At 70.3% G+C, this 54450-nt stretch carries 61 protein-coding genes (2 of these 61 cut by a window edge); 33 read left to right on the top strand and 28 right to left on the bottom strand.

The window, feature by feature from the left end:
* Positions 1–811 carry the 5' portion of an alkaline phosphatase D family protein gene (locus tag ACQEU1_RS10485; protein WP_433198793.1) on the bottom strand. The gene continues 704 nt to the left of window position 1, outside the view, so only the first 811 of its 1515 coding nucleotides appear in the window; it begins with the start codon at positions 809–811; its stop codon lies off the left edge, out of view.
* An 11-nt stretch (positions 812–822) separates the two neighbouring features.
* Positions 823–1353: an FAD-dependent oxidoreductase gene (locus ACQEU1_RS10480; RefSeq protein ID WP_433198791.1), complete on the bottom strand. Its 531-nt coding sequence runs from the start codon at positions 1351–1353 to the stop codon at positions 823–825.
* Between the two features lie 65 nt (positions 1354–1418).
* Here ACQEU1_RS10480 and ACQEU1_RS10475 point away from each other — a divergent pair, with 65 nt between their 5' ends.
* A complete protein-coding gene (locus ACQEU1_RS10475) occupies positions 1419–1904 on the top strand; it encodes a GbsR/MarR family transcriptional regulator (protein ID WP_433198789.1) in 486 nt (161 codons plus the stop codon).
* On the opposite strand, the gene ACQEU1_RS10470 is transcribed toward ACQEU1_RS10475, so the two are convergent.
* Positions 1825–2397: a TetR/AcrR family transcriptional regulator gene (locus tag ACQEU1_RS10470; protein ID WP_433198787.1), complete on the bottom strand. Its 573-nt coding sequence runs from the start codon at positions 2395–2397 to the stop codon at positions 1825–1827. The two genes, ACQEU1_RS10475 and ACQEU1_RS10470, sit on opposite strands and share 80 nt — an antisense overlap.
* 108 nt (positions 2398–2505) lie before the next feature.
* Here ACQEU1_RS10470 and ACQEU1_RS10465 point away from each other — a divergent pair, with 108 nt between their 5' ends.
* The 3 genes from ACQEU1_RS10465 to ACQEU1_RS10455 all read left to right on the top strand — a co-directional run bounded on the left by ACQEU1_RS10465 (position 2506) and on the right by ACQEU1_RS10455 (position 6061).
* On the top strand, positions 2506–3450 hold the full coding sequence (locus ACQEU1_RS10465; RefSeq protein ID WP_433198785.1) for an SDR family NAD(P)-dependent oxidoreductase: 945 nt from the start codon (positions 2506–2508) through the stop codon (positions 3448–3450).
* Positions 3447–4391 (top strand): SDR family NAD(P)-dependent oxidoreductase, encoded by a 945-nt coding sequence (locus tag ACQEU1_RS10460; RefSeq protein WP_433198783.1) that lies wholly within the window; start codon positions 3447–3449, stop codon positions 4389–4391. The genes ACQEU1_RS10465 and ACQEU1_RS10460 overlap by 4 nt, the downstream gene beginning before the upstream one ends.
* 653 nt (positions 4392–5044) lie before the next feature.
* Entirely contained in the window at positions 5045–6061 is a 1017-nt protein-coding gene (locus ACQEU1_RS10455) for a chitinase (RefSeq protein WP_433198781.1), read from the top strand.
* Here ACQEU1_RS10455 and ACQEU1_RS10450 read toward each other — a convergent pair.
* The 6 genes from ACQEU1_RS10450 to adh all read right to left on the bottom strand — a co-directional run bounded on the left by ACQEU1_RS10450 (position 6058) and on the right by adh (position 11457).
* Positions 6058–6444, bottom strand: a complete 387-nt coding sequence (locus ACQEU1_RS10450) for an SgcJ/EcaC family oxidoreductase (RefSeq protein WP_433198779.1) — start codon at positions 6442–6444, stop codon at positions 6058–6060. The two genes, ACQEU1_RS10455 and ACQEU1_RS10450, sit on opposite strands and share 4 nt — an antisense overlap.
* Before the next feature lie 94 nt (positions 6445–6538).
* Positions 6539–7810, bottom strand: coding sequence for a hypothetical protein (locus ACQEU1_RS10445; RefSeq protein WP_433198777.1), 1272 nt, complete (start codon positions 7808–7810; stop codon positions 6539–6541).
* A 70-nt stretch (positions 7811–7880) separates the two neighbouring features.
* Entirely contained in the window at positions 7881–8723 is an 843-nt protein-coding gene (locus ACQEU1_RS10440) for a hypothetical protein (RefSeq protein ID WP_433198775.1), read from the bottom strand.
* Positions 8720–9574: a hypothetical protein gene (locus tag ACQEU1_RS10435; protein ID WP_433198773.1), complete on the bottom strand. Its 855-nt coding sequence runs from the start codon at positions 9572–9574 to the stop codon at positions 8720–8722. The genes ACQEU1_RS10440 and ACQEU1_RS10435 overlap by 4 nt, the downstream gene beginning before the upstream one ends.
* A gap of 9 nt (positions 9575–9583) precedes the next feature.
* Positions 9584–9934: a DUF779 domain-containing protein gene (locus ACQEU1_RS10430; protein ID WP_433198771.1), complete on the bottom strand. Its 351-nt coding sequence runs from the start codon at positions 9932–9934 to the stop codon at positions 9584–9586.
* Positions 9934–11457, bottom strand: coding sequence for an aldehyde dehydrogenase (adh, locus tag ACQEU1_RS10425; RefSeq protein WP_433198769.1), 1524 nt, complete (start codon positions 11455–11457; stop codon positions 9934–9936). Before adh ends, ACQEU1_RS10430 begins: the two co-directional genes overlap by 1 nt.
* 128 nt (positions 11458–11585) lie before the next feature.
* Here adh and ACQEU1_RS10420 point away from each other — a divergent pair, with 128 nt between their 5' ends.
* The 4 genes from ACQEU1_RS10420 to ACQEU1_RS10405 all read left to right on the top strand — a co-directional run bounded on the left by ACQEU1_RS10420 (position 11586) and on the right by ACQEU1_RS10405 (position 14861).
* A complete protein-coding gene (locus ACQEU1_RS10420; protein ID WP_433198767.1) occupies positions 11586–12710 on the top strand; it encodes a GAF domain-containing protein in 1125 nt (374 codons plus the stop codon).
* Positions 12711–12733: 23 nt separating this feature from the next.
* A complete protein-coding gene (locus ACQEU1_RS10415) occupies positions 12734–13486 on the top strand; it encodes a hypothetical protein (protein WP_433198765.1) in 753 nt (250 codons plus the stop codon).
* Between the two features lie 111 nt (positions 13487–13597).
* Positions 13598–14335, top strand: coding sequence for a DUF4397 domain-containing protein (locus ACQEU1_RS10410; protein ID WP_433198763.1), 738 nt, complete (start codon positions 13598–13600; stop codon positions 14333–14335).
* Position 14336: 1 nt separating this feature from the next.
* The gene (locus ACQEU1_RS10405; protein ID WP_433198761.1) at positions 14337–14861 is read left to right on the top strand and encodes a class F sortase; all 525 of its coding nucleotides are present in this window, start codon (positions 14337–14339) and stop codon (positions 14859–14861) included.
* Here ACQEU1_RS10405 and ACQEU1_RS10400 read toward each other — a convergent pair.
* The 5 genes from ACQEU1_RS10400 to ACQEU1_RS10380 are packed head-to-tail and all read right to left on the bottom strand — an operon-like array spanning position 14833 to position 19827.
* Positions 14833–15465 (bottom strand): ABC transporter ATP-binding protein, encoded by a 633-nt coding sequence (locus ACQEU1_RS10400; RefSeq protein WP_433198759.1) that lies wholly within the window; start codon positions 15463–15465, stop codon positions 14833–14835. The genes ACQEU1_RS10405 and ACQEU1_RS10400 overlap by 29 nt on opposite strands.
* Before the next feature lie 22 nt (positions 15466–15487).
* Complete coding sequence (locus tag ACQEU1_RS10395; protein WP_433198757.1) at positions 15488–16390, bottom strand: ABC transporter ATP-binding protein; 903 nt, start codon at positions 16388–16390, stop codon at positions 15488–15490.
* Positions 16384–17268, bottom strand: coding sequence for an ABC transporter permease (locus tag ACQEU1_RS10390; protein ID WP_433198755.1), 885 nt, complete (start codon positions 17266–17268; stop codon positions 16384–16386). Before ACQEU1_RS10390 ends, ACQEU1_RS10395 begins: the two co-directional genes overlap by 7 nt.
* A complete protein-coding gene (locus ACQEU1_RS10385; protein WP_433198753.1) occupies positions 17261–18265 on the bottom strand; it encodes an ABC transporter permease in 1005 nt (334 codons plus the stop codon). Before ACQEU1_RS10385 ends, ACQEU1_RS10390 begins: the two co-directional genes overlap by 8 nt.
* Positions 18262–19827 (bottom strand): ABC transporter substrate-binding protein, encoded by a 1566-nt coding sequence (locus tag ACQEU1_RS10380; RefSeq protein ID WP_433198751.1) that lies wholly within the window; start codon positions 19825–19827, stop codon positions 18262–18264. Before ACQEU1_RS10380 ends, ACQEU1_RS10385 begins: the two co-directional genes overlap by 4 nt.
* A 113-nt stretch (positions 19828–19940) precedes the next feature.
* On the opposite strand from ACQEU1_RS10380, the gene ACQEU1_RS10375 reads away from it, so the two are divergent.
* Positions 19941–20123, top strand: coding sequence for a zinc transporter Slc39a7 (locus ACQEU1_RS10375; RefSeq protein ID WP_433198749.1), 183 nt, complete (start codon positions 19941–19943; stop codon positions 20121–20123).
* Here ACQEU1_RS10375 and ACQEU1_RS10370 read toward each other — a convergent pair.
* Together ACQEU1_RS10370 and ACQEU1_RS10365 are read right to left on the bottom strand one after the other, a co-directional pair.
* Positions 20120–21823, bottom strand: a complete 1704-nt coding sequence (locus tag ACQEU1_RS10370; protein WP_433198747.1) for an IlvD/Edd family dehydratase — start codon at positions 21821–21823, stop codon at positions 20120–20122. The two genes, ACQEU1_RS10375 and ACQEU1_RS10370, sit on opposite strands and share 4 nt — an antisense overlap.
* A gap of 33 nt (positions 21824–21856) precedes the next feature.
* Complete coding sequence (locus ACQEU1_RS10365; protein WP_433198745.1) at positions 21857–22252, bottom strand: MerR family transcriptional regulator; 396 nt, start codon at positions 22250–22252, stop codon at positions 21857–21859.
* A 108-nt stretch (positions 22253–22360) separates the two neighbouring features.
* Between ACQEU1_RS10365 and ACQEU1_RS10360 the strand changes: the two genes are divergently transcribed.
* From ACQEU1_RS10360 to ACQEU1_RS10340, 5 genes are all read left to right on the top strand, one after another.
* On the top strand, positions 22361–23602 hold the full coding sequence (locus ACQEU1_RS10360) for a hemolysin family protein (protein ID WP_433198743.1): 1242 nt from the start codon (positions 22361–22363) through the stop codon (positions 23600–23602).
* Positions 23599–24630, top strand: coding sequence for a hemolysin family protein (locus tag ACQEU1_RS10355; RefSeq protein WP_433198741.1), 1032 nt, complete (start codon positions 23599–23601; stop codon positions 24628–24630). The genes ACQEU1_RS10360 and ACQEU1_RS10355 overlap by 4 nt, the downstream gene beginning before the upstream one ends.
* 28 nt (positions 24631–24658) lie before the next feature.
* Complete coding sequence (locus ACQEU1_RS10350; RefSeq protein ID WP_433198739.1) at positions 24659–25684, top strand: sporulation protein; 1026 nt, start codon at positions 24659–24661, stop codon at positions 25682–25684.
* A 35-nt stretch (positions 25685–25719) separates the two neighbouring features.
* The gene (locus tag ACQEU1_RS10345; protein WP_433198737.1) at positions 25720–26481 is read left to right on the top strand and encodes a TerC family protein; all 762 of its coding nucleotides are present in this window, start codon (positions 25720–25722) and stop codon (positions 26479–26481) included.
* Positions 26482–26564: 83 nt separating this feature from the next.
* The gene (locus tag ACQEU1_RS10340) at positions 26565–26888 is read left to right on the top strand and encodes a DUF6292 family protein (RefSeq protein WP_433198735.1); all 324 of its coding nucleotides are present in this window, start codon (positions 26565–26567) and stop codon (positions 26886–26888) included.
* Here ACQEU1_RS10340 and ACQEU1_RS10335 read toward each other — a convergent pair.
* Positions 26885–29050, bottom strand: a complete 2166-nt coding sequence (locus ACQEU1_RS10335) for an MMPL family transporter (protein WP_433198733.1) — start codon at positions 29048–29050, stop codon at positions 26885–26887. The two genes, ACQEU1_RS10340 and ACQEU1_RS10335, sit on opposite strands and share 4 nt — an antisense overlap.
* A gap of 5 nt (positions 29051–29055) precedes the next feature.
* Complete coding sequence (locus ACQEU1_RS10330; protein WP_433198731.1) at positions 29056–29607, bottom strand: TetR/AcrR family transcriptional regulator; 552 nt, start codon at positions 29605–29607, stop codon at positions 29056–29058.
* An 85-nt stretch (positions 29608–29692) separates the two neighbouring features.
* Here ACQEU1_RS10330 and ACQEU1_RS10325 point away from each other — a divergent pair, with 85 nt between their 5' ends.
* Positions 29693–30214, top strand: coding sequence for a hypothetical protein (locus ACQEU1_RS10325; RefSeq protein ID WP_433198729.1), 522 nt, complete (start codon positions 29693–29695; stop codon positions 30212–30214).
* A gap of 11 nt (positions 30215–30225) precedes the next feature.
* Positions 30226–30516: a DUF1905 domain-containing protein gene (locus ACQEU1_RS10320; protein WP_433198727.1), complete on the top strand. Its 291-nt coding sequence runs from the start codon at positions 30226–30228 to the stop codon at positions 30514–30516.
* Here the strand turns inward: ACQEU1_RS10320 and ACQEU1_RS10315 are convergent.
* Together ACQEU1_RS10315 and ACQEU1_RS10310 are read right to left on the bottom strand one after the other, a co-directional pair.
* Complete coding sequence (locus ACQEU1_RS10315) at positions 30513–31646, bottom strand: endonuclease/exonuclease/phosphatase family protein (RefSeq protein WP_433198725.1); 1134 nt, start codon at positions 31644–31646, stop codon at positions 30513–30515. The two genes, ACQEU1_RS10320 and ACQEU1_RS10315, sit on opposite strands and share 4 nt — an antisense overlap.
* An 89-nt stretch (positions 31647–31735) precedes the next feature.
* The gene (locus tag ACQEU1_RS10310; protein WP_433211419.1) at positions 31736–33700 is read right to left on the bottom strand and encodes a DHA2 family efflux MFS transporter permease subunit; all 1965 of its coding nucleotides are present in this window, start codon (positions 33698–33700) and stop codon (positions 31736–31738) included.
* Between the two features lie 189 nt (positions 33701–33889).
* On the opposite strand from ACQEU1_RS10310, the gene ACQEU1_RS10305 reads away from it, so the two are divergent.
* The 5 genes from ACQEU1_RS10305 (at position 33890) to ACQEU1_RS10285 (ending at position 37330) form a co-directional block, all read left to right on the top strand.
* On the top strand, positions 33890–34222 hold the full coding sequence (locus ACQEU1_RS10305; RefSeq protein WP_433198723.1) for a putative quinol monooxygenase: 333 nt from the start codon (positions 33890–33892) through the stop codon (positions 34220–34222).
* Positions 34223–34274: 52 nt separating this feature from the next.
* Positions 34275–34553, top strand: a complete 279-nt coding sequence (locus ACQEU1_RS10300) for a hypothetical protein (RefSeq protein WP_433198721.1) — start codon at positions 34275–34277, stop codon at positions 34551–34553.
* Positions 34554–34558: 5 nt separating this feature from the next.
* Complete coding sequence (locus tag ACQEU1_RS10295; protein ID WP_433198719.1) at positions 34559–36202, top strand: GMC oxidoreductase; 1644 nt, start codon at positions 34559–34561, stop codon at positions 36200–36202.
* A 113-nt stretch (positions 36203–36315) separates the two neighbouring features.
* Complete coding sequence (locus ACQEU1_RS10290; protein WP_433198717.1) at positions 36316–36441, top strand: hypothetical protein; 126 nt, start codon at positions 36316–36318, stop codon at positions 36439–36441.
* A 514-nt stretch (positions 36442–36955) separates the two neighbouring features.
* Positions 36956–37330 (top strand): YciI family protein, encoded by a 375-nt coding sequence (locus ACQEU1_RS10285; protein ID WP_433198715.1) that lies wholly within the window; start codon positions 36956–36958, stop codon positions 37328–37330.
* Positions 37331–37737: 407 nt separating this feature from the next.
* Here the strand turns inward: ACQEU1_RS10285 and ACQEU1_RS10280 are convergent, their stop codons facing one another.
* Genes ACQEU1_RS10280 through ACQEU1_RS10270 form a run of 3 tightly spaced genes read right to left on the bottom strand, consistent with a single transcriptional unit; the run spans position 37738 to position 39982 of the window.
* Entirely contained in the window at positions 37738–38406 is a 669-nt protein-coding gene (locus ACQEU1_RS10280; RefSeq protein ID WP_433198713.1) for a CE1759 family FMN reductase, read from the bottom strand.
* Positions 38406–38828, bottom strand: coding sequence for a MarR family winged helix-turn-helix transcriptional regulator (locus ACQEU1_RS10275; RefSeq protein ID WP_433198711.1), 423 nt, complete (start codon positions 38826–38828; stop codon positions 38406–38408). Before ACQEU1_RS10275 ends, ACQEU1_RS10280 begins: the two co-directional genes overlap by 1 nt.
* Positions 38825–39982, bottom strand: coding sequence for an LLM class flavin-dependent oxidoreductase (locus ACQEU1_RS10270; RefSeq protein WP_433198709.1), 1158 nt, complete (start codon positions 39980–39982; stop codon positions 38825–38827). Before ACQEU1_RS10270 ends, ACQEU1_RS10275 begins: the two co-directional genes overlap by 4 nt.
* 101 nt (positions 39983–40083) lie before the next feature.
* On the opposite strand from ACQEU1_RS10270, the gene ACQEU1_RS10265 reads away from it, so the two are divergent.
* Genes ACQEU1_RS10265 through ACQEU1_RS10255 form a run of 3 tightly spaced genes read left to right on the top strand, consistent with a single transcriptional unit; the run spans position 40084 to position 43559 of the window.
* Complete coding sequence (locus ACQEU1_RS10265) at positions 40084–40689, top strand: ABC transporter ATP-binding protein (RefSeq protein WP_433198707.1); 606 nt, start codon at positions 40084–40086, stop codon at positions 40687–40689.
* Complete coding sequence (locus ACQEU1_RS10260) at positions 40686–42062, top strand: DUF6297 family protein (protein WP_433198705.1); 1377 nt, start codon at positions 40686–40688, stop codon at positions 42060–42062. Before ACQEU1_RS10265 ends, ACQEU1_RS10260 begins: the two co-directional genes overlap by 4 nt.
* A gap of 12 nt (positions 42063–42074) precedes the next feature.
* On the top strand, positions 42075–43559 hold the full coding sequence (locus ACQEU1_RS10255) for a nucleotidyl transferase AbiEii/AbiGii toxin family protein (RefSeq protein WP_433198703.1): 1485 nt from the start codon (positions 42075–42077) through the stop codon (positions 43557–43559).
* Here the strand turns inward: ACQEU1_RS10255 and ACQEU1_RS10250 are convergent.
* Positions 43556–44212 carry a type 1 glutamine amidotransferase domain-containing protein gene (locus tag ACQEU1_RS10250; RefSeq protein WP_433198701.1) on the bottom strand — a complete coding sequence of 219 codons (657 nt, stop codon included), beginning with the start codon at positions 44210–44212 and terminating at the stop codon, positions 43556–43558. The genes ACQEU1_RS10255 and ACQEU1_RS10250 overlap by 4 nt on opposite strands.
* Positions 44213–44280: 68 nt before the next feature.
* On the opposite strand from ACQEU1_RS10250, the gene ACQEU1_RS10245 reads away from it, so the two are divergent.
* The gene (locus ACQEU1_RS10245) at positions 44281–45162 is read left to right on the top strand and encodes a LysR family transcriptional regulator (RefSeq protein WP_433198699.1); all 882 of its coding nucleotides are present in this window, start codon (positions 44281–44283) and stop codon (positions 45160–45162) included.
* Here ACQEU1_RS10245 and ACQEU1_RS10240 read toward each other — a convergent pair.
* Together ACQEU1_RS10240 and ACQEU1_RS10235 are read right to left on the bottom strand one after the other, a co-directional pair.
* A complete protein-coding gene (locus tag ACQEU1_RS10240; RefSeq protein ID WP_433198697.1) occupies positions 45139–46665 on the bottom strand; it encodes a sensor histidine kinase in 1527 nt (508 codons plus the stop codon). The genes ACQEU1_RS10245 and ACQEU1_RS10240 overlap by 24 nt on opposite strands.
* Entirely contained in the window at positions 46662–47339 is a 678-nt protein-coding gene (locus ACQEU1_RS10235; protein ID WP_433198695.1) for a response regulator transcription factor, read from the bottom strand. Before ACQEU1_RS10235 ends, ACQEU1_RS10240 begins: the two co-directional genes overlap by 4 nt.
* Before the next feature lie 134 nt (positions 47340–47473).
* Here ACQEU1_RS10235 and ACQEU1_RS10230 point away from each other — a divergent pair, with 134 nt between their 5' ends.
* On the top strand, positions 47474–48277 hold the full coding sequence (locus ACQEU1_RS10230; protein WP_433198693.1) for a serine hydrolase: 804 nt from the start codon (positions 47474–47476) through the stop codon (positions 48275–48277).
* On the opposite strand, the gene lexA is transcribed toward ACQEU1_RS10230, so the two are convergent.
* Positions 48257–48916: a transcriptional repressor LexA gene (lexA, locus tag ACQEU1_RS10225; RefSeq protein ID WP_433198691.1), complete on the bottom strand. Its 660-nt coding sequence runs from the start codon at positions 48914–48916 to the stop codon at positions 48257–48259. The two genes, ACQEU1_RS10230 and lexA, sit on opposite strands and share 21 nt — an antisense overlap.
* A 58-nt stretch (positions 48917–48974) precedes the next feature.
* Between lexA and ACQEU1_RS10220 the strand changes: the two genes are divergently transcribed.
* The 5 genes from ACQEU1_RS10220 to ACQEU1_RS10200 all read left to right on the top strand — a co-directional run bounded on the left by ACQEU1_RS10220 (position 48975) and on the right by ACQEU1_RS10200 (position 52342).
* On the top strand, positions 48975–49541 hold the full coding sequence (locus ACQEU1_RS10220) for a GNAT family N-acetyltransferase (protein WP_433198689.1): 567 nt from the start codon (positions 48975–48977) through the stop codon (positions 49539–49541).
* A 91-nt stretch (positions 49542–49632) separates the two neighbouring features.
* Positions 49633–50202 carry an RNA polymerase sigma factor gene (locus tag ACQEU1_RS10215; protein ID WP_433198687.1) on the top strand — a complete coding sequence of 190 codons (570 nt, stop codon included), beginning with the start codon at positions 49633–49635 and terminating at the stop codon, positions 50200–50202.
* Positions 50195–51235 carry a CU044_5270 family protein gene (locus ACQEU1_RS10210; protein ID WP_433198685.1) on the top strand — a complete coding sequence of 347 codons (1041 nt, stop codon included), beginning with the start codon at positions 50195–50197 and terminating at the stop codon, positions 51233–51235. Before ACQEU1_RS10215 ends, ACQEU1_RS10210 begins: the two co-directional genes overlap by 8 nt.
* 111 nt (positions 51236–51346) lie before the next feature.
* Complete coding sequence (locus ACQEU1_RS10205) at positions 51347–51775, top strand: SRPBCC domain-containing protein (RefSeq protein WP_433198683.1); 429 nt, start codon at positions 51347–51349, stop codon at positions 51773–51775.
* A 9-nt stretch (positions 51776–51784) separates the two neighbouring features.
* Positions 51785–52342 (top strand): TetR/AcrR family transcriptional regulator, encoded by a 558-nt coding sequence (locus ACQEU1_RS10200; protein ID WP_433198681.1) that lies wholly within the window; start codon positions 51785–51787, stop codon positions 52340–52342.
* On the opposite strand, the gene ACQEU1_RS10195 is transcribed toward ACQEU1_RS10200, so the two are convergent.
* Positions 52289–52777: a MarR family winged helix-turn-helix transcriptional regulator gene (locus ACQEU1_RS10195; protein ID WP_433198679.1), complete on the bottom strand. Its 489-nt coding sequence runs from the start codon at positions 52775–52777 to the stop codon at positions 52289–52291. The genes ACQEU1_RS10200 and ACQEU1_RS10195 overlap by 54 nt on opposite strands.
* 95 nt (positions 52778–52872) lie before the next feature.
* On the opposite strand from ACQEU1_RS10195, the gene ACQEU1_RS10190 reads away from it, so the two are divergent.
* Together ACQEU1_RS10190 and ACQEU1_RS10185 are read left to right on the top strand one after the other, a co-directional pair.
* Positions 52873–53631 (top strand): DUF4142 domain-containing protein, encoded by a 759-nt coding sequence (locus tag ACQEU1_RS10190; protein WP_433198677.1) that lies wholly within the window; start codon positions 52873–52875, stop codon positions 53629–53631.
* Between the two features lie 15 nt (positions 53632–53646).
* Positions 53647–54450, top strand: partial view of an FAD-dependent oxidoreductase gene (locus ACQEU1_RS10185; protein ID WP_433198675.1) — the 5' portion only. The gene runs 375 nt beyond the window's last position; 804 of the gene's 1179 nt are visible here — the first part of the coding sequence; the start codon lies at positions 53647–53649; its stop codon lies off the right edge, out of view.

Raw genomic sequence — 54450 nt, 5'->3', positions numbered from 1 at the left:
GCGGCATGTGCTCGTAGTAGGCCTTGTAGGCGGCGGCGCGGCGGGCCTTGAAGTCACCCGCGGGCGTGCTGTCGTTGCGCACGAGGTTGGCGTAGTTGTTCTCCACCTCGTGGTCGTCCCAGACGACCAGCCACGGCGCGGTGGCGTGCGCGGCCTGCAGGTCCGGGTCGGTCTTGTACTGGGCGTGCCGGACGCGGTAGTTCGCGAGCGTGCTGATCTCGGTGGCGGGCACGAACCTGCGGACCCTCGTGGTGCTGGCGGCGCCCTCGTAGATGTAGTCGCCGAGGTGCAGGATCAGGTCGGGTTGTTCCTCGGCCATCCGGCGGTAGGCCGTGAAGTAGCCCTCCTCGTAGTGCGAGCACGAGGCGAAGAGCATGGTCAGGTCGGGCTGGGTGCCGACGGCGGGTGCGGTGAGGGCGCGGCCGGCGGGGGAGATGTGGCCGCCGGTGCGGAACCGGTACCAGTACTCACGTCCCGGTTCGAGGCCGGTGAGGGTGACGTGCACGGAGTGGGCGCTCGCCTGGGCGGTGGTGAACGTGCCGGAGCGGGCGATCGCGGTGAAGCGCTCGTCGGTGGCGACCTGCCACTCGACGGCCGTGCCGGTGTTCGGCATGCCGCCGAGGCCGTCGGCGTTGAGGGGGTTGGGGGCGAGGCGGGTCCAGATCACGAACCCGTCCGCGGCCGGTTCGCCGGACGCGACACCCAGGGTGAACGGGTAGCCGATCGCGTTGGCGAGACTGGGAACGAGGACACCGGCGCCCGCTCCCGCGAGGCCGCCCACGATGAACGTGCGTCTCCGTAACGTGGTCATGACAAGCAGGCTTACCGGGCGTGGGTAAAGGCCCGCCTAATCGCGTGTGGCTTCAGAGTGGTTTCCCACCAAGCAAAAGCCGTGCGGTCGTCGGTGTGGATGTCGAACGCGTCGGCGAGCAGTTCGGCGGCGCTGAGCGGCAGGCCGGTGTCGCGGACGGCGCGGTAGAGCAGGGCGACGTGGTCGCGGGACCAGGATTCCAGGCAGAGGCCGGGTAATCGTTCCGCCTCGCAGCAGGGGTGGGCGCACACGACGACGTCGAACCACTCGTCCTCGTGGTCGTGGAAGGTGACCGTGACGCCGAACCGGTCCGGGTGCAGGCCGGTGACCCTGCTGGTGCGGGTCTCGTAGCGCAGGCCGTGGGGGAGCGCGGCGAGCCGGCGCGCGGCGTGCCGGTCGGGGCCGGTGAGCGGGACCGGCTGGTGGGTGCCGTGGTCGAGCACGGTGACGTCCCACTTGCTGCGCGCGAACCTGAGCGCGGTGGCGAGGCCGGCGATCCCGGCTCCGACGACGAGTGCGCTGCCGCTGAGTCCTGTGGCCATGACCAGCCCCTTCCCCTAGGATCGAGGCTAGCGAACGTTCAGAAATTTCTGAAGACAGGGTGGCTGTGACGGGCGAGACAGAGCGCAGGGAGGCCGCCGAGCGCCTGGCGCTCACGCTGGTCGGCGTCGGGATGCAGCGGATGGGGGCGCGCGCGTTGGCGGCGTTCCTGTTCTCCGAGCAGGAGACGCTGACGGCGGCCGATCTCGCCGCCGAGCTCGGGGTGAGCGCGGGGTCGGTGTCCGGCGCGGTGCGGATGGTCGCGCAGATGGGGCTGATCGAGCGGGTGCACGTCGCGGGGAGCAGGCGGGAGCACTTCCGCATGCGCGACAACGCCTGGACGACGTTGTACACGCGTCAGCACTCGGTGGTGGACGAGGTGCTCCGGGCCGTGGACGAGGGGGTCGACGCGGTGGGGGCCGGTCGCGCGCGCGACCGGCTCGCGTACATGCGGGACTTCTACGAGTTCCTGCTCAACGAGGCGCCGGTGCTGGTGGAGCGCTTCGAAGCTCAGCGGGCCGAGTCTCAGCGCCGTGGAGTATCCCGGCCATGATCAGGTCGAGGAGCCTGCCGGCCTGATCCTCGTCGTCGTTCTGGGAGACGGCGACCACCAGCGTCATCACGTCGAGCGGGGCCGCGGTGGCGCGCAGCGGCGTCAGCAGCAGGGTGATGGCCTCGATCAGCTTGGCGCGGCTGTGCTCGAACGGGTTGACGCCCAGTGCGAACACCGCCTGCAGCGCGTCCTTCAGGTCGTGCTTCGCGTTGATGTAGCCGATGAAGTGGTTCATCCACTCCCGCAGGGCGACCTCGGGGGCGTGGGCCTCCAGGAGCTCGGGCGCGGCGTCGCAGAGCTTCTCCAGCTCGGCGCGGTAGACGGCCTCGATCAGCGCTTCGCGGGTGGGGAAGTGCCGGTAGAGCGTGCCGATCCCGACACCCGCCTGCTTGGCGATGGCGCCGAGCGTCGCGTCTTTCTGATGGGTGAACGCGTCGCGCGCCACCTCGATCAGCAGTCCCCGGTTCCGGACCGCGTCGGCACGCACGTTCATCACTCCTATGGGGTACGTCACTTGCGAAACGGAGGTTCCTCCGTTTACGGTGGAACTCGAACCGGAGGAACCTCCGTTTCAGTGTACGACACAGGTTGGGGAAATCAGATGAGTGAGCGCATCACCACCCCGTTCGGGTTCGGGAGCACGGCTCTCGAGGTCGTCGAGGGCGTCGACCTGTCCGGCCGTCGCGCCGTGGTCACCGGTGGGGCGTCGGGCATCGGCGTGGAGACCGTGCGGGCCCTCGCCGCCGCCGGGGCCGAGGTCACCATCGCGGCCCGTGACGTCGAGGCCGGTCAGCGCGTCGCCGCGGCCGTCTCGGCGTCCACGGGCAACAAAGCCGTTCTCGTCGCTCCGCTGGAGCTGACGTCGCAGGAGTCGGTGAAGGCCTTCGCGTCCGCGTGGGACGGCCCGCTGCACCTGCTGATCAACAACGCGGGCGTCATGGCCACCCCGCTGACCCACACGCCGGAGGGCTGGGAGCTCCAGTTCGCGACGAACCACTTCGGCCACTTCACGCTGACGCTGGGCCTCTTCGAGGCCTTGCGCGCGGAGGGGGCACGCGTGGTGAACGTGAGCTCGTCGGGCCACCTCTCGAGCCCGGTCGTCTTCGACGACGTCCACTACGCGCACCGCGAGTACGACCGCTGGCAGGCGTACGGCCAGTCGAAGACCGCGAACATCCTCTTCGGCGTCGAGGCCGGCAGGCGCTGGTCGTCCGACGGCATCACGATGAACGCCCTGATGCCCGGCGGCATCCTCACCGCCCTGCAGCGCCACATCTCGCAGGAGGAGCTGCAGGCGCGCATCCGCCTGCGCGGCGGTGACAACCCGCTGCAGCTCAAGACCCCGGAGCAGGGCGCCGCGACCACCCTGGTCCTGGCCGTCTCGCCGCTGGTCGAGGGCCGTTCCGGCCTCTACTTCGAGGACTGCAACGAGGCCGTTCCGAACGAGCCCGGCATGACCAACGGCCTCGCCGCCTACGCCACCGACCCGGAGTCCGCCTCCCACCTGTGGAAGCTCTCCGAGGAGACCCTGAAGGTGCAAGCATGATCACCACCGAGTACGGCTTCGACACCACCGCGTTGGAAGTGGTGGCCGACGTAGACCTGACAGGCCGCCGAGCCGTAGTCACCGGCGGCGCCTCCGGCATCGGCGTGGAGACCGTCCGCGCCCTGGCCACCGCAGGCGCCGAGGTCACGATCGCCGCGCGAGACCAGGACGCGGCCCAGCGCGTGGCCACCGCCCTGACCAGGGCCACCGGCAACAAGGCCATCTCCACGGCCCACCTGGACCTGGCCTCACCAGCCTCGGTCAAGGCCTTCGCCCGCAACTGGGACGGCCCGCTGCACCTGCTCGTCAACAACGCGGGCGTCATGGCCACCCCGCTGACCAGAACCCCGGAGGGCTGGGAACTCCAGTTCGCCACCAACCACTACGGCCACTTCGCCCTCACCACAGGCCTCTTCAACTCCCTGCGAGCCGAAGGCGCCCGAGTGGTCAACGTCAGCTCCTCGGCCCATCTGATGAGCGACATCGACTTCGAGGACACCCACTACACCCGCCGCGAGTACGACCGCTGGCAGGCGTACGGCCAAAGCAAAACGGCGAACATCCTCTTCGGCGTAGAAGCAGCCACCCGCTGGCTCCCAGAAGGCATCACCATGAACGCCCTGATGCCGGGCAGCATCGCCACCAACCTCCAACGCCACCTGACGGCAGAACAACTCCAAGCCAAGATCCGCGAAACGGGCGCAGCCACCACCCGCCGCACCAAAACGCCAGAACAGGGCGCAGCCACCACCCTGGTAGTGGCCACCACCCCACACCTCGCGAACGTCTCCGGCAAGTACTTCGAAGACTGCAACGAGGCCCTCCCCACCACCCCGGACAACCAAACCCGAGGCCAGGCCCCGTACACCCAGGACCAGGAGTCAGCGGCCCGCCTCTGGAAACAAACAGAAGAAACCCTCTGGACCCCGCTCCACCCCTAACCACAAGCCCCGCGACGCGCCAGCCGCACACCCCAAGCGCCGAAGCCACCGGCACGCCTCTGGCCACAGCGCCAACCCAAGCGCGAAGCAGCCATCGCGGATCCGGCCATGGTGCCAACCCAAGCGCGAAGCCACCGCCGAACACTCGGCCACAGCGCTAAACCAGGCGCGGAGTTGTTGCCCAGGCAACGCCTCCGCGCCTGCGCGCACCCGGCCCATGCCTTCTCGCCGCACGAAGCCGCCCGTCTCCCTTCCTGTCCTCCGCTCCCGCCCAGATGGGGCCTCCGCCGAGGTCGCTGCCAACTCGCGCCCGCCCGCCTCGGCACCCACCCACCCCGCGTTCGCCCCTCCCGCAGGGTGCGCGCTCTGCCCGGCCCGCACGCCCGCAGACCTGCCGACCCGCCCGTCCTGCCAGCAGCTCGCTCGACCTCGCCCTGATCTCGACCCCCGCCCGCCGCTCGACCTCGCCCCAATCCCCGCTTCATCCCGCCTGCCCGCCGTTCCACCCCGCCTGACCCAGCCCCATCCCTTCCAGTCCCGGCAGCCTTCCCCGCACCCGCTAGAGGTCTGGACCATTTCGTGCTTCAATGACAGCGGGTCGCCGCCTGTAAGCGAAAGGTGAGCGAATGTCTGCCCGCATGTTGCTGAGGGCAATGACCGCCCTGCTTCTGCTCATGAGCACCCTGCTCGTCCCGGCCACCGCCCAGGCGGCCGACACCTGCGCCCTCAAGCCCCGCCCGGCCGGCAAGGTCCTGCACGGCTACTGGGAGAACTGGGACGGCGCGTCCAACGGCGTGCACCCGCCGTTCGGCTGGACGCCTATCACGGACAGTCGTATCAAGCAGCACGGCTACAACGTCATCAACGCGGCGTTCCCGGTGATCCGGTCCGACGGCACCGTGCTGTGGGAGGACGGCATGGACGCGGGCGTGAAGGTGGCGACGCCTGCCGAGATGTGTGCGGCCAAGGCGAACGGTGCCACCATCCTGCTGTCGATCGGGGGTGCGGCGGCGGGGATCGACCTGAGCTCCACCGCCGTCGCGAACCGGTTCGTCGCCACGGTGGTGCCGATCCTCAAGAAGTACAACTTCGACGGCATCGACATCGACATCGAGACCGGGCTGGTGGGCAGCGGCAACATCAGCCAGTTGTCGGCGTCGCAGGCCAACCTGATTCGCATCATCGACGGCGTGCTGGCGGCCATGCCGGCGGGGTTCGGGCTCACCATGGCGCCCGAGACCGCGTACGTGACGGGTGGCAGCGTTGTGTACGGGTCGATCTGGGGTGCGTACCTGCCGATCATCAAGAAGTACGCGGACAACGGCCGGCTGTGGTGGCTGAACATGCAGTACTACAACGGGTCGATGTACGGGTGCAGTGGTGACAGCTACTCGGCCGGCACCGTGCAGGGGTTCGTGGCGCAGACCCAGTGCCTGAACAAGGGGCTGGTCGTGCAGGGGACCACGATCAAGGTGCCGTACGACAAGCAGGTTCCCGGGTTGCCTGCGCAACCCGGGGCCGGCGGCGGGTACATGAACCCGACGCTCGTCGGGCAGGCCTGGAACAGCTTCGGCGGTCAGCTCAAGGGACTCATGACCTGGTCGATCAACTGGGACGGCTCCAAGAACTGGACCTTCGGCGACAAGGTGAAGTCGTTGCAGGGACGCTAGAGGACGATGGTGTTCTGGCCGGCGGCGATGCGCCAGGCACCGTCCTCTTTGGACAGGACGTAGAGCGGTGAGCCCTCGTTCTGGTCGGTGATCACCGTGCCGTCGGGGCGGACCGGGCGCTGGCGGATCTTGACGGCCGCCACGTCGGGCCGGATGAACAGGACGTGGGCCACCTCGTAGGTGGCGGTCGCCTCCTTCGTCGCGCCGGGCAGGACCTGGCGGGTGAAGGAGGCGATCTCGTCCTTGCCGGTGAGGCGCTTGCCGTGGGCGGTCGTCCAGATGGCGTCGGAGCGGAAGAGGTCGATGAACTCCTCCGCGAGCTCGTTCTGCTGCGAGTGCTGGACGGTGGCGACGAGGTTCTCGATGTCGGAAAGATCGCTCATGGCGAAGAGCGTTGTACCTCCAGCTTGGTGGAGGTCAAGGCCCGGCTCGCGCACCGCCAGGAGGAGGCGGTGCGCGAGCCGGTCTCAGGAAGGGTCACTTGCGGGGTGCGACCCTGGACTCGTAGGACGCGGGCTTGTACCAGGGGTTGTAGAAGCAGCCGGTGCCGTACTTGCGGTCGTGGCTGGGGCAGGCCGCCGAGATCAGGAACGGGTTGGAGCGCAGGCCGAACTTCTCCCAGGCCGCCAGTGACTGCATCGCCGCGGCGTACTCGGAGTCGCTGAACGCGCTGTGCGTGGCCTCGGTCGTGAAGGTCTGCACCAGGTTGTACCAGCGGCCCGCCTTCAAAACGGTGTCGCGGTAGGCCGACTCGTGCTCGACGAACGCCGTCGGGTCGCCGATCGCGTGCACCGAGAGCACGGGAATGTCGATCTTGCCGGTCAGGTCGCTGTCGTACGCGAGTTCGGCGCGCGCGGCGGGGTCGGCGGCGAAGCGTTCGACGCCCTTGTTCAAAGCGGCATCGTCGTGCGAACCCTTGTAGACGACACCCGCGTTGCTCCACGGGTTCCGGTCGCCCAGTCGGTTGTGGACGATGTCGCGGAACGTGAACGTCGCGAAGTTCAGGTGCGAGTTCAGGGTCTCCTCGGGGATCTTGGTGACCGCGAGGATGTCGTTCAGCTTCTGCTGCTGCTCGGCCGTGCGACTTCCCGCCACGCCAAGGCATTCCTCGATGCGGCTGCGCAGGCCGGCCGTCGTCATCGTGGAACCGGGACGCAGGCCCTGCCACAGCGGGTACTGCGCCTCGGACGGCCGCGGGTGGTTGCCGCAGTAGTACTGGTAGACCACGCGCAGGTCGACGCGGTAGTCGTAGCCGCGCGAACCGCCCGCCATCACACCGCTCGTCAGCAGAGCCGCGTCATAGCCCTTGTACAGCTCGATGGTCTTGGCCGCGACGTTGCCGCCCCACGACTGGCCGTGGAGGTAGACCTTCGAGGGCTTGAGCATGCCGACGACCATCTTGCGCAGGTTGTCGGTGTCCTCGGCCGCCATCCGCGTGCCGTAGCCGCCACGCCGGTACGAGGTGCCCGCCCACGCGTAGCCCTCCTTCACCATGACGGCCCAGCGGTTCAGGTCGTCACGCGTGCGCTCGGGCGTGGGGTCGCCGAGGTCGGGGCCGCCGTGCGAGTGCACGACGAGCGTCTTGTTCCACTTCTTCGGCACGGCGATCGTGTAGTACGCGCCGTTGGGGTCCCGGCCCTCGTAGCAGGTGGTGCCGGCGGGGACGTTCTCCGGGCACGGTGCGGTCGGGGGGAGCGGCACCGGCGACGAGAGACTCGCGGTGAGTGCGAATGCCAGCAGGACGTTCATGGGTGGGAATAGTCATTCCGCCCGGATAAGTGGTCCAGTTCACTCGCACAAACTTGGGATTTCCCTGACGTTACGAGCGAGTCACGCGCTGGAAGCGGACGCTGTTCAGCACGTGCCGGGCCCACGCGTGGTCGGCGGGATCGTCGTGCACGCACGTCACGACGAGCATCTCGCCGAACCGCGCCACGTGACCGTGGAACTCGTGCTGGCCGGAAGCGGACTCCAGCCACAGGGCGTGCCTCAGCTCCACGCCGTCCTGCACCGAGAACCGTTGTGCCGGAGGCACGGAGGGCGCGCCGTCGAGGGCCATCTCCAGGAACTGGGCCGCGGGCGTGCCCTGGGCGCGGCGGACGTCCACGAAGACCGCGCGGCCCGGACCGGCGAAGCGCAGGCCCTCCTCCAGGACGTGCGGGGTGAGGCCCGCGGTGCGTTCGATGCTCCACGTGCCGGGCAGCTTCTGGCGGATCGAGATCGGCAGGGCCACCAGGTAGCCGCTGAGCACCTCGTCGCGGTCCGCGGCGGTGCCGAGCAGCGGGTGCGAGACGTATTCGGGCAGGTCCTCCGGCTCGCGGACCTCGGCGGTCACGGGAACGCCGCGCAGGCCCTCCCACGGCTTGAGGTCGTGGGCGAACGTGCCGGTGAACTTCAGCGACGCGTAGCCGGGGCCGTCCCACACGGCCGCCGCGTGCTCGGCCGCGGCCGGCGACACCTGCATCCAGGCGCCGAACCACAGTTCGAGGTCGCCGGTGAGCTCCACGGGCAGCACGCAGCGGACGTAGGCGTCGGGACCGGCGAACAGGACGTTGCCCCGGGCCGCGAGCGACGGCGAGACGACGCCGGGCGGCAGGCCCAGGTCGAGGTCGAGCGCGCCGGACTCGTCCACGAGCGCGCCGCAGCAGGCGCAGGCCGTCACCCGACGTACCGGACGCTGTTGAGCACGTGCTGCGCCCAGGCGCGGTCGACGGGGTAGCGGTGGACGCAGCGCACGGAGATCATCGTGCCGGGGCGGACCACGTGCGCGTGGAAGACCTGTTCCTCGTGGCCGTCGATCACCTCGCTCAGCCAGAACGCGTGGCGCAGCTCAGGGCCGTCGTGCGTGACCGAGTGTTCGGCGCTCGCCGGGTAGCCGTCGAGGACCGCGCCCAGGAAGTCGCTCACGCTGCCGCCGGTGAGGTCGGCGTAGACGTCGAGGGAGACGCGGCGGTCCGGGCTCGTGAACCTGACCGTGCGGCCGTCCACGACGCAGCGCATGCCTTCGGTGCGTTCGATGGACCAGACCTCGCCGAGCGTCTCGCGGACGGGCACGGGCAACGGGTGCCGGATGCGGCACAGCACCTCGTCGCGGTCCCATTCCCGTTCCAGCAACGGGTGCGAGGTGAAGTAGGGCAGCTCGTCGGTGTTGAGCACGGCGGCCTCGACAGAGGCCCCGAAGACGTCCCACGGCTTGATGACGTTCGCGAACGTGCCGGCCACGCGGAGGTTCGCGTACTGGTCGTCGTTGTCCCACACGGCGTGCGCGTACATGGCGTCGACCTTGCTGATCCGCGTCCACGCGCCGAACACGATCTCGGTTCCGCCGGTCAGCCGAACCGGGAGCAGGCATCGGAGGTAGGAGGCGCCGTCCGGGCCGACGAGCAGGCCGCCGGTGGGCGCGCCGAGCCGGTCGGCCGGCACGCCGAGCAGTTGCTCCGGACGGTTCAACCTGTAGTCGATGCGGTCCGTAGAGGTGATCTCGGCTCCGCAGCATCCGCATTGGACGGTCATGCGCAGATGCTAGAGCTCCTCGTCGGTCAGCAGTCGAGAGCGCACCAGAAAACGTATTCCAAGCGGTGCTTCCAGCGAGAAACCGCTCCCACGGCCCGGTACCACGTCGATCGTGAGGTGCGTGTGGCTCCAGTACTCGAACTGCGCCGCGGACATCCACACAGGAACGACGAACTCGTCCACGGCGAGATCACCGAGGTGCACGTCGGAGCCGCCGGTGCGGAACTCCCCGAGCGGGTAGCACATCGGGGCGGAGCCGTCGCAGCAGCCGCCGGACTGGTGGAACATCAGGTCGCCGTGGTCGGCCCTGAGGCCGCGGAGCACGTCCGCGGCCTCAGGGGTCAGGTCGACGCGGGGCATCAGAAGAAGCCCAGGGCGTTCGGGGAGTAGCTGACGAGCAGGTTCTTGGTCTGCTGGTAGTGGTCGAGCATCATCTTGTGGTTCTCGCGGCCGATGCCGGACTGCTTGTAGCCGCCGAACGCCGCGTGCGCCGGGTAGGCGTGGTAGTTGTTCACCCACACGCGGCCCGCCTGGATGTCGCGGCCGGCGCGGTAGGCCACGGAACCGTCGCGCGACCAGACGCCCGCGCCCAGGCCGTACAACGTGTCGTTGGCGGTCTTCATGGCGTCGTCGTAGTCGGAGAACCGCGCCACGGAGACGACCGGGCCGAAGATCTCCTCCTGGAAGATCCGCATCTTGTTGTCGCCCTCGAAGATCGTGGGCGTCACGTAGTAGCCGCCGGACAGCTCGCCGCCGAGGTCCGCGCGCTCGCCGCCGGTCAGGACGCGGGCGCCTTCCTGCTTGCCGATGTCGATGTAGGACAGGATCTTCTCGAGCTGGTCGTTGGACGCCTGCGCGCCCATCATCGTCTCGGTGTCGAGCGGGTGGCCCGTCTTGATCGCCTTCGTGCGCTCGACCGCGTCGGCCATGAACGAGTCGTAGATGTCGCTCTGCACCAACGCCCGCGACGGGCACGTGCAGACCTCGCCCTGGTTCAGCGCGAACATCGTGAAGCCTTCGAGCGCCTTGTCGTAGAAGGCGTCCTTCTGCGCGGCGACGTCGGCGAAGAACACGTTGGGGGACTTGCCGCCGAGCTCCAGCGTCACCGGGATGATGTTCTCGCTGGCGTACTGCATGATCAACCGGCCGGTGGTCGTCTCACCGGTGAACGCCACCTTCGCGACGCGGCGCGACGACGCGAGCGGCTTGCCCGCCTCGACGCCGAACCCGTTGACGATGTTCAGCACGCCCGGCGGGATCAAGTCGGCGATCAGTTCCATGAGGACGTGGATCGACGCCGGCGTCTGCTCGGCCGGCTTGAGCACCACGGCGTTGCCCGCCGCCAGCGCGGGCGCGAGCTTCCAGACCGCCATCAGGATCGGGAAGTTCCACGGGATGATCTGCCCGACGACGCCGAGCGGCTCGTGCAGGTGGTAGGCGACCGTGTCCTCGTCGATCTGCGAGATGCCGCCCTCCTGGGCGCGCAGCGCGCCCGCGAAGTAGCGGAAGTGGTCGACCGCGAGCGGCAGGTCGGCCGCCAGCGTCTCGCGCACCGCCTTGCCGTTCTCCCACGTCTCGGCGACCGCGAGCATCTCGAGGTTGGCCTCGATCCGGTCGGCGATCTTGTTCAGCACGTTGGCGCGCTCCGCGACCGACGTCTTGCCCCACGCGCGGGCGGCGCCGTGGGCCGCGTCCAGCGCGCGTTCGACGTCGTCGGCCGTGCCGCGGGCGATCTCGGTGAAGTCCTCACCGGTCACCGGGGTGGGGTTCGCGAAGTACTGGCCCTTGGCGGGCGGCACGTACTCGCCTCCGATGAAGTGGTCGTACCGGTCGCGATACGTGACCACGCTGTCCGGTTGTCCTGGAGCCGCGTACTTCGCCATGCGCCCTGCCTCCCGCGTCGTTGCGAACAGGCGGCGAACGTAGAACCGGCAACGTTTCACCCACGTTGCATCCGAAAGGACTAACGGCAGGCTTGCCGCCCACGTGGTACGGCCTGCATCCTGGACCGATGGACCCAGTGGAGCTGGGTGCCGCACGTCCGGTGATCTTCGAGTCGTGGCGGCGCTCCCTCGCCGCGCACGTCGACCCGGACCGCCACGAGGCCCCGGTGGTCTACGCGCCCGACGAGATCGCGGACCTGCGCGGCGCGCACCCGCTCGCCCACACCGTGCCGCTGCTCAGGAACACGCTGTCGATGGACGACACGATCATGATCGTCACCGACACCCGCGGCACCATCCTCTGGTGCGAGGGCGACAACGGAGTGCGGCACACCGCCGAACGCGTCCACCTCACCGAGGGCTCGCGCTGGAGCGAGGACGTCATCGGCACGAACGCGATGGGCACCGCGCTCGCGACCGGCCGCCCCGTCACCGTGCACTCGCGGGAACACCTCGTGCGCACCTACCACGGCTGGACGTGCGCGGCGAGCCCGATCCTCGACCCCCACACGGGGTTGCTGCTGGGGGTGGTGGACGTCAGCGGGCCGCTCAAGACCATGCACCCGGCCGTCGCGCACCTCGTGTCCGCCGCCGCCCAGCTCGCCACGCACCACCTGCGGCAGTTCGCACCCCGGCAGCACGTGCTGACGCTGAACTTCCTCAACGGCCTGCACGCCGACCTCGACGGGCGGCCGCTCGCGCTGACCCTGCGCAACGCCGAGGTGCTGACGGCGCTCGCGTTGCACCCCAAGGGACTGACGGCGGAACAACTCGCGTTGTTGCTCTATGGTGAACGTGGGAACCCGACCACGGTCCGCGCGGAGCTGCACAGGCTGCGTGCGCAGCTCGGTGGTGTCCTGTTGACGAGGCCGTACCGGCTCGACGCGGTGGTGCGCGGCGACTTCCTGGACGTGCGCAGCGCGCTCAGGTCGGGCAACGCCGGTGAGGCCACCCGGCACTACAGCGGTGATCTGCTGCCCCGTTCGGACGCGCCCGTGGTCCGAGAGGAACGGGTGGACCTCGCCGCCGCGGTGCGCAGGGGAGTGCTGGAGCGGGGAGATCTCGACGCGCTGCTGTCGTTCGCGGACAGCGGGGACGACGTCGAGGTGCTCGAACGCCTGCACCTGCTGCTCCCGGTGACCGACCCTCGTCACGCGCTCGTCTCCTCGCGCCTGCGAAGGGCGCTGGAATAGGCTTTCCCACAAGGGGAGGCAAAGTGAAGCAGTGCATCAACTGCATGACCCGGTTGCCGCGCAAAGAGGTCACCGAGGTCGCGTGGTGTGCTTTGTGCGGGCCGTGCCTGCGGGTGGTGGCGGACCAGATGAAACTCCTCCACGACCGGCCGGGCGGCGCCGAGGTGCAGATCCAGCAGTGCGGCTGGTGCGGTGTCGCGCGCTCGTGCGGCGCCGGCTGGCGCACGAGGTGCCTGGTGTGCCTGGACGACAGGTCGGTGCCGGACCCGGCCGTGCAGAAGATCGCGCACCGGCTGGAGCTCGACGGCACCTGGCGGGAGAACTCGGAGTTCCTCGCCGCGACGACGGTGAAGATCCGCCTGGCCAAGTACTTCCGGCCGGGCTGGACGGTGCTCGCGACGGACGTGCACGGCCTGCCCTGGACCGGGTACCGGTGGCTGACGAAGTCGCACGGCACGTGGGGCCGCGACGACGAGACAGGCGAGGTGAGCCGCCTCAAGCGCCTGCGCGGCGACACGTCCCTGCTCTACCTCGTCCGGTACGGCAGGGTGCTCAAGTTCGGGCGCGGGCACGCCGACCGGGTGGGCGCGCACGTCGCCCAGGGCGCGGTGCCCGTGCTGGTGCTGTCGGCGCCGAGCGAGCAGGTCGTGGTCGCGAGGGACAAGCTCAAGCGGCAGAAGCGCAGCGAGCTGGTGTCGCAGCGGACGCCGGTGGACCTGTTCGCGGTGCTGCCGGACGGCGAGGACGTCACGGACCGCTTCCTGCGCGCGGGGTGACGGTGAACCGGGACTTCACCTGAACATCACCCCAGGTCGGGGGACCGAACCTCACTGGACGCTGATCAGGCGCGTTATCGTTAGAGGGCGTCCGGTGAGGGGAGGGTCCAGGTGCGAGTGCTGGCCGTTGTGCTGTTGCTGCTGCTCTCCGCCACGCCCGCGCACGCCGCGACGGGCACGTACCTGCGGCTCGGGCACTTCTCGATGGACCAGGCGCGGGTCGACGCCGTCCTCGACGGCGACAAGCTCGGCACCCTCGACTTCGCCCAGCTCTGGGACTACCGCCGGGTCGAGCCGGGGGAGCACGTCGTCGAGTTCCGCATGTCGGAACCGGGGAGCCCGCTGCTGCGGTCCGTGACGGTGCGGGCGACCGCGGGCCAGGCGTACACGGTCATCGACATGGCGTCCACGATGAGGACGCTGGAGGACGACGTCAGCCAGCCGCCGAACGGCCAGGCGCGGATCCGGGTGATCAACGCGGGCGACGCGGAGACGGACCTGCAGCGCGGCACCACGATGGTGCACCGCGGCGTGCAGCCGACCTCGTCGACCGGCTACGTCCTCGTGGCTCCCGGCACGGACGCGCTGGAGGTGCTCCAGCGCGGCAAGGACTCCACGAAGCTCGACACCCCGCTCGAGGCAGGTGGCGTCTACTCCCTGCTGGTCAACGCGCGGCGGATCGAGCTGCGGACCGACGCCAAGGGCGCGGTGGTGGTGCCGAGCGGCGGGCAGGAGACCGGGTTCGGCGGCATGGCGGGCGGCTGGGACTGGCTCACCGCGCTGGTGATCGCGCTGATCGTCGGCGTCGCGATGTTCGCGGTGCGCGGCCGGTTGTTCCGGTTCGGCTGACATGGCCAAGGGCAAGCTGCTGATGGGCGTGGCGGTGCTGGTCACGCTGATCTACGTGGTCAAGGGGCCCGGCGGCGACGAGGTGCCGGAACCGGTGACGGTGCTGATCCCGTCGATCGGGGTCGACACGACGCTGGAGGCGTTGAAGGTCGACTCGGCAGGGGTGCTGGAGCCGCCGACGCGCGCGGACAAGGCCGGGTGGTACGCCAAGGGCGTCGCGCCGGGAGACGCCGGTCCGGCGGTGATCGCCGGGCACGTCGACTCGAAGACCGGGCCCGGGGTGTTCTTCCGGCTGCCAGAGCTGCAGCCCGGCGCCGAGGTGCTCGTGGAGCGCGAGGACGGCAGCAAGCTCACGTTCGTCGTCAGCGGCACGCACACCACGGACAAGACCGCGTTCCCGACCGAGGCCGTGTACGGGCCGACGTCGTTGTCCGAGCTGCGGCTCGTGACGTGCGGCGGCGACTTCGACCGGGTCGCGGGCAGCTACCGGAACAACGTCATCGTGGACGCGGTGCTGAAAGTCTGACAGTTTCGTCCGCCCACCGGCCGAGCAGCGTGGCGTCGTGCGAGATCGCGAGAACTCCGGCGCCGGACTCACGTTGGTACGCGCGGATCACGCCGACCAGCGCGGCCGTCGTGGACGCGTCCAGCATCGTCGTCATCTCGTCGCAGATCAGGTAGCGCGGCTTCAACGCCAACGCCCGCGCGAGACACGCGCGTTGCAGCTGGCCGTCGCTGACCTCGTGCGGACGGCGGCCCAGCAGGTCGTCGGTGAGCATCACCAGGTCGGCGAGCTCGTCCACGCGGTCGCCACCCGGTTCCGCGATGGCCTGGCGCAACGTGAACCGGGGGTCGACCGACAACCGGGGCTGCTGGAACAGCACGCCGATCTTCGTGCGCTGCCGGGCCTGGAACCGGAACCCGGTGACCGTCTCGCCGTCGATCTCCACGGTCCCCGCGAACGGCTTGTGCAGCAACGCGAGCACACGGGCCAAAGTGGACTTCCCGGACCCGCTCGGCCCGGCCAGCCCGACGGTCTGTCCGGGGTGGACGGTGAGGTCGACGCCGGTGATCACCGGCGTGCGGTAACCGGCGGTGATACCGGTCCCGGTCAGCACGGCAGGTGGCACGCGACGGCGTGCGGGTCGTCGGTCAGCACGGCAGGTGGCACGCGACGGCGTGCGGGTCGTCGGTCAGCACGGGTCGTTCCTCGCAGACGGCGGTGGCCTGGTCGCAGCGCGGGGCGAACGCGCACCCCGCCGGCAGGTCGGTGAGCAGGGGAGGCTGACCGGGGATCGGCAGGAAGTCCCGCTCCGGCAACGCGTTCGCGAGCCCTCGGGCGTACGGGTGCCGTGCGTTGTCCAGCACCTCGTGCGCCGGGCCGACCTCCACGATCCGGCCCGCGTACATCACCGCGATCCGGTCGGCGACCTTGTGCGCGGCGGCCAGGTCGTGCGTGATCAGCAGGACGGCGTGCCCGTCGTCGACGAGCCGGCGGAACTCGTCCAGCAGCCCCTCCACGAGGTCGCGGTCGAGGCCCGTGGTCGGTTCGTCGGCGATCAGCAACGGCGGGTTGCCGACCAGCGCGAGGGCGTTCGCGACGCGCTGGGCCATGCCGCCGGACAGCTCGTGCGGGTAGCGGTCGAGGTGCTCGGGCAGCAGCCCGGCCCGTTCGGCGGCCTGCGACGCGTCCCCGCCGAGGACCCGCGCGGCCTCTTCGAGCTGGGAACGGGCCGTGCGCACCGGCGTGAGGTGGCTCGCGGGGCTCTGCGGGATGAGGCCGATCTTCCGGCCGCGCACGGTCGTGGCGAGTTCGTGGTCGGTGGCCGCGAGCAGGTCGACGTCGCCGAGCCGCGCGCTGCCGGAGGTCTCCGCGTTGCCCGGCAGGAACCCGAGCAGCGCCGACGCCAGCACCGTCTTGCCGCAGCCGCTCTCGCCGACCAGCGCCACGCACTCGCCCGGCCTGATCCGCAACGACACGTCGTTCACGGCCCGCACGGTCGCGCCCTTCAGCGCGAACCGCACGGACACCCGGTCGATCTCGAGGTTCACCACGTCAGCTCCGTGCGCCGCTTGGGGTTCAGCCGGTCCCGCCACACGCCGCTGATCCCGGACACCGCCAGGGTCGTGATGATCAGCATCAGGCCCGGTGCCAGCGACATCCACCAGCCGCCGAGCAGCAGCGACCGCTGGGCGTCGTTGATCATGTTGCCGATGCTGGCCGCGTGCGGCGGCAGGCCGAGACCGAGGAACGACAACGCCGTCTCGTGCCACACCGCGTGCGGCACCATCAGCGTGGTCGCGAGCAGCACCTGCGGGGCGACGTTCGGCAGCAGGTGCCGGGTGAGCACCTGGAGCCGGGACGCGCCGCCGACGATCGCCGCGTCGATGAACGGCCTGGTGCGCAACGACAACACCTCGGACCGGACGATCCGGGCGGCCGTCAGCCAGTGGGTCAGCGCGATCGAGATGATCACGGCGTGCAGGCTCGGCCGCAGGATCGCGACGATCACGATGCCCAGCAACAGGTGCGGCACGGACGCGATCGCGTCGACCACCCGCATCAGGATCCGGTCGAACCAGCCGCCGACCGATCCCGCGAGCGCGCCCACGGCCGTGCCGACGACCGCGGAGATCAACGCCGCGACCACGCCGACCGTCAACGACACCCGCAGCGCGTAGACGCAGCGCAGCAGCACGTCGCGGCCCAGTTCGTCGGTGCCGAACAGGTGCGCGGCGGACGGCGGCCGGTTGGCGATGGCGAGGTCGACGTACTGCTCGTTGAGCTGCACGAACAACGGCACGATCAACACGGTCACCGCGACGAGTCCGAGGACGACCGCGGACGGCAGGAGCCGCCACTTCGGCGAGCGGGGCGGCGACGCGGCGGTGAGGCGGCTGCGCGGGGCGGGCCGCCAGGTCAGGTCAGCCATCGAGCGCCACCCTCGGGTCGGCGAGCGCGTACAGGACGTCGGCCAGCAGGTTGCCGAGCAGCACCACGCCCGTCGCCATCACGGTCAGCGCGCCGAGCAGCGCGAAGTCGACGTTCAGGGCCGCCTCCACGGTCGCCCGCGCGATGCCCGGCCACGAGAACACGGTCTCCACCAGCAACGCGCCGGTGATCAGCTCCGGCAGCCGGGCGCCGAGCAGCGTCAGGAACGGCAGCAGCGACGTGCGCAGCGCGTGCCCGGACACCACGAGGTGGTCCGGCAGGCCGCGTGCCCGTGCGCCGATCACGTGGTCCTGCGTGAACGACTCGAGCAGGTTCTGCCGCACGAACAGCACGAACCACGGCGCCTGCGAGATCGCCAGCACGGCCACCGGCAGCACCATGTGCACCGCGACCCCGCCGACGGACGGCGGTTCCGCGCCGGTCGTGACGCCGCCGCCGGGCAACCACCGCAGCTGCAACGCGAAGACGTAGAGCACCGCGAGCCCGAGCCAGAACACCGGCGCGGCCTCCAGGGCGTAGCAGCCGCCGGTGATCGACCGGTCGAGCCACGAGCCCTGCCGCCACGCCGCGAGCGTGCCGAGGACGAGCCCGAGCAGCAACGCCAGCGTGAAGCCGACCGACACCAGCAGCACCGTCCACCCGAGACGGTCGCCGATCACCGCGGACACCGGCTGCTGCAACGACAACGAGTCGCCGAGGTCGCCCGTGACGGCGTGCCGGAGCCAGGCCCAGTACTGGGAGACGACGGGTTCGTCGACGCCCCAGTTCTCGCGCAGCTGCGCCACGCGTTCCGGGGAGGCGCCGATGATCCGCACGCCGAAGTAGCGTTCGACCGGGTCGAACGGGCTGAGCTTCGCCAGCACGAACAACGCGAAGCTCACCACCAGCAGCACCGGGACCGCGAAGGCCAGGCGCCGCAACGCGAACAGGCCGATCGACCGGGCGAGGCCCCTCGAAAGAGGGTCGGCCCGCGTCACGACTTGGGTGTCCAGCGCTCGATGTTCCACCACACGGCGTGCACGAGGCCGTGGTCGTGCGGCTCGACCTGGGTCTCCTGGCCGTTCCACCTGTCGCGCAGCACGTAGGTGTGGTCGAGGAACACCAGGAACGCCCACGCGGGGTCGGCCGCGTACGCCTGCTGGAAGTCGCCGTAGGCCTTCTTGCGGGCGGCCGGGTCGAGGCTGCGGCGCGCCGTGTCGAGCGCGGTGTCCACAGTGGAGTTCTTGTACAGCGTCATGTTCACGTAGCCCTGCTGGCCCGCGTACCGCGAGTGCAGCAGCGTGTACGCGGCAGTGTCGGGGTCGTACGGGTCGCCGCCGCCCCACACCGAGGCCGCTTCCTTCTGCCGTTGCAGCATGATCTCGAACGTCGTGGCCTCGACCGGCGCGTCGATGCCGAGCTTCGCGATGTCGGACGCCGTGGCGAGCGCGAGCTCCTTGCGCAGCACGTCCGGCGCGGGGTAGAGCACCGGCAGCCGTGCGGGCTGGCCGTCCTTGGCGCGCTTGCCGTCCGCGCCCTTGCGCCATCCGGCCTCGTCGAGCAGCTTCTCGGCCTCCGCGACGTCGTAGGAGAACGACGACCCCTCGTCATACCAGTCCTTGAGGTACGGCGAGATCGGCGTGGAGGCGGGCTTGCCGGACCCGGCGAGCACGGCGTCGATCATGGCCTGGCGGTTGATGCCGAGGTTGATCGCGCGCCGGACCTGCGGCGACGACGTGAGCGGCAGTTCGGACGGGATGCCGAGACCGCGGTAGTCCGCCGACGGGTTCTGCACGATCTTGTACCCGGACCGGTCGCGGTAGGTCTGGGCGAGCTTGGGCGGCAGCACCGTGCCGTCGAACTCGCCGGCGGCCATGCGGGTCGCGCGGGCGTTGTCGTCCGGCACGAAGACGACGGTCACGGACTTGATGGCGGGTGCGCCGCCGAAGTACTTCTCGTTGGCCTTCAACACCATCCGGTCGCCCTTGCGCCACTCGGCGACGGTGTACGGGCCGGTGCCGACCGGGGCCGTGTTGAACGGCGCGCTGTTGATGTCGGTGCCGGCGAGCTTCGCGGCGGGCACGATGCCGAGCGCGAGCACCTGCGCGAACGGCGCGTACGGGTAGGAGAGCGTGAACCTCACCGTGGCCGGGTCGACGGCCACGACGTCGGCCAGCGCGTCGAGCCGCGAGGCGATCGTGGAGTTCACCTTCTTGTCCACCACGGACTTGTAGGTGAACACGACGTCGTCGGCGGTCAGCGGGGTGCCGTCGGAGAACGTGACGTCCTTGCGCAGCTTGGCCGTCCACGTCAGGCCGTCCGCCGACGCGGTGGGCAGCTCCTCCGCGAGCGACGGCTTCAGCGTGAGCGAGGCGTCGCGCGTGACGAGCCCGTCGAAGATCTTGGCCGCGCCGTCCGGGGCGTACCCGAGCACGGGGTTGAGGTTCTCCGGTTCGCTGCCGGCGCCGATCACGATCGACGTGGCCGGCGCGGTCGTCGCGCCGTCGGGTGAGGTGCACCCCGCCACCAGCGCCAGGACCACCAAAGCCGCTCGCCGCATGCAGTTCCTCCCCGGAAGTCCGTCTTGCCGGGTGCAGCTAACAGCAATGAACTTGCAACAAGCAATACCTTGCATCACTGCGCGCAGGTCAGAGGCGTGCCAGCATCTCCGTCATGACCAGCGGCGTACACACTCACGAACACACCCACGGCGACGTAACTCACACGCACCCGCACGGCGAGCACGCCCACGACCACGTGGAGCACGAGCACACCCACACGCACGGCGGTTCGACGCACTCACACACGCACGTGCACGACGCGGGACACACCGAGGAGCACGACCATTCGCACTAGTGCGATTCGCGCGTGACCTCGCTACCGCTGGAGCCGATCAGGAAGTCCAGGTCGGCTCCGGTGTCCGCGCCCAGCACGTGGTCGACGTAAAGCCGTTCCCAGCCGCGTTTCGGTGACGCGAACGCCTCCGCCATCGCGGCGCTGGGGGAGCGTTCGAGGAAGTCCGGCGCCTCCACGTCGATCCGCCGGTTCTCGACGTCGAGCACGATCACGTCGCCGGTCCTGACGAGCCCGAGCGGCCCGCCCGCCGCCGCCTCCGGTGCCACGTGCAGCACCACCGTGCCGTAGGCCGTTCCGCTCATCCGGCCGTCGCAGACGCGGACCATGTCGCGCACCCCCTGCTCCAGCAGCTTCTTCGGCAACGGCATGTTCGACACCTCCGGCATGCCCGGATAGCCGCGCGGCCCGCACCCGCGCAGCACCAGCACGGAGTCCGCGGCCACGTCCAGATCGGGGTCGTCGACGCGGGCGTGGAAGTCCTCGATGCTGTCGAACACCACGGCCCTGCCCCGGTGCCGCAGCAGGTGCGCGGACGCCGCCGCCGGCTTGATCAACGCCCCGGACGGCGCCAGGTTGCCGCGCAGCACCGCGATCCCGCCCTCGGCGATGATCGGCTCGGAGCGCGCGCGGATCACCTCGGGGTCCCAGATCGGCGCGTCGTCGAGGTGGTCGACGAGCGGGCGTCCGGTGACCGTGACGCCGTCCGGGTCGAGCAGGTCGCGCACTTCCCTCAGCACGGCCAGAAGTCCGCCCGCGCGGTGGAAGTCCTCCATCAGGAACCGGCCTGCGGGCTGGAGGTCCACCAGCAGCGGCACGCCCGAGCCGATGCGGTCGAAGTCGTCCAGCGTCAGGTCGATGCCGAGACGGCCCGCGATCGCGAGCAGGTGCACCACGGCGTTGGTCGACCCGCCGATCGCCGCCAGCGCCACGATCGCGTTGTGGAAGCTCGCCTTGCTCAGGAACGTGCTGGGCCTGCGGTCCCTCTCGATCAGCTCGACGACGAGTTTTCCGGTGCCGTGCGAGGCTTCCAGCAACCTGCTGTCCGCCGCCGGAGTCCCCGCCACGCCGGGCACGACCGTGCCGAGCGCCTCCGCCACCAGCGCCATCGTCGACGCGGTGCCCATGGTGTTGCAGTGCCCCCGGCTGCGGATCATCGCCGACTCGGAGCGTGTGAAAGCCTCCTGCGACAACGTGCCCGCGCGCACCTCCTCCGACAGCCGCCACACGTCCGTGCCGCAGCCCAGGGGAGTGCCGCGGAACGTGCCGGTGAGCATCGGCCCGCCCGGCACCACCACCGCGGGGATGTCGACGGACGCGGCGGCCATCAGCAACGCCGGAATCGTCTTGTCGCAGCCGCCGAGCAGCACCACGCCGTCCACGGGGTTGGCGCGCAACATCTCCTCGGCCGCCATCGCGGCCATGTTGCGCCACAGCATCGCGGTGGGCCGGACGTTGGTCTCGCCGAGTGACACGACGGGGAGGTTGAGCGGGATGCCCCCGGCCTCGTAGACACCGTTCGAGACGGACCGCGCGACCTCGTTCAGGTGCGCGTTGCACGGCGTGAGGTCGGAGGCGGTGTTGGCGATGGCGATCTGCGGTCTGCGGAAGGCGTCGTCGGGGGTGCCGCGGCGCATCCAGGCGCGGTGGATGTAGGCGTTGCGGTCGTCACCGGCGTACCACTGCTCGCTGCGAAGTCCCACGGGGCGCCTCCTCGGTGGTCACCCCGAAGCTAACTACATCGGCAGGTCGGGCGGGAGCTGCAGCGCGATGGTGATCAGCGAGTGCACCCGGTTGGCGATCACCGACAGCAGTCCGTGCATCTCCGGCGAGGCCGCGTCCGCGCACTCCTGCAACGTGCGCAGGTCCATGTCGATCTGCCCGAGCACGGCCGCGGTGTCGGCCGGACCCGCGGTGAACGCGCGGGCGATGTCCTCCAGGGGAAGACCGTGGACCTCCAGGCGTTGCACGAGGTGGATGCGTTCCACGTCGTCCGCGCGGTAGAGGCGGTAGTTGGAGGCGGTGCGCTGGGCGGGGCTGATCAGGCCGAGCGTCGTGTAGTAGTCGACGGTGCGGATGCTCACGCCCGCCCGTGCGGCGAGCTCACCGATCTTCAGCAGCGCTTCGGACACAACGATCACCTCCCGTCCCGCAAACCATACAGTGCTACGTGCTACTGTTGGAAACATGCCTGAAGAAGCCGATGTAGACGGCTGTAGTACTGGGCCGGGTGCGCCTTGTTGATCGCATCCGGCTTGCTCGCCATCGTGGTGCTGACGGTGGCCACCGGGTACTTCGTTGCCCAGGAGTTCGCGTACATGGCGGTCGATCGCGGCCGTTTGCAGCAGCTGGCCGAGGGCGGCTCGAAGGCCGCCGAACGTGCCATCCGCGTGACGCAGAAGCTCTCGTTCATGCTGTCCGGTGCCCAGTTCGGCATCACGGTGACGGCGCTGCTCGTGGGTTACGTGGCCGAGCCGTTGCTCGGCGCGGGCCTCGGCATCCCCGGCTCCATGGTGATCGCGCTGGCCTTCGCGACGTTCGTGCAGATGGTGCTCGGTGAGCTGCTGCCGAAGAACCTCGCGATCGCCCGGCCCGAACAGCTCGCGCTCGCGTTGAGCGGGTCCACCCTGGTGTACCTCAAGATCGCCGGCCCGGTGATCCGGTTGTTCGACGCGGCGGCGAACCGGCTGCTGCGCGCGATCGGCATCGAGCCCGTCGAGGAGCTGCCGCAGGGCGCGACGCCGGAGGACTTCAAGCAGATCGTGGGAGACGCGGGGGAGCAGGGCCACCTGGACCCCGAGCTGACCCGGCTGCTGGAGCACGGCATCGGGTTCCGCGGGCTCGTCGCGGAACAGGCGATGACGCCCCGCGTGAACGTCCACACCGTGCGGTTCGACGAACCCGCCTCGCGCGTGGTCTCGTTGCTGGACACCGGTAACTCGCGGTTCCCCGTGGTCGGCGACGACCTCGACGACCTGCGCGGTGTCGTGGGGCTCGCCGAGGTGCTGACCCTGGACCCCGAGCAGCGGTCGACGACGGAGATCGAGAAGATCGCCTCGCCCGCGCTCGTCGTCCCGGCGACGCTGCCGCTGCCCGCGGTCCTCGAACGGCTGCGCACCGAACGCCGCCAGCTCGCCTGCGTGGTCGACGAGTTCGGCGGGTTCGCCGGCGTGATCTCGCTGGAGGACCTGGCCGAGGAGCTCGTCGGCGAGATCCACGACGAGGACGACCACGTGGCCACCGCGATCGAGAAGATCGGTGACGACTGGCGCGTGCCCGGCCGGATGCGCCTCGACGAGGTCGAGGACGCGACCGGCGTGGAGCTGCCCGCAGACGACGCCTACGACACGGTGTCGGGCCTGGTGCTGCACCAGCTCGGCCGCGTGGCCGAGGCCGGTGACGAGATCGAGATGAACGGAGTGCGCCTGGTGGTCACCACCGTCGCGCGCAACGTCCCCGACACGGTGGTGTTGTCCCGATGAGCATCGCGATCTCCGTGTTGTTGCTGGCGTTGAACGGCTTCTTCGTGGCCGCCGAGTTCGCGTTGATCGCGGCGAAGCGGCACCGGCTGGAGCAGGCCGCCGAGACGTCCCGGGCGGCCCGTGCCGCCGTGGCCGGTGTCCGCGAGCTGTCGTTGATGCTCGCGGGCGCGCAGCTCGGCATCACGCTGTGCACCCTGGGTCTCGGCGCGCTGGCCAAGCCGGCCGTCGCGGACCTGCTGGAACCGGCGCTGGCGTGGACCGGCCTGCCGGACGCGTTCGCCTACGGCATCGCGTTCACGATCAGCCTCGTGCTGGTGGTGTTCCTGCACATGGTCGTCGGCGAGATGGCGCCCAAGTCGTGGGCCATCGCGCACCCCGAGAAGTCCGCGCTGATCCTGGCGCTGCCGTTCCGCGCGTTCGCCCGCTCGGTCCGCTGGCTCCTCAGTGGACTGAACGCGGTGTCGAACGGCCTGCTGCGGATGCTGAAGGTGGAGCCGCAGGACGAGCTGGCGCAGGCGCACCGGCCGGACGACCTGCGGATGCTGCTGCGCCAGTCCGCCGAGCACGGCCTCATCCCCGAGGCCGAGCAGCGGCTGCTGACGCGGATGCTCCAGGTCCAGCGCACGACCGTGCGCGAGGTGATGGTGCCGATCGCGGAGACGTCGACGGTCACCGAGCACACCACCGCGCGGGCGATCGAGCGGCGCAGCCTCCAGTGTGGACGGTCGCGCTTCCCGGTCACCGACCTGCGCGGTAGCTACGTCGGACTCGTGCACATCCGCGAGGCCATGCGGGCCACGGCCCGCGGCGAGGACCCGTCGGCGCGTGAACTGATGGGCCCGGTGCTGACGCTGCCCGCGGCGATGCCGGTGGCCCAGGCCGTGACGGCGATGCGGGACGCGCGGGCACAGCTCGCGTTGGTCGAAGACGGTGAAACCGTTGGTATCTCGGCACTTGAAGACCTCCTCGAAGAGCTGATCGGCGACTTCGAGGACGAAACCGACACCCGTCCGGTCAGCGTCCGCTGACCGGAGTTTCCTAGAGAGGAAACGCACCATGTTCAAGCGGATGCTCAGCGCGTTCGGCGTCGGCGGCCCGTCTGTCGACACCGTCCTGGACTCGCCGCACGCCACGCCCGGTCAGGTCGTCACCGGGCAGGTGCGCATCCAGGGCGGCAGCGCGGACGCCGAGATCGGCCAGGTCGTGCTGTCGCTCGTCACCCGCGTCGAGGTCGAGCACGGCGACCACGAGTACGGCGGCGTGTCCGAGTTCCTGCGGGTCGTCGTGGCGCAGGGCGTGCGGGTCGCCGCGGGTCAGCCCGTGTCGATCCCGTTCCAGCTGCCGATCCCGTGGGAGACCCCGATCACGGCGGTCGGCGGCGGCCAGCTGCCCGGCATGACCGTGGGCGTGCGGACCGAGCTCGTGATCGCGGGCGCGCCGGACAAGGGTGACCTCGACCCGGTCCTGGTGCACCCGCTGCCGTCGCAGGACGCGGTGCTCACCGCGTTCGGGCAGCTCGGCTTCCAGTTCCGCAGCGCGGACGTCGAGGCGGGCCGGTTGCACGGCGTGCCACAGGAGCTGGGGTTCTACCAGGAGATCGAGTTCTTCCCGCCCGGCCAGTTCGCCGGCGCGGTCAGCCAGGTGGAGCTCACGTTCGTGGCTTCGCCGCACGAGCTGTACGTGATCCTCGAGGCCGACAAGCGCGGCGGCATGTTCTCGTCCGGCGGTGACTCGTTCGGTCACTTCCGCGCCTCCCACCAGGAAGCGCAGGGCACCGACTGGGCGTCCGCGATCAACGGCTGGCTCGCGCAGGTCGCGCAGCGCGGTCACGCGAACCCGGCGTTCGGCGGGCACAACCCGGCGTTCGGCGGCCAGCCCGGTTACGGCCAGCCCGGCTACGGCCAGCACGGTTACGACCAGCACGGCCACCACGGGCACCACGGCGGCCACCACCGCAGCGGTCCCGGCATGGGCACGGTCATCGCGGCCGGTGCCGCCGGTGTCGTCGGCGGCATGGTCGTCGGCGAGATGATGGACGACATGTTCGAGGACGACGGCGGCGGCGACTTCGAGGGCGAGTAAGCGGTTCCGAGCCCACGACCTGAAAGGACCCGTTGATGGAGTGGATGACGAGCCCGGAGCTGTGGGTCGCGTTCGCGACGCTGCTGCTGCTCGAAATCGTTCTGGGCATCGACAACGTCATCTTCATCTCGATCCTGGCCGGGCGCCTGCCGGAGGAGCAGCGGCGCCGGGCCCAGGTCGTGGGCCTCTCGCTGGCCCTCGTCACGCGCCTGATCCTGCTCGCGTCGCTGGCGTGGGTGATCGGGCTGACCGCGCCGTTGTTCACGGTGTGGGGCCAGGAGATCTCCGGGCGTGACCTGATCCTGTTGCTGGGCGGGCTCTTCCTGCTCGGCAAGGCCACGTTCGAGATCCACGAACAGCTCGAGGGCGCGGATCACGCCAAGGAGCGCAAGGTCGTCTCGTTCGCCGCGGTGATCGCGCAGATCCTGGTGCTGGACGTCGTCTTCTCGCTCGACTCGGTGATCACCGCCGTCGGCATGGTCGACGAGCTGAGCATCATGGTCGCGGCCGTCGTCGTCGCGATGGTCGTGATGCTGTTCTCCGCCAAGGCGATCTCGGAGTTCGTGAACCGCCACCCGACGGTCAAGATGCTCGCGCTGTCGTTCCTGCTGCTGATCGGTGGCAGCCTGATCGCCGAGGGCTTCGACCAGCACATCCCGAAGGGGTACGTGTACGGGCCGATCGCGTTCTCGGTGTTCGTCGAGTTCCTGAACCTGCGCATGCGCGCCCGGCGCACCGCCAAGCCGGTCGAGCTGCACGGCACGTACGTCAAGAACGAGGTCAAGAGCGCCGACTGAGTTTGCGTTCCGCCCACCGGGGTAGCCACGCTCTGCGTCAAGCAGTCGGCGTTGCTACCCCGGTTTTGTGGACGGAGGGCGACGTGAAAGCGCTGGACTACGCACTGAGGGTCACGCGGGAGCTCGGGTTGAGCGGCGAGTCCTCGTGCGTCGAGAACCTCAAGCCGTTGCGGGTGTACGTCGCGGTGGACGGCACCGTGCCCGGCCACCCCGGTGACGTCGCCCTGCTGTGGACCGAGGGCCGCGGGTGGGCGATCGCCGTCGAGGACGGCGCCGACCTGACGGTCGTGGCGCGTCTCGCCGGCGCCGTCGAACCTCCACCGCGCACGGTCGCGCGCTGGGTGCGCGGTCAGCTGACAGCACAAAGGCCGGCCCACGACGTGGACCGGCCTCTGCGAGCGGGTTAGCCGACCGAGACCGGCTCCTTCTTGTTCTTCGTCTCCAGCTCGTCGAGCGCCGTGCCCTCGACGTCGAGCTCCGGCAGCCAGCGCAGGAACTTCGGCAGCCACCAGGCCCGCTCACCGAGCAGGGCGAGCGCGGCGGGCACCAGCACCATGCGGACCACGAACGCGTCCACGAAGATGCCGACGGCCAGGGCGAACGCGATCGACTTCACGGTCGGCTCGCCGGCGGGGACGAAGCCGGCGAACACCGAGAACATGATCAGCGCCGCGGCCACGACGACCGGTGCCGCCTGGCGGAAGCCCGTGGTGATGGCCTCGATCGGCTTGGCGCCGCGGTGGTGCGCCTCGTGCATCCGGGACACCAGGAAGATCTGGTAGTCCATGGCGAGGCCGAACAGGATGCCGATCACCAGGATCGGCGTGAGGCTGATCAACGGGCCGGTGCCGTCGAGGTTGACCGCGGACGCGAGCCAGCCCCACTGGAACACCGCGACCGTGGCGCCGAGCGACGCGCCGATCGTCAGCAGGAAGCCGAGGACGCCGACCAGCGGCACCAGCAGCGAGCGGAACACCAGGACCAGCAGCACGAGCGCGAGGCCGACGACGACCGCGAGGTAGATCGGCAGGGCGTCGTCGAGCGACGTGGCCACGTCGACGCTGACGGCGGTGGCGCCGGTGACGTACGCCTTGCCGTTCTCCACACCGGACAGTTCGGCGCGCAGGTCGGCGACGAGCTTCTCCGTCTCCACGGTGTCCGGGCCGGACTTCGGGATCACGGTCACCAGAGCGGACTTGCCGTCCTGGCTCGGCTGGGCGGGTGTCACCAGGGCGACGTCGGACAGCTTCGCGATCGGCTCGGACGCCTTGGTGGCCGTCGCGGCGGCGCCGTCGCCCTCGAACAGGACGATGATCGGGCCGTTGAAGCCGTCGCCGAAGCCCTTCGCGAGGATCTGGTCGGCACGTTCCTGGGTGGAGCCGGCCGGCGGCCGCTGGATCAGCGTGGTGTCCATGGACGCCACCGGGATCGCGACGATGCCGAGCGCCACGACCGAGAGCAGCAGCGCGACGACGCGGTTGCGGGTGATCGCACCGGCCCAGCCGCGGATGACGCCGCGGTCCTTGGGCTCGACCGGGTTCTCGGCGGTGGCGGAGCGCTCCTTGCGGGTCAGCACGCGGCGGCCGAGCAGGCTCAGCACCGCGGGCACCAGCGTGATCGCGATCAGCACCGCGACGACGATCGTGGCGGCGGCCGAGACGCCCATCTGCGTGAGGAACGGAATGCCCGCGATCGCGAGGCCCACCAGCGCGATGACGACGGTCAGACCGGCGGTGACGACGGCAGACCCGGCGGTGCCCACGGCGGTCGCGACGGCGTGGCCGACGTCGGAGCCGCGGCGGAGTTCCTGGCGGTAGCGGTTGATGATGAACAACGCGTAGTCGATGCCGACCGCGAGACCCAGCATCGACGCGAGGATCGGCGTGGTCGACTGCAGGTCCATGAACCCGGTCGCGATGGTGATGCCGAGCGTGCCGATGCCGACGCCGATGCCGGCGCTCAGCAGGTTCATGCCGGCGGTCACGAGCGAGCCGTAGGTCAGCGCGAGCACGACCAGCGCGAGCACGACACCGATGGCCTCGGTCGGGCCGCCGACGTGCGGCGTCTCCTGCATCGCGGTGCCGCTGACCTCGACGGTCAGCCCGGCCGCGCGGGCCTTGTCGACGGCCCTGGTCAGCTCGGCGCGCTGCTCGTCGGTGACCTCACCGGGCTTCACGTCGTAGGTGACGGTGCTGTAGCCGACGTTGACGTCCCTGTTGACGCTCGGCGCGGCCGGGTCCAGCGGGTTCGTCGCGGACGTGACGCCCTTCAGCGCCGCCTCGTCGGCCACCAGGTCGGTGATCGCCTTGACGTGCTGCGGCAGCTTCTGGCCGTCCGGGGCCTGCACGACGACCTTCGCCGTCGCCGTCTCACCCGAGCCGAACGTCTCCTGGATGCGCTCCAGGGCGGTCGTGGACTCCTGGCCGGGGATCGACATCGAGTTGGACGTCTCACCGCCGAGCGTGAACGCGCCGACGCCGGAGCCGATCAGCACGAGCAGCCAGATCAGGACGACCGGAAGGCGGCGCCGGTGGGTGCCCATTCCCAGTTTGTAGAGCAGTTTCGCCATGATGGTCAGGCCTCCTGGTGCCCGAGTGCGTCGTAACAGGTAGCGAGGATCAAGGGGCGCCACGTCGTCTTGTCACCCTCCTGGTTGGCCAGAAGGGTGAGCACGGCCATGGCACTCAGCGCGCCGACGATCCGGATCGCGCGCGGCAGTTCGTTGGCGGGGTCGATGACGAACATCTCGTTGAGGAGCAGCTCGTCCTGCGCCTGCTGCGGGTCCTCGCCCGGCGCCGTCATCGTCCGGAACAGCAGGGCGACCATGCCCGGCCGGTCGAGCGCGTAGTCGGCCAGCAGCTCCAATGCGCGGCGGTCCCTCTGCGGTCCCGCAGGCATGTCTTTGACCAGGTCCAGGACGTGCCGGGTGAGGATGCGGCTCTGCTCCCACGCGGCTTCGAAGAGAGCGTCCTTGCTCGGGAAGTGGTGCAGCAGGCCCGCCTTGGACAGGCCGACGGCATCCGCGAGGGACTTCAACGAGGTCTGCTCGAAGCCGTGCCGCGCGAAGAGCGCGGCGGCGGCGTCGAGGATCTTCTCGTCGACCCCGGTCCTGGGCTGTCGTGGCATGCGCTCGACTTTACGGCGTTCACCAACCGATTCGGTAGGTTTACCGACCGAAATGGTCGGTGGCCTTCGTCACCATAATGGGTGAGTGATCGAGTTCCGCCCCGTGGTCGAGGTGACCGGCAGTCACATCGAGCTGTCCGGGCAGATGTCGCGCTCGTCGTTCGACGCCGCGCTCGCGGCCATCGACGAGTACAACCGTGCCGAGGACGCCCCGCAGCCGTACGCCGGGTTGCTGGAGCAGGAGTGCCTGATCATGGCGGGCGGGCTGCGCGTGCGGGACGCCTCGACGGGTGTCCAGGTGGAGCCCGGCTGCTGCGCCGGGCTGGAGGACTGGCGTCAGTGGCTGGTGCTCGTGGACGGCGAGCGGCCGTGGCTCGGTCACAGCCCCGATCCCGGCCTGGAGTTCCGCGACGGCGTGGTGCGGTTGTGGCAGGACGCCGAACTCGCGGACGGGCCCGCCTGCGAGATTCCGGTCGCGGACGTCCGCGGACACCTGGAGGGTGTTCGGCGCGACCTCCTGGGGTTCCTGGACCTCGTGCGGCGTTGGGCGCCGGACGGTCTCGCCGACCGGTTCGACGCCGAGTTCCGGATCAGCGCGCCTCTGTGAAGAATGGGGCGATGTTCGTCTTCGACGCGGAGCTGTGGATCTGGGACGCTCGCCCCACCGAGACCTGGACGTTCGTGACGCTGCCAGAGGACGTCTCCGACCAGATCCGCGACGTCGCCGCGCCCGGCCCCGGCTTCGGCGCGGTCAAGGTCCGCGCCGGGCTCGGGGCGAGCACGTGGTCGACGTCGGTGTTCCCGGACAAGCAGTCGGGCTGTTACGTGCTGCCCGTCAAAGCCGCCGTGCGCAAGAAGAACGACGTCGGCCCCGGCGACACCGTCGAGGTGACGGTCGAGCTTCTCTAGGCGTTCCAGTCGATGTCGGCGTAGATGGCGGCGTGGTCGCTCGCCGCGTGCACCTCGTCGGTCATGGTTTCGTAGACGTCCCAACGGTTCTTGGTCCGCGGACCGCGCCACACGCCCTTGCGGAACACGCCGCCGCCGGTGGCCTTGGCGAAGAGCTCCGGGGTGAGCAGGACGTAGTCGATCTTGCCCTTCTCGTTGACGCCGCGGTACGTGCCGAGGCGGTGGTTCCAGTCGAAGTTCGGGTGTTCGCTGATGTCGCGCAGGCCGGTGCGCTGGAACAACGGCCGCAGGCACTCGCTGTCCGCGGTGTCGTTCAGGTCGCCGACGACGGCGATGTACTCGTGGCCCTCGTCGCGCAGCCGGTTGACGATGCGGGCGATCCGGACGGCCTGGCGGAACCGGCGGCGGGCACCGAGCGGGTCGCCGGGGGAGCCGTAGCCCTTGGACTTCAGGTGGTTCACGAGCACGACGACCTCGGGGCCGGCGGGCGTGCGGACGTGGTATTCGGCGCAGTCGCGGGAGAAGATGACGCCCGACGTGTCCCGCGCGTACACGTGCGTTCGGATGGTGATGACCTGATGTTCTTCTCTCGTCAGCAATCCGACGTTGATGCCGCGTTCGTCGTTGCCGTCGATCAGGTGCACTTCCTCGTACGGGGTCCAGCCGACGTGCTTGAGCATGCTGCTGGAGAACATGTGCAGCAGTTCGCGCGACTCGGCCTCGACGACGCCGAGGACGTCCGCGCGGACGTCGCGCATCACCTGCGCGGTGTGGCGGGTGGCGAGCTCGCTGATGGGTTCGGTGGTGAGCTCCACCCAGCCGACCCAGGACTCGCGTCCGCTTGCCACGACTGAGGTTTCGCCGGTGCGGTGGCGCGCGAGGAACCGGCCCCGGATGCGCCGCAGGATCGCGTACTTGCTCCGGTCACCCCTGAGCAACTCCAGTGTCGCCAGGTGTTCCTTGAGCTCTTCCTTGACTTCCGGCGTGTAGGTCTCGGCGGCGATGAGTTCGTTGAAACGGGCGTGGGCGGCCAGGATCGGAGCCGCGTGCTTGGTCGCGTTGCGGCCCATCACTTTGGGGCGCTCGAACATGTTCTCCACGTTGAACGACCCGATTCGCGTGGTGCTCACGACTTCAGGGTCGCATGTGGAGGAACGGGTTCGCCCTGGTCCGCTCGGGTGATCTTTCGCTGCGCCGATGGTGGAGACCACCACCCCGCTCAGACGCGGCTGAGCTGCCGCCCGCTCTCGATCAGCTCGTCGGTGAACGTGTCGAGCGCGCGGGCGAAGTCGCGCTGGTCCGGTTCGTGCCAGTCCTCCAGCTGGTCGATCAGCCAGCGCCGCCACGCCCGCACGAGCTGCTCGAACACCTCGGCACCCCGGTCGGTGAACCGGTAGCCGTCGTCGGTGAACGCGAGCAGCCCGCTGCGCACGAGTGCTTGCGCCGTCGGTTCGAAGATGCCGCCGGGCACCTTCGTCATCTCGGCGATCTCGTCGAGCGTCGCCACGCCGTCGTCCGTCGACGCCTTGTACACGCGTCCCAGCAGCCACGCCTGTTCCAGCGGCAGGTCCACCCCGGACCGCCGCAGCACCGCGGGCCCCGGATCCTCGCCGGAGCGCGCGACGACGTTCGACACCAGCTTGCGCAGCTCGTCGTAGGAGTTCGACGGCGGCGCCGCGAAGCTCTCGCCGACACCGCTGTTGCCGGCGGCGGCCGCCCTGGACGTGTCGCGCAGCTGCACCTGCGGCAGGAAGAACGCCACCAGCAACGCCACCAGCCCGATCGGCGCGGCGATGAGGAACATCATCTGCACCGTCTCGGCGTACCCGGCGACGATCGGCGCCCTGATCGCGTCCGGCAGCGCGTGCACGGCGGCGGGGCTCGCGATGGCGCGCGGGTCGACCCCCTGCGGCACCACGAGGTGCTTCGGCAGCTGGTTGGCGTAGATCGTGCCGAAGATCGCGACGCCGAACGAGCTGCCCATCGTCCGCAGGAAGCTGATGCCGGACGTGGCCACGCCGAGGTCGCTGTAGTTCGTGGTGCTCTGCACGACGATCACCGGCACCTGCATCACCAGGCCGATGCCCGCGCCGAGCACGACCATGAACGCGCCCATCTCCCAGTAGCTCGTCCCGGCGTCCAAAAGGGACAGCAGGAACAGCCCGGCGGTGAGCACGACGGACCCGATGATCGGGAACAGCCGGTACTGCCCGGTCCGGCTGATCGTGTTGCCCGTCAGCAACGCCGTGGTCATCAGCCCGGCGATCAACGGCAGCATCCACAACCCGGACGCCGTCGCCGACTCCCCGCGCACGTACTGCAGGTAGATCGGCAGGTACGTGATGCCGCCGAGCATCGCGAACCCGACCACGAAGCTCAGGATCCCGGACACCGTGAACACCCGGCTGCGGAACAGCCGCATCGGCAGCATCGGCTCGGCGGCCCGCTGCTCCACCAGCACGAACGCCACCAGCAGCACCACCGAACCGGCGGCCATCCACAGGATCGTCGGCGAGGTCCACGCGTATTCGGTGCCGCCCCAGCTGGTGACGAGAGTCAGCCCGGTGGCCGCCAGCGCGATCAGCGCGATGCCGGCGTAGTCGATCTTCGGCTTTCCGTCGGTCCTGATCGTCGGCAGGGCGGACAGCGCCACCAGCACGACCGCGATGCCCAGTGGGATGTTCACGTAGAACGCCCACCGCCAGCTCAGGTGGTCGACGAACAGCCCGCCCAGCAACGGCCCGGCCACGGTCGCGATGCCGAACACCGCGCCGGCGAACCCCTGGAACTTCCCCCGCTCCTTCAGCGGCACGACGTCCGCGATGATCGCCGTGGACGTCACCATCAACCCGCCGGCCCCGAGCCCCTGCACGGCCCGGAACGCGATGAGCGTCCCCATCGACTCCGACCACCCTGCGAAGAACGACCCCACCAGGAACAGCACCACGCTGATGACGAAGGTGTTCTTCCGCCCGTACAGGTCGCCGAACTTGCCGATCAGCACCGTCATGATCGTCTCGGCGAGCAGGTACGACGTCACCACCCACGACAGGTGCGCGCCGCCACCGAGGTCGGCCACCATGGTGGGCAACGCGGTGGACACGATGGTCTGGTCGAGAGCGGCCAGCAACATGGCGAGCAGCACGGCCGCAACGACCAGGTTCCGCCTGCGGGTGTCGATCATCTCGGGCACGCTGGCGATGATCGCGCAGGTCGGCCGACCTCGCAGGGCAGCTCTCCCGATCGTGTGCCGCGCGTCGTGTGCCGCGCGTTGTGCACTGCACTTCGTATGCCGTGCGCTCTCGGACCCGCGACAGGTCGTTGACCCCGCAAACGGACTAGGGTCGGGGCAGATCCCCAGGAGGAGGCTGTCTTGATCTTCATCACCGCCAAGTTCCGCGTCCTGCCCGACCACGCCGAGCAGTGGCCCGACATCAGCCGCGGCTTCACCGAGGCCACCCGCGCCGAACCCGGCTGCCTCTGGTTCGACTGGTCCCGCAGCCTGGACGACCCGACCGAGTACGTCCTGGTGGAGGCGTTCCGGGATGGTGACGCGGGCGGCGCCCACGTCAACTCGGACCACTTCAAGGCCGCCCAGCAGGAGCTTCCGCGGTACCTGGCGGAGACCCCGCGCATCGTCAGCCAGAACGTGGACCAGGACGACTGGTCCGAGCTCGGCGAGCTGAGGGTTGCGCCACGCGGGTGAGCCTTGCCCGCATCGTTTGGTGCAGGCGGTTCCTCCGCCAGAGGATGGCGCGATGGACGCCTTCGTGGAGTTGTCCGCCGAGCTGACCGGGTTCTCGGCGGAGGAGCTGAGGTCGACCGGACTGGTCGAGCAGTACCGCGCGCTGGCCGAGGGCGCGCCCGACGAGGAGATCATCCAGCTCTGGTACACCGGGGTCTGGCGCGGGGTGATCCCGGGCGAGCGCGCCTACGCCGAGGGCCTGGCCTGGAAGGCCGTGGGCGTGGCCCCGCCGGGTACGACCCCACCGGGCTTCGGCAGCTGGGAGCAGAGACCCAGAACGGCGGCCAGGTGAGGGCCGTGGTCGTCGGCGCCGGGTTCGCCGGCTCCCTCGTCGCCAAAGTGCTGGGGGACAACGGTTTCTCGGTGCTGGTCCTGGAGGCGGGCACCGAGGTGAACGCCGACGCGGTCACCAGGTTCCGCACCGCCACGGCGAAGACCCCGCTGCGGCCGTACCGCACCACCGCGGCCGCGCCGTCGAGCGACTACCTGATCAACACCGGGCCGTGCGACTACCCGAGCCCGTACCTGCGGATCAACGGCGGCACCGGCACGGCCTGGACCGGCATCACGCCCCGCATGCTGCCGGAGGACTTCCACACCGCGGACCTGGGCCGCGGCCGCGGCTGGCCGATCACCTACGCCGAGCTGGAACCGCACTACCGCGCGGCCGAGTGGGAGATCGGGATCGCGGCCGACGCCGACGAACAACGCCAGCACCTCCCTCTACCGGACGACTACCGCTACCCGATGCACGCGTTGCCGCGCACGTTCCTCGACCACGCCGTGGCGTCCGTTGTGGACGGTCGGGAGGTCGACGGCCGCGCACTGCGCGTCACCGGCACACCCCAGGCCAGGAACGGCATCCCGACCGCGGGGTACGTCCCGCAGGGCCACCGGTGCGCCGGCTTCGCGAGCTGCGTGCCGATCTGCCCGGAGAACGCCAAGTACACGCCGCACCGCACCCAGAGCCGGTGGCCGTCCACCGTCGAGCTGCGCACCCGCTGCGTCGTGAACCGGGTGCACGCGGACGAGTTCGGGCGCATCACCAAGGTCAGCTACCAGCGCTACGAGGACGACACGTCGCCGCGGCACACCGAGCACGAGGTGGCGGCCGACGTGGTGGTCCTGGCCGCGCACGCGATCGAGAACGCCAAGCTGCTGCTCATGTCCGGCCTCGCCAACAGCAGCGACCAGGTGGGCCGCAACCTCATGGACCACCCCGTGCTGCTCACCTGGGCGTTGATGCCGCACGCGATAGGCCCGTTCCGCGGCCCCGGCTCCACCACGGGCATCGAGGCGTTCCGCGACGGCCCGGAACGCACGCGGCGAGCGCCGTTCCGGATCGAGATCGGCAACTGGGGCTGGGGCTGGTCGGCGGGCAGCCCGGACTCCGACACGGCCGAGTTCGTGGCGGCGGGCCTGCGGGGCAAGGCACTCCGGCAGGCGGTGGCGGACCGAGTAGGCCGCCAGTTCACGCTGCAGTTCGAGATCGAGCAGGAGGCCGACCCGCACAACCGCGTGACGCTGGCCTCCTCGAAGGACGCGCTGGGCAACCCGCGCCCGTCCGTCCACTACGGACTGTCGGACTACGTCAAAGACGGCCTCCTGGCCGCAAAACGCGCCTCGGACGGCATCTTCGAACTGCTGAAGGCCGACGACCACACGTCCTACAAGCCCGACGACGAACGCTACTTCGAGCACAACGGCGAACCGCTGAGGTACTGGGGCGCGGGCCACAGCGGCGGCACGCACGTCATGGGCACCTCGCCGCACAACTCCGTCGTCGACCAGTGGCAACGCTGCTGGGACCACCCGAACCTGTACGCGGTGGGGTGCGGCAGCATGCCGTCACTCGGCACGTCCAATCCGTCGATCACGATGGCCGCACTCGCCCTGCGCACCGCGGAGCACCTGACGGGCCGGGCTGGGCCCGCCGTCTGACCTTTTGTACGGCGGGTCGCGCAGCCGGTCCGGCAGGTGCGGCGGAGGCACGGGCCTTCACTGGCTGGGGGTTCGAGCACAGGCTGGAGGAGGTGGTGTTCGAGGTGCTGGGCATGGCGCGGCAGCGTGTGCTGGTCGCGGGGTTCGCGAGCGCCGAGTGGGTGCTGCTGTTCGTGAACGCTGTCCGGCTGGGGTCGGGCTGCTGCGCGGGGGATGTGGGCCTGCGCTGTGCGCGCTGAACGAGACGGTGTGCGCCCGCCGCGCCTCTGTCTGGCGTTTCTTGGTCGGCCGGCGTTCCTTGATCGCGAGTTATCCACAGGTTTGCATCGCGCTGACCTGGCGATACTCGGTTTTGGGTAGCCTGTGGACAGAGCGGGAACCAAAACCGGGGTCCGCGCGTTGCGTCAGGAGGAATCGCGCGGGGGAGCGGTGGGCACGCGTGACGAGTGGCAGCGCCACGTCGAGCGGTCCCCACCGTATGTACTAGGTGATCGGGCGGCCCACCGTGAACGCACGGCCCGAGAGCGAGCCGGGGCGCGGGTCGGCGGGCAGCGGTGGACTCCACCGACCTGCTCTTCACACCATCTGCGCTGCACGACCTGCTCTTCGCGGGCCTGCCGAGCAGCCTCGGCCGGAGCACGACGAGCCGAGAAAATCTCACCTGGCCATCATGGCGAGAATGTCGAAAGCTCCGTGACGTCGATCGACGCAGGGGTGGCAGCGGGTGCTGCCAGTCGACAACGAGGAGAGATCATGCGGTTCATGCTCATGCACCGGGTCCAGCAGGACGACCCGGCATCGTGGCAGCCGACGCCCGAGCTCATCGAGCGGATGAACGCGTTCGTGGAGAAGTTGACCGCGGACGGCGTGATGCTCGGCGCCGAAGGCGTGCAGCAGACCGGCGCCGTGGTGCGCAGGCGTGGCGCGGCGATCAGGTCGATCGACGGGCCGTTCGCCGAGGCCAAGGAGGTGGTCGGCGGGTTCCTGCTGATCTCCGCCGCGGACCTGGGGGCTGCCACGGCGGTGGCCGAGGAGTACATCACGTGCTTCGTCGGCGTTGAGGAGATGTCGGTGGAGGTTCGGCAGGTGGCCGAGTTCGAGGACATCGAGCCGTTCCTGAACAACTGACAGGCCCGAGCGGCGTCCGAGAACGGCTGACGGGCCCGAGCCGCTGGCGGGAACAGCTGACGGGCCCGAGCGACTGGCGGGAACGGCTGACGGGCCCGAGCGCCTAGCGGGAACGGCTGACAGGACCGAGCGGCTGGCGGGAACGACCGACGGGCCCGAGCCGCTGGCAGGCCGGGCGGTTCAGCAGGTCGCCGAGCAGCGCGCGTTCGCCCGGCGTGAGGTCTCCGAGGACTTCGGCGACCGCACGCAGGGCGAGCGCGGCGCGGACTTCTGCCCGGCGGCGCCGCGTACGGCACCGGCGCGAATGGCGGCCGCGCGTACTGCGGCGCCGCGTACGGCACCGGCGCGTATGGCGGCGGCGCGTACGGCGGCGCCGGTTTCTAGCCCGCGGACCCGCCTGCGGCGAGTCAGCCCGCGGACCCGCCTGCGGCTAGCTTCATCAGGTCCGAGTCGAGGTCGATCGACAGTTCGGTGCCGCCCGCGCTGCCGTACTCGTGCTGGTAGGCGCCCCACGACTCGTCGCGGACGGTCTTCTCGAAGCCCGAGGTCATGAGTGCCACCAGTTCCAGGGCCGCGCGGTCGATGCGCTTGTTCAGGCCCTTGTCCTGCCAGTCCTCGGTTGCGGCGAACAGCGACGTCGGCACGACCACGGTCCGCAGGTAGGCGAACAGGCCGCGCATCTGGTCGTCCACGACCAGTGCGTGCCGGGCGGTGCCGGCGGTCGCGGCCAGCACTACGGGCTTGGCGATCAGCAGGTCGTTGTCGAGGATCTGGAAGAACGACGTGAACAGGCCGCTCGCGCCCGCCTTGTAGACGGGGGTGCTGGCGACGATGGCGTCCGCGTGCTGGAGGGTGGCGATCGCCTTCTGCAGGCGCGGGCCGATGTGGTTGGACACCAGCGCGTTCGCGATCTCGGAGGCGAGTTCGCGCAGTTCTACGACGGACGTGCCCACGGTCTGCGACCGCTTGCCGGCCAGTGTGGTGACCCTGCCGGCCACGCGGTCGGCCAGCAGGCGGGTGGACGACGGGTCGCTGGTGCCGGCGGACACCACCACCAGCTGGAAGTTCTGGCCCATTACTCCTCGCTCTGGCTGAGCTTGCCGGTGATCGCGGCGAGCTGGTCTAGTTCTGCTGGGGAGAGCACGCCCAGGGCGCGGGTGACGCTGCGGGCGTGCGGGAGGCCTATGCGGCGCTGGGTCTCCCGGCCCGCCGGGGTGAGCGACAGGCGCACACCCCTGCGGTCGCCGAGGTCGGGGCACCGTTCGACGTAGCCCCGTTCGACGAGGCGTTCCACCATGCGGGACAACGCGGGCTGGCTCAGCAGCACGTGGCGGTTCAGCTCGCTCATCCTGAGTGGACCGTCGCATTTGGACAGCTGGTACAGCACGTCGTACTCCCGCATGGTCAGGTCGCCCCAGATGTCCTCCGCGTTGAACTGCTTCATCAACACGGAGTACGCCTTCATCAGGGACTCCCAGGCCTCGTTGGCACGCGTCATTCCGAGTCCTGGTACGGCGAGCCGCCCGTGACGTTGTCGCCGCGGTTGGCGTTCGGCTTCGGCTGGCGGGCCGGGCCGTCGCCGTACTTGTCCTTCAGGCGCTTGGCGTGCGTCGGCGGCTTCGCGGTCTCGGGGTCCTGGCGCGCCTCGATCTCCTTGCGCAGCACCGGAACCACCTCCTCGCCGAGCAGGTCGAGCTGGTTCAGCACGGTCTTGAGCGGCAGGCCGGCGTGGTCCATCAGGAACATCTGGCGCTGGTAGTCGCCGAAGTGCTCGCGGAACGTCAGCGTCTTGTCGATGACCTCCTGCGGGCTGCCGACCGACAGCGGCGTCTGCTCCATGAAGTCCTCCATCCGCGGCCCGTGACCGTAGACGGGGGCCTCGTTGAAGTACGGGCGGAACTCGTTCAGCGCGTCCTGCGAGCGCTTCGCGATGTACGCCTGGCCGCCGAGACCGACGATGGCCTGCTTCTCCGTGCCGTGGCCGTAGTGCGCGTACCGCTGGCGGTAGAACTTGATCAGCCGCATGTAGTGCTCTTTCGGCCAGAAGATGTTGTTCGCGAAGAACCCGTCGCCGTAGAAGGCGGCCTGCTCCGCGATCTCCGGCGTGCGGATCGAGCCGTGCCACACGAACGGCGGCAGGTCGTCCAACGGCCGCGGCGTGCTGGTGAAGCCCTGCAACGGCGTGCGGAACTTGCCCTCCCAGTCCACGACGTCCTCGCGCCACAACCGGTGCAGCAGGTTGTAGTTCTCCAGCGCGAGCGGCAGGCTCTGCCGGATGTCCGCGCCGAACCACGGGTAGACCGGCGCGGTGTTGCCGCGGCCCAGCATCAGGTCCATGCGGCCCTTCGCCAGGTGCTGGAGCATCGCGTACTCCTCGGCGATGCGCACCGGGTCGTTCGTGGTGATCAACGTCGTCGCGGTGCTGACGGTGAGCTTCTTCGTCTTCGCCGCGATGTGGCTGAGCAGCGTGGTCGGCGAGGACGAGAAGAACGGCGGGTTGTGGTGCTCGCCGATCGCGAACACGTCGAGCCCGACCTCCTCGGCCTTCTCGGCGATCTGCACGATCGCGTCGATCCGCTCGGCCTCGCTGGGGGTCTCGCCGCTCACCGGGTCCCTGGTGATGTCGCTCACCGAGAAGATTCCGAACTGCACGGCACCCGCCTCCTTCTGTAATCGGTCACTCTCTGGTGACTAATGCGTCTGCATCTACTGTAACGCAGGGGTGCCCCGTTCATTCCCACTACCCTGATCACATGTCGCTGGGCGTGGGGGACGCCGGCTTCGGCTACGGCGGAGTCCCCGTTTTCGCAGGTCTGTCGTTCGTCGCCGGCCCCGGCGAGGCGGTGGCCGTGGTGGGACGCAACGGCTCCGGCAAGTCGACGCTGCTCCGCTGCCTGGTCGGGGCCGAGGTGCTGGACACCGGGTCGGTGCTGTTCGACGGCGCCGTCGCGGACGAGTCGTCGGCCGCGTTCCGCGCCGCGGTCGCCTCGCTGCTGGACGACGCCGACTACTTCCCGGACGTGTCCGTGGTGGAGCACCTGCGGTTGCTGGCGTGGCTGCACGGGTCGCCGGTGGACGTCGGGGGCGTGGTGGACGAGCTGGGGTTGTCGGCCGTGGCGGACCAGCTGCCGCCGACCCTGTCCTCCGGGCAACGGCACCGGCTCGGGCTGGCCTCCTGCCTCGTGCGGCCGCGGTCGGTGCTCGTGCTCGACGAACCCGAGCAACGGCTCGACGCCGCCGGCCGGGCGTGGCTGCGCGACCGGCTGCTGGCCGAGAAGGCCGCCGGGGTGGCCGTGGTGTTCGCGTCGCACGACGCTGCGCTGGTGGAGGCGGTGGCGTGCCGGACCGTCACGCTGTGAGCGCGTACGCCGTCGCCCGCCGGTTGGCCGTGCCGGTGCCGTGGAGGTTCCGGGTGGCTCGGCTGTACGCGCGGCTGGTCAACTTCTCGATCGTCGGCGCCGTCGGGTACGGACTGGTGTCCGCCGGGCTGACGAAGACGCCTCAGGCGGGGAGCGCGTGGACGGCGCTCTGGTTGTCGGTGGTGGGCGCTACCGTGCTGATGAAGGTGGCATTGGCGTTCGGGCCGGTGTTCGTGGGCGCGGACCGGCTGTTCTGGGTGCTGAGCGCGCCGGTGCCGCGGGGCGGGTTGCTGCGGCCCCGGCTCGTGGTGTTGTTGCTGGGTGGTGCGGCGGTCGGTGCGGTGTGGCCCGCCGTGGTGTTCGGCGTGGTGGGGGCGGTGGTGCCGCCGTTGGTGGCGGTGGCGCTCGGGGCCGCTGCCGGGCTGGCGGTGGTGGCCGGGGCCGTGGTGCTGCAACGGGCCGGGGTGGCGCCGCAGAGGTGGTTGAGCGGGCTGGTGGCACTGGCGGTGGTGGCGCTGCTGGTGCCTCCCGGCCGGGTTGGCGTGCCCGCCGGATGGCCTGGGCCGGACCGCATCGGCTCGGCGGGGTCCGGGGCGGGTGGCGTGCCCGGCTCGGGTGGGTGGCCCGTGGGCTCGTGGGCGGTGGCGCTCGGGCTGGCGGTGGTCGCGGTCGCGATGGTGGGGCGGCTTCGGCGGTCCGACCTGGCGGCCGGTGCCGCGCTCGCCGGGGTCGCGCGGGTGTCGGTGAGCTGGTTCGACCTCGCCCTGCTCGGAGCAGTCCTCGCCGAACGCCGGGCCCGTGCCCTCGGACGCGTGAGATCGTCGCGCCTCGCGCCGCGGGCAGGTGCCCGGTCGTGGGTTGTCGCCCTCGCCTGGACCGACGTGCTCCGCCTTCGCCGCGCCCCCAACGCGGCCCTGGTCTGGGCGGCGCTCCTGCCCGCCCCGGCACTGGTGGCCCTCGGCGGCGAGCAGGCCGCCGTTCCCGCCGTCCAACTGGGTGCCGCGTTCCTCGCCACCGACCGGCTCGCCGCGGGGCTCAAGGCCGTGTGCCGGTCGCCCGCGCTGCGCCGCGCGCTCGGGTTGCCCGATCGGCTGCTTCGGTTGGCGCACCTGGTGGTTCCGTCGGCAGGTGCGGTCCTGTGGTGTGCGGTGACCACGGCGTTCACGCCGCACGTTTCGGTGCTGAACGGGGTGATCTCGGCGGTGGGAGCGGTGGCTGTCGTATATCGGATCGCTACCCGGCCACCGGTGGACTACGGTGCGGCGATCGTCGACTTCGGACTGTTCGGGCCTACGCCCCTCGGCCTCATCGTGCAGTTGAGCCGGGGGCCCGCGTTGCTGGCGGCGCTCGCGGTGGTGCAGGTGGTCGTCTAGGAGGGGGAGAGCATGTACGCGGGGGAGTTCGAGCTGCACCTGACCGGGTCCGAGTGGCAGGCCGGCGAACTGGCGGCGTTCGCGCGGGAGCGGCAGGTCAAGTTCACCCACATCGAACTGGACGGCGGGAACACGCCTTCGCAGCCGATGCTGACGATCGGCGGCGAGGGCACGATCGACGAGGTGCGCGCGGTCGCCGAGCAGTGGCGGGCCAGGCTGGTCGAGGCCGACCTGTTCGTGGTGCGGGTCAAGATCGAGGCGGCGCCGTGGAACGAGGGCGTCCCGCAGACCGACGACGAGGCCGACCCGACGCTGTACTTCGAGCACCACGTGAAGCTGCGGCTGGCAAATGACTGGCATTTCGCCCTCTACGAGGCATTGAGGGCGCACGAGGCCAAACCCTCCCGCAACGCGCGGCGGACGTCGGAGGACGGCACCGAGGAGCGGTTCGTCACGCAACGGTGCTTCGGCGTCGGGCGGGCCACGGCCAGGCACCGGCTGGAGGCGCTGCTCCACGACCTCGAGGCGTTCGAGGTGCTGGAGGTCGAGGAGGGGTACGTCGTCGACGACGACGCGCTGCACATCGACGACGGCTGGATCCACGGTCACGTGGACTGGAGCACGAGCGAGCGCCTGCGGCAGGCACCCGCCGGGGTCAGGGGGTTTCCGGCCACCTACCGGCCGCTGAAGCTGGTGCCCCGGCACGACATCCGGCAGCGCGCGGTGTTCGACCCGGCGTTGAGGCAGCACTACCACGCGTTCCGGGGCGGCGAACCGCGGTTCGGCGACCCGCAGGAGGGCGCGCGGTGGCTGGCGAAGCGGCGCGAGACGATGGTGCGGACGCTCCACGCGATCGGGCAGAGCGTGTGGGCCGAGCACCTGGTGTTGCGCGGCAGCACGGTGCTGCGCGAGTGGTTCGGCGACGCCGCCCGTGAACCCGGTGACATCGACTTCGTGGTGACCCCGAAGGACCTCGCGTTCGAGAGCCCGCAGGCCGCGGAGCTCGTCGCGGGCCTGCGCGAGCTGGTCGGACCGTCCGAAGTGGAGCCGATCTGGACCTACGAGCGGGTGCCCGGCCTGCGGATCGTGTTCGGGTTCGAGGTCGAGGGACTCCCGGACGGCGCGATCCAGATCGACCTCGTGTTCAACGAGGACCTGCCGATCGCGCCGCAGCCGCTGGAGATCGCCGGCACGACACTGCTCGCCGCCGGCCGGGAGCTCTCCCTCGCGTGGAAGATCCAATGGCTCGTGTCCGACCGCTACCCGCAGGCCAAGGACCTGTACGACGCGGCGTTGCTCGCCGAGGCCACGACGGTGCGGACGGACGTCGTCACCCGCCTCCTCGACACGGCCCCCGCTGAACCGATGCCCGGCTTCGACCGCGGCTGGGTCGAGCAGCTGCACTCCGTCCAGTGGGACAACGCGCCGTCCGAGGTGCCGGTCACGAAGGCGGACGAAAGCCGTCTCCTGCAACGAGTCGTGGACGCGCTCGTCTAGAGCAGGGAGACGACTCGCGCGGCGGTGGCCGTGGTGGACTGCGGGTTCTGGCCCGTCACGAGCCCGCCGTCCACGACCACGGTGCTCGACCACGGCTCGCCGGACGAGATCCGCGCGCCGAGCGAGGTCAGCCGGCCGGCGACCGAGTAGGGGACCGCCAGGCCTCCCTGGCGTTCCTCCTCGTCGGAGAACACCGCCATCTCCTTGCCGGCGAAGACGAACGTGCCGTCGGCGCGGACCGCGCTCAGCAGGCCCGCCGGCCCGTGGCACAGCGCCGCGACCAGCTTGCCGTCGTCGTGGAACTCCGCGAGCAACGCGCCCAGCGCGGCATCGGACGCCAGGTCCGCCATCGGGCCGTGGCCGCCCGGCAGGTAGATCGCGTCGAAATCGGCAGACCGGACATCGGCCAGCACGGCGGGCGCGCGCAGATCCTCAAGGGAGGCAACGGCTTCGTCGAACGTGCCGTCGAGACTCGCCTTGTCGACCGTCGGCACGACACCGCCCGGCGTCGCGACGGTGACGGAGACGCCGGCCTCGCGCAGCACGCGGACGGACTCCACGACCTCCTCGGCCCAGAACCCGGTGGGGTGGCTCGTGCCGTCCGCCAACGTCAGCGAGTCGGCGGCGGACACGACCACGAGCAGCTTCTTCATGTCACCCAGGACATCACAGATCAGCAGAACGAGCAGATCGGGCTATAAGCTGCCTTATGGCTCAGCGCTTGACGGACCTCGATCTGCTGGAGACGTTCCTGGAGATCTACCGGGGCGGCTCGCTCACCAGCGCGGCCGCGCGGAGAGGCCTCACCCAGCCCGCGGTCAGCGGCCAGCTCGCCAAGCTGGAGAGCCAGCTCGGCACCAGGCTGTTCGCCAGGGGCGGCCGCGGGGTCACGCCCACACCCCGTGCCGACGACCTGGCCCGCAGGATCGGCCAGCACCTCGACCAGCTCCGCACCGCGCTCGACCCCGAGACGACCCTCGACGGCACCGTCCGGATCGGCGGCGCCGCCGAGTTCATGACCGCCCGCGGCCTGCCCGCCCTCGCCCCGCTCACCCGCGGGGGACTCCGCCTCGACGTCACGTTCGGTCTCGCCGACGACCTGCTCAGAGCACTCGGAACAGCGCGGCTCGACGTCGTGCTGTCGTCCGTCCGCCCGCAGACCGGGTTCACCGCCACCCCGTTCACCGACGAGGAGTTCGTGCTGGTCGGCCCGCCCCTGCTGGCCAGGACGGTCGACCGCGACCTGCTGCGCACCGACCCGGAACGCGCCCTCGAACACCTGCCGCTCGTCGCCTACGACGCCACCCTGCCGATCCTGCGCCGCTACTGGCGCAGCGAGTTCGGCAGACGCCCGCGCAACACCGTCGCCGTCACCGTCCCCGACCTGCGCGCGGTGCTGGCGGCCGTCGTCGCGGGCGCCGGCGTCTCTGCCCTGCCGCGCTACCTGGCCGACCCCGCGGTCGCGGCGGGCTCGGTGGAACAGCTGCACCACCCGGAGGTCCCGCCGCTCAACACCCTCTACGTCGTCACGAAGGGTGCGACGACCGCCGAGACCGACGCGGTCGTCGAGCACCTCAGGTCACGCGATTGGGGTGCCCTGTAGCGGCAGCCGCACGGTGAACGTCGTGCCCACGCCGACCGCGCTCGCCACCGAGATCGTGCCCCGGTGCGCGGTGATGATCTCCCGCGCGATCGCCAGCCCCAGCCCGCGCCCGCCCGTCTCACGGCCGCGGGCGTTGTCCGCCCGCCAGAACCGGTCGAACACGTGCGGCAGCTGCCCGGCGGCGATGCCCCACCCGTTGTCGGCCACCTCGACCACCGCCCACAGCCCCTCCGTCCGGCAGCGCAACGTCACCGAGAACGCGCCCGCCCGCTGCGCGTTCGTGACGAGGTTGCCGACGACCTGCCGCAGCCGGTCGTTGTCCGCGTGCACGACGACGGGATCCGGCGCGTCGACGACCACCCCTGCCGCGCGGTAGGTGGTCAGCAGGTCCGCCAGGTCCACAGTGGACATGTGGTAGACGAGCGACCCCGACTCGGCCAGCGCGAGGTCCTGCAGGTCGTCGATGAGTCGTTGCTGCAACAGGGCTTCCTCGTACAACGAGCGGTACAGCTCGTCGTCGGCGGGCAGCACCCCGTCGCGCACCCCCTCGATGTACCCGCGGATGTTCGCGAGCGGCGTGCGCAGCTCGTGCGCGATGTCGGCGATCATGTTGTGCTGCTGCTCCCGGCTGCGCTGCAACGACTCCGCCATCGCGTTGAACGCGCGGGTCAGCTCCACCAGGTCGCCGTTCTCCGGCACCCGCCCGGACAGGTCACCGGCACCGAACCGCCGCGCCGACGCCGCCAGCGCGCTGATCGGCCGCAACGCCCCGCGGCTGATCAGCAACGACACCACGAGCGCGAGCAACGCCACGAGCCCGGCGCTCAGCAGGATCGGCAGCAGCGACACCTTCGCCTGCTGCGGCTGGTCGGTCGCGCCCGCCTGCACCAGCACCGGCGGCGGCATCAGAGCGGAGATCCTGGTCGTGAAGGTGCGCTGCACGCACGCCTTGTCGTAGTCGCACCCGAACTCGGTGGTCAGCGGGAAGCGGTCCTCGAACGGGATGCACTTCGCCGGCACCGTGTTGTCGGTGTAGAAACCGGGCAGGTTGTTGTCGCGCATCGTGATCCGGACTCGTTCGCCGTGGACCTGGAGACACCGCCCGAGCTTCAGGTCGCGCTCGTAGTTGTAGAGCGCCTTCATCGCCTCGATGTCGGTGTGGAAGGTGCTCTCCGGCCGCGTCTGCACCGCGACCGACTGCCGGGGCGACGTGCCGGGCTGGGTGTCGGCGAGCACCGTGCCGTCCGTCAGCACCACCCGCACCCGCTGCCCGAGGCGCTGCGCCAGCACCGGCAGCGCCGAGCCGATGTCGTCCCACGACCCGCGCAGCAGCCCGTGGATCCTGATCTCCTGCGCGACCTCGTCGAGCTCCTGCCACGCCACCTCGACGGACTTCTCGACCTGCCGGGTCGTCTCGCGCAACGTGAGCCAGGCCGTCGCCGCCACCGCCGCCACGACCGTGACCACGACCAGGGCGGCGATCTTGAGCGCGAACCGGCTCATCCGGCGAACTTGTAGCCGCGGCCGGGCACGGTCAGCACGTACCTCGGCGCCGCCGGATCGGGTTCGATCTTGCGCCGCAGGTTCATCACGTGCGCGTCCACCGTCCGCTCCTGCACGTTGTGGTCGAACCCGAACGTCTCCTGCAACAGCTGACCGCGCGAGAAGGCCTTGCCCGGCGCGGACGCCAGCACCCGCAGCAGCTCGAACTCCTTCGCCGTCAGCGCCACCAGCTCACCGCCGATCCGCACCTCGAACCGGTCGGGGTCGATCTCCACGTCCAGCGCGCGGATCGGCCCGTTCACCTCCGGCGCGCCCGAACGCCGCAGCAACGCCCGCACGCGCGCGACCAGCTCACGCGGGCTGTACGGCTTGACGACGTAGTCGTCGGCGCCGAGATCGAGCCCCAGCAGCAGGTCCGCCTCGGTCGACCGGGCGGTCAGCATCAGGATCGGGACCTGCGACTCGGCGCGCAGCACCCGGCACACGTCCAGGCCGTCGACCTCGGGCATCATCACGTCGAGCACCACCAGGTCCGGCGTGCGCGACCGCGCGAGGTCGATCGCCGCCCTGCCGTCGCGCGCCACCAGCACGCTGTGGCCCTCGTGCTCCAGATAGGCCCTGATCAGGTGCGACTGCTTCGGATCGTCCTCGGCGACGAGGATGCGTGCGCTCACGCGTTCCATCCTGCGCGAAGACCGTGAAGGATCGATGAAGGCGCGGTCCGGCCGCCGTGAATTCGCTCGTTCGAACGGCGGCCTGACCGGCTCTTCGTCGTTCCTTCATCGCGGTCCGCCTTGCATCGGCGGCCATGAAGCGCTGGATTCCCCTCGTGCTGCTGCTCACCGCCTGCCAGGTGCCCGCACCCCTGGCGGCCGAACACGCCGCCGAACCCGTGCCGGTACCCGCCGCCGCACCGTCCGAGGTGGCCGAGAAGAAGTGGACGCCGAACCCCGGCAACGTGTCCGTGCAGTTCGCCGGCGAGTACACCTGGGCGTTGCGCGGCAACGGGATCGTGCTCGTCGGTGGTCAGGACATCCGCACGTTCACCGAGTCGATGATCAAGGTCTGGCTCGCGCTCGACCTGGTCGCGGCGAAGGGCTCGGTGGTGTCCGAAGCGGACACGGCGGCGATGGCGAAGATGATCCGCGAGAGCGACGACAAGATCGCGCAGAGGTTCTACCTGAACCTCGGCGGCGACGCCTCGGTGCGGCGGATGATCAGCACCTGCGGGCTGCTGGAGACCACCGTCACGCCGAACTGGTGGTCGAAGACCACGCTGACCGCCAACGACGCGGCGAGACTCGGGCAGTGCCTGGAGATCGGGCCCGGCATCAGTCCGCAGTGGAGGGACAGGCTGCTCGCGATGATGCGCGACATCGCCCCGGACGGCCGGTTCGGCATCCCGCAGGCGCCCGCGCTGCAGGGCAAGCCGCTCGCGATCAAGAACGGCTGGACCAGGCACGACGACAAGTGGACCGTCACGTGCCTCGCGCTGTGGGACGGCTGGTCGCTCGCGGTGCTGACGCGGGCGCGCAGCACCGACCACCTGGCGGGCGCACAGGTCTGCGCGACCGTGGCCCAGCAGCTCTTCTCAGACGCTCCGGAGAACTGACACGACGATGCCGAGGATCACGGCCTTGTCGCCGTCGATCACCGGGTACGCCTCGTTGCGCGGCTCCAGGTACACGTGGCCGCCCCGGCGCTGGTACACCTTGACCGTCGCCTCCTCCTCGATCATCGCGGCGACGATCTGCCCGTTGTAGGCCTCGTGCGTCTGGCGCACCACGACCGTGTCGCCGTCGCAGATCGCGGCGTCGATCATCGAGTCACCGCGCACGCGCAACGCGAACACGTTGCTGCCGCGTCCGACCAGCCCGCGCGGCAGGTTCAGCACCTCGTCCACGTGCTCGATCGCGGAGATCGGCGCACCGGCGGCGATGTCACCGACGACCGGCACCGAGATCGAGTCCTCGGAGGGCATCCCGGGCACGACCGGCGTGCCGCTGAGGAACACCCGCACGTCCATCGGCCGCGTCACCGATCCGCCGCGCTTGAGGAAACCCTTGTCCTCCAACGCCGCCAGGTGCTTCGACACGCTCGACGACGACTTCAGGCCGACCGCCTCGCCGATCTCACGGGTGCTGGGGGAGTAGCCGTGCTCGACGACCCAGTCGCGGATGGCGACGAGGATCATCTGCTGGCGTTCCGGCAGCACCGTCGTGTCGAGCTCGAGATCGTCGTAGGCGGTCATCCGGCGATAGTAGTAATCCGGTTGCCAGACACGATCGGGTGGTCGTTCGATCATGCCCATGACCTCACTCTGGGTAGGAGAGCTCGTCCGGCTGCGCGGTGTCGAACCGGACGACTGGGAGACGTTCCACGCCATGGACGCCGACACCGACGACGCGCGCAGGGCAGGGCGGGTCCTGCCGCCGCGATCCGCTGCGGGACAACGGGAGTGGACGCAGAAGATCGCGCTGAAGCAGTCCGAGGACGACAAGACGATGCTCACGATCGAGTCGCTGGCCGAGCGCGTGCCGGTCGGGCTGATGTCGACCGCCAGGGCCGACTACCACGCGGGCCGGTTCGAGTACGGGATCACGATCGGGAAGCAGCACCAGGGCCGCGGTTACGGCACGGAGGCCGTGCGCCTGCTGCTCGGCTACATGTTCGGCGAGCGGCGCTTCCACAAGTGCGAGTCGGGCGCCTGGGCGTTCAACGACCCGTCGATCGCGTTGCACCGCAAGCTCGGCTTCACCGAGGAGGGCAGGCTGCGCGACCACGAGTTCTTCGCCGGGCGCCACCACGACATGGTGATGTTCGGGATGACCGCGGCGGAGTTCGCGGCGCGGCACCCGTTCCCGAGCGAGATCTGACCCGCGGGCCCACGATGTGGCGGTGGGCACACGCCGGGAACGCATCCGGGGCCTGCGTCCAGGTAGGTCTGTGCGAACCGAGGTGGCGCCCGTGGCGCTGACACCAGAGGTGGCGCCGGCCGTGCTCGACGAGGCCGCGCTGCTGGAGCTGTACGAGTCGACGGCCGAGCGGCTGCACCGCTACGTGGCCAGGCGGGTCGGTCCCGACACCGCGCAGGACGTGGTCTCCGAGGCGTTCCTCGTGCTCTGGGACCAGCGCGCCGGGCAGGCCTACGACGCCGACGCGGTGCGGGCCTGGCTCTTCGGCGTGGCGACGAACCTGCTGCGCGGGCACGTCCGGGCGGAGGAACGCAAGCTGCGGGCGTGGAGCAAGGAGCACGCGGCGCGCACCGACGAGGCCGACATCGGTGACCGGGTGAGCGCCGCCGCGGACGCCGACGTCCTCGCCGGACCGCTCACCGCCTGGCTCGCCGAGCTGCGGATCGAGGAACGCGAGGTGCTGCTGCTGCACGCGTGGGCGGACTTCACGCCCACCGAGATCGCGGTGGCGCTCGACGTTCCCGTGGCCACCGTGCGGACCCGTCTGCACCGCGGCCGCGCCCGGCTGCGCACCCGTCTCGCCGCGACCGCCCACGACTTCAGCGAGGACAGCCATGTCTGACCAGCCAGAGACCCTCGACCGCGTGCTCGACGCCACCCTCGCGCGGGCCGGTGACGAGCCCGTCCGGTTCGACGTCGCCGCCGGCAAGGCCGCACTCGCCGCCGCGCTCAAGACCCGCGCCGCCGAGCCGCCGCGCAAGAACCGCAAGGTCCGCTGGCTCGCCGCCGCGGCCGCCGTCACCGTGCTGACCGGCGCCGGCCTCGCCGCCTCGACGGTCGACCTGACGGGCAACGGAGGCAACTCCGCGACCGCCGCCGAGCAGCTGGTCAAGGCGGCCGACCTCGCGTCCGGGGTGGCCGACCAGCCGCTCGCCCCCGGCCAGTTCCGCTACGTGCGCAGCCGCTACGAGGGCATCACCGTGGAGTACGGCTCCACGAAGGCGACCTACAGCGACATCGTGCAGGAGCAGTGGATCCCGGCGAACCGCCAGGACGAGTGGCTGTTCCGCAACAAGATCAACTCGACGAAGTGGCTGGAGGGCCACGAGGGCGAGGGTGACCCGGGCTCCGGCACGCCGTTCAAGGACGGTCAGGAGTTCCGCGGCAAGTGCGGCAACTACCCCTACTACGCCGAGGGCTCGCCGGACCGGTGCGTCAACGGCACGTTCGACAACCCGACGCCCGAGTTCGTGGCATCGCTGCCGAAGGACCCCGCGCAGATGCTGGCCAAGCTCAAGGAAGCGGGCCAGGCAGGCGACTCCGGCGCGTTGCTCCAGGCAGGTCAGGCGCTCAACTCGGGGCAGTACCCGGCCGAGGTGCGGGCGACGATCTTCCGCGCGCTCGCCCTGATCCCCGGTCTGGTGGTCACGGACAAGAGGGCCAACCTCGACGGCAAGGAAGGCGTCGCGCTCGGCATGAAGTACTACGACGACTTCAGCGAGATCATCATCGACCCGGCCAACGGTGACTTCATCGGCTACCGCGAGACCGTCGCGGAGGACCTGCCGCAGGAGAAGGGCGGCCTGGAGAAGGGCACCGTCCGCAGCTCGTCCGCGGTGACCACGAGGATCGTGGACTCGCAGGGCGGGAAGTAGCTTCCCTCCGCGTTCGGGGCGCGGGCGGAAACATGCAACCCTGGAGTTGCGCATCCTCGGGGGATGTGCAACTCTGGGGTTGCACAAGTTGTCCTGAGCGGAGGAGCAGTCGTGAGCGTGGACCGGATCGAACGCGAGACCCTGATCGAGGCGCCGCTGGACCGCGTCTGGCAACTGGTGACCGAGCCGGGGTTCTGGGTGGCCTCCCAGCCGTCCGGCAGCGCGGTCGCGGGGGAGACGACCGTGTGTCACCACGACCAGTACGGCGACTTCCCGGTGCGGGTCGTGACGGTGACGCCGCAGACGTACGTGGCCTACCGGTGGGCCAGCGCGTTCGGCGGGCAGGACCTGACCGAGGACAACACGACGCTGGTCGAGTTCACGCTCGCGCCGGAAGGCTCTGCGGTGCGGCTCAAGGTCGTGGAGAGCGGGTTCTCGGCGCTGGCCGGTTCCGAGGAGCTGCGGGCGAAGGCGCACAGCGACAACACCGGTGGCTGGGCCGAGGTGCTCGACGCGTTCGTGAAACGAGCCGAGAGCTAAGTTGACCGGGTGCCCACCTCAGCCGACCGCGGCCGCCGCACCCGTGACCACCTGATCGACGCCGCCGCCGTGCTGGTGGGCGAGGTCGGCTGGGGTGCGGTGACCACGCGGCTGGTCGCCGAACGCGCGGGCGTCAACCCGGCTCTCGTGCACTACCACTTCTCGTCGGTGTCCGAGTTGCTGTCGACGGCGGCCCTGCGGTTCGCCACGCGGATCCTCGCCGAGTCGGCGGACGCGGTGCGGGCCGTGCCGCCCGCCGAGGGGGTCGGACGGATCTTCGCCGACCTGGCCCGTTTCACCGGCACCGACCCGGAGTCGTTGCTGCTGGCCGAGGCGTTCCTCGCGGCGCACCGGCTGCCGGCGTTGCGCGACGGCCTGTCGGCGCTGGTCGCGGACTTCCGGGCGCGGATCGCCGACTGGCTGCGGTCCTCGGGAGTGCCGGATGCGGACGCGGTGGCGTTGCTGCTCGGCGCGGCCATGGACGGGCTCGTGCTGCACCGCGCGCTGGACCCGTCAGTCGACCTCGGCGTGGTCGCGGGGCCGTTGCGGCGCCTCGTCGGCGGCTGACCAGCGCGGTTCGCCACCGGCCTGCGCGAACGCGGTCAGCGCCTCGACCAGGCCGTGCCGCAGGTGCTCCGGCATGCGGGCGACGATCGTGCTGATCTCGGCGCGCCGCCGGGCCATCACCTCGCGCACGACCCGGCCGCCCTCGTCGCTCACCACGACCACGACCTCGCGTCTCGTGACGGGGTTCGGCGCGCGGTCGACCATGCCGGACGTGATCAGCCGGTCGATCATGCGCTTGGCCGTGGACGGGTTGACCCGCAGCAGGTCGGCGAGCGCGGTCAGGCTCATCGGGCCGCGGCTGTCGAGCAGGACGACCATCCTGAACTGCGGCAGCGTGAGCGTCTCCTCGACGGCGGCGAGCGAGCGCGCCGACACGGCCACGAGCAGGCGGGACGCGGTGAGCACCGCGTCGGTCAGGTCGTCGGCATCGCTCACCCGCCTAGTTCTACAGGGCGCGCCGCGGGTAACGAAACGATAAACATTGCACTGTGCAACGGTCGGGTCGCCGGGGCCTGTCCGTAACCCCCGGCATGCGCATACTCCTCGTCGCCGTGCTGGCGTTGCTGCTGGGCGCGCAGCCCGCGTTCGCGCAGCCGAACCTCGGACCCGACTACGTGCAGACCCAGTTCGGGCCGATGGGTCCCGCCGGGGTCGACCTGCTGCAGAAGGTGACCCTCGCCGGGTTGTGGGAGGGGCCCGCCGGGCGGATGGGACTGGAGAAGTCCGCGAACCCGAAGGTGCAGGAGGCCGGCCGGCACCTCGTCGAGGGTCACGCCGACCTCGACCGCCGCACCGTCGAGCTCGCCCGCGCGCTGAAGGTGCAGCTGCCTACGCAGCCCAACGAGGCGCAGCAGGGCTGGCTGAACGAGATGCAGGCGGCGCCCGCGAAGAGCCAGGAGTTCGACCGCGTGTTCGCGAACCGGCTGCGGGCGGCGCACGGCGTGGTCTACAAGTTCCTCGCCACCGTGCGCACCGGCACGCGCAACACCGCGATCCGCGACTACGCCAAGGTCTGCATGGACACCGTGCTCGACCACATGACGGTGCTCGAAGCGACCGGGATGGTCGACTTCGCCGACACCGACGCGATCCCGCTCGCGCTCGTCGCACAGCCGTCCTCCATCGCGCCCACGCCGTCGATCCCGCCGTTGCCGCAGCAGTACCAGCAGGCGCAGCCGCAGGAGCAGGGGATCCCGGACGGCGCGATCGGGCTGGGCGTGTTGGCGCTGGTCGTGGCCGGTCTGTGGTTCTGGACCAGTGGGCGGAGCAGTCGGAAGATGCACCCGTGATGCTAGATTGGGCATATGCCTAAGTCGAATGCCCAACAGCGTGCGTTGATCGTCGGAGCGGGGATCGCCGGGCTCACGTCCGCCTGGTGGCTGGAACGCGCGGGGTGGGACGTGCTCGTGGTGGAGAGAGCGCCCTCGTTCCGCGCGGGCGGCTACATGATCGATTTCTTCGGTCCCGGTCACGAGGTGGCGCGGCGGATGGGCCTGCTGCCGGCGCTGGAACGGCGGCGGGCGCCGATCTCGTCGGTGACCAGCGTGGACTCGCGGGGCCGCAAGCGCGGTGAGATCTCCACGGCGGCCTACGAGGCCGTGGCGGACGGGGTGGTCAGCCTGCTGCGCGGCGACCTGGCCGAGGTGGTCCGCGACGACCTGCGGTCGCCGATCCGTTGTGGCACCGCGGTGTCGGCGGTGGACGACGGGCGGGTGACGTTCGCCGACGGGTCGGCCGGCGAGTTCGACCTGGTCGTGGGGGCGGACGGGGTGCACTCGAAGGTGCGGGAGCTGGTGTTCGGGCCGGACTCCGAGTTCGTGCGCTACCTCGGGCATCACACGGCGGCGTTCTCGTTGCGGGACGCGGAGCTGAGCGCGCGGATCGGGTACCGCTACCAGATGCTGACCGTGCCGCACCGCATGATCGGCTGCTACGCCGTGCGGGACGGGTCGACGGCCGCGCTGATGCTCTACCGGTCGGAGTCACCGGAGCTGCCGGCTGACCCGGCGGCCGGGCTACGGGCTCGGTTCGGCGATCTCGGCTGGGTCGCGCCCGAGCTGCTTTCGGTGGTGCCGAACGAGGTCTACTACGACGAGGTGTCCCAAGTG

The sequence above is a fragment of the Lentzea sp. CA-135723 genome, assembly GCF_050936595.1.
Classification (GTDB): Bacteria; Actinomycetota; Actinomycetes; order Mycobacteriales; family Pseudonocardiaceae; genus Lentzea.
This window is presented reverse-complemented; position numbering and strand designations above follow the sequence as displayed.

Bases quoted from the DNA above. Each gene is read 5' to 3' on its own strand.
- ACQEU1_RS10420 (WP_433198767.1), top strand. From the start codon at position 11,586: ATGGACCCAGTGGAGCTGGGTGCCGCACGTCCGGTGATCTTCGAGTCG.
- ACQEU1_RS10455 (WP_433198781.1), top strand. From the start codon at position 5,045: ATGACCGCCCTGCTTCTGCTCATGAGCACCCTGCTCGTCCCGGCCACC.
- ACQEU1_RS10480 (WP_433198791.1), bottom strand. From the start codon at position 1,353: ATGGCCACAGGACTCAGCGGCAGCGCACTCGTCGTCGGAGCCGGGATC.
- ACQEU1_RS10210 (WP_433198685.1), top strand. From the start codon at position 50,195: ATGTCTGACCAGCCAGAGACCCTCGACCGCGTGCTCGACGCCACCCTC.
- ACQEU1_RS10330 (WP_433198731.1), bottom strand. From the start codon at position 29,607: ATGCCACGACAGCCCAGGACCGGGGTCGACGAGAAGATCCTCGACGCC.
- ACQEU1_RS10460 (WP_433198783.1), top strand. From the start codon at position 3,447: ATGATCACCACCGAGTACGGCTTCGACACCACCGCGTTGGAAGTGGTG.
- ACQEU1_RS10230 (WP_433198693.1), top strand. From the start codon at position 47,474: ATGAAGCGCTGGATTCCCCTCGTGCTGCTGCTCACCGCCTGCCAGGTG.
- ACQEU1_RS10220 (WP_433198689.1), top strand. From the start codon at position 48,975: ATGACCTCACTCTGGGTAGGAGAGCTCGTCCGGCTGCGCGGTGTCGAA.
- ACQEU1_RS10445 (WP_433198777.1), bottom strand. From the start codon at position 7,810: ATGAACGTCCTGCTGGCATTCGCACTCACCGCGAGTCTCTCGTCGCCG.
- ACQEU1_RS10190 (WP_433198677.1), top strand. From the start codon at position 52,873: ATGCGCATACTCCTCGTCGCCGTGCTGGCGTTGCTGCTGGGCGCGCAG.
- ACQEU1_RS10390 (WP_433198755.1), bottom strand. From the start codon at position 17,268: ATGGCTGACCTGACCTGGCGGCCCGCCCCGCGCAGCCGCCTCACCGCC.
- lexA (WP_433198691.1), bottom strand. From the start codon at position 48,916: ATGACCGCCTACGACGATCTCGAGCTCGACACGACGGTGCTGCCGGAA.
- ACQEU1_RS10275 (WP_433198711.1), bottom strand. From the start codon at position 38,828: ATGACGCGTGCCAACGAGGCCTGGGAGTCCCTGATGAAGGCGTACTCC.
- ACQEU1_RS10375 (WP_433198749.1), top strand. From the start codon at position 19,941: ATGACCAGCGGCGTACACACTCACGAACACACCCACGGCGACGTAACT.
- ACQEU1_RS10290 (WP_433198717.1), top strand. From the start codon at position 36,316: ATGGCGCGGCAGCGTGTGCTGGTCGCGGGGTTCGCGAGCGCCGAGTGG.
- ACQEU1_RS10320 (WP_433198727.1), top strand. From the start codon at position 30,226: ATGTTCGTCTTCGACGCGGAGCTGTGGATCTGGGACGCTCGCCCCACC.
- ACQEU1_RS10345 (WP_433198737.1), top strand. From the start codon at position 25,720: ATGGAGTGGATGACGAGCCCGGAGCTGTGGGTCGCGTTCGCGACGCTG.
- ACQEU1_RS10335 (WP_433198733.1), bottom strand. From the start codon at position 29,050: ATGGCGAAACTGCTCTACAAACTGGGAATGGGCACCCACCGGCGCCGC.
- ACQEU1_RS10255 (WP_433198703.1), top strand. From the start codon at position 42,075: ATGTACGCGGGGGAGTTCGAGCTGCACCTGACCGGGTCCGAGTGGCAG.
- ACQEU1_RS10435 (WP_433198773.1), bottom strand. From the start codon at position 9,574: ATGACCGTCCAATGCGGATGCTGCGGAGCCGAGATCACCTCTACGGAC.
- ACQEU1_RS10285 (WP_433198715.1), top strand. From the start codon at position 36,956: ATGCGGTTCATGCTCATGCACCGGGTCCAGCAGGACGACCCGGCATCG.
- ACQEU1_RS10350 (WP_433198739.1), top strand. From the start codon at position 24,659: ATGTTCAAGCGGATGCTCAGCGCGTTCGGCGTCGGCGGCCCGTCTGTC.
- ACQEU1_RS10240 (WP_433198697.1), bottom strand. From the start codon at position 46,665: ATGAGCCGGTTCGCGCTCAAGATCGCCGCCCTGGTCGTGGTCACGGTC.
- ACQEU1_RS10380 (WP_433198751.1), bottom strand. From the start codon at position 19,827: ATGCGGCGAGCGGCTTTGGTGGTCCTGGCGCTGGTGGCGGGGTGCACC.
- ACQEU1_RS10470 (WP_433198787.1), bottom strand. From the start codon at position 2,397: ATGAACGTGCGTGCCGACGCGGTCCGGAACCGGGGACTGCTGATCGAG.
- ACQEU1_RS10280 (WP_433198713.1), bottom strand. From the start codon at position 38,406: ATGGGCCAGAACTTCCAGCTGGTGGTGGTGTCCGCCGGCACCAGCGAC.
- ACQEU1_RS10310 (WP_433211419.1), bottom strand. From the start codon at position 33,700: ATGATCGACACCCGCAGGCGGAACCTGGTCGTTGCGGCCGTGCTGCTC.
- ACQEU1_RS10405 (WP_433198761.1), top strand. From the start codon at position 14,337: ATGGCCAAGGGCAAGCTGCTGATGGGCGTGGCGGTGCTGGTCACGCTG.
- ACQEU1_RS10250 (WP_433198701.1), bottom strand. From the start codon at position 44,212: ATGAAGAAGCTGCTCGTGGTCGTGTCCGCCGCCGACTCGCTGACGTTG.
- ACQEU1_RS10355 (WP_433198741.1), top strand. From the start codon at position 23,599: ATGAGCATCGCGATCTCCGTGTTGTTGCTGGCGTTGAACGGCTTCTTC.
- ACQEU1_RS10265 (WP_433198707.1), top strand. From the start codon at position 40,084: ATGTCGCTGGGCGTGGGGGACGCCGGCTTCGGCTACGGCGGAGTCCCC.
- ACQEU1_RS10450 (WP_433198779.1), bottom strand. From the start codon at position 6,444: ATGAGCGATCTTTCCGACATCGAGAACCTCGTCGCCACCGTCCAGCAC.
- ACQEU1_RS10465 (WP_433198785.1), top strand. From the start codon at position 2,506: ATGAGTGAGCGCATCACCACCCCGTTCGGGTTCGGGAGCACGGCTCTC.
- ACQEU1_RS10430 (WP_433198771.1), bottom strand. From the start codon at position 9,934: ATGCCCCGCGTCGACCTGACCCCTGAGGCCGCGGACGTGCTCCGCGGC.
- adh (WP_433198769.1), bottom strand. From the start codon at position 11,457: ATGGCGAAGTACGCGGCTCCAGGACAACCGGACAGCGTGGTCACGTAT.
- ACQEU1_RS10300 (WP_433198721.1), top strand. From the start codon at position 34,275: ATGGACGCCTTCGTGGAGTTGTCCGCCGAGCTGACCGGGTTCTCGGCG.